Source organism: Sphingomonas sp. SP2 (genome assembly GCF_058313385.1).
Window position 1 is genome coordinate 442,520 of the sequence record NZ_JBZFLD010000001.1, and the last position, 54,374, is coordinate 496,893.

Below are 54,374 nucleotides of genomic sequence, written 5' to 3' on the forward strand. Positions count from 1 at the left end.
AGCTTCAAGCGAAACGGCCATTCTTCCTACCTCTCCTGGTTGGGCAGGGCAGTAGCGCGCTTGAGCCCGCTGACAAGGCTGGCGAGCGCCGCCGGGTCCGCGCCACACTTGACCAGTGCCGACCCCGCGATGACTCCCGCCGCACCGCTGGCGAGCGCGTCCGCGACCTGCTCCGGGGTCGAGATGCCGAAGCCGAGGATCGGCGGCGGGGCGGCGGCCTCGGCGAGGCCGGCGAACAGGGCGTCATGGTCTAGCGCGAGTTTTTCGCTCGTTCCCGTCACTCCTGCGCGAGCAACGCAGTAAGTATAGCCACCCGACAAGGCCGCGATCCGGTCGAGCACCGGCCGCGGCGTATTGGGCGCGGCGATCATGACGAGTTCGAGCCCGGCGGTCTTGGCGGCCTCGCTGTAGCGCGGGGCCTCAAGGCTGGGGACATCGGCGACGAGGATTGAATCGGCGCCGGCCGCAGCGGCATCGGCCATGAACTGCTCGCGGCCGCGCGCATGGAGAATGTTGGCGTAGGTGAGGATCCCGAACGGGATCGCCGGGTGCCGCGCGCGAAGGTCGCGGATGAGGTCAAAGCTGTCGTCGACCTTCATGCCGGAGCGCAGCGCCCGCTCGGACGCGGCCTGGATGACGGGGCCGTCGGCGACCGGATCGCTGAAGGGGATGCCGACCTCGATCATGTCCGCGCCGCCCTCGACCAGCGCGTCGAGAAGGAGAGCGCTGGTCGCCTTGTCGGGATCGCCGAGCATCAGGAATCCGCCGAACGCACCCTCGCCGCGCTGCTTCAGCCGCGCGAACATCTCGTCGTAGCGGCTCATTGCGCGTCGCCCTTAAGCAGCTTCACCGCGCTCGCCATGTCCTTGTCGCCGCGGCCCGAGAGGTTGACCACGATCACCGTCTCACGCGTCGCCTCGCGCGCCATCTTGAGTGCGAACGCGATGGCGTGAGCGCTTTCGAAGGCGGGGATAATCCCCTCGGAGCGGGCCAGCGCCTGGAATGCATCGAGCGCGTCGGCGTCGGTCACCCCCACATAATCGGCGCGGCCAATCTCGCGAAGATAGGCATGCTCGGGGCCCACGCCCGGATAATCGAGCCCGGCCGACATCGACCAGGTATCGGCGATCTGCCCGTCGCGGTCCTGGAGGAGCAAGGTCTCCGTCCCATGGAGGATCCCTGGCGTCCCCTTGAGGATGGTCGCGCCATGCTCGTGGCCGTGAAGCCCCTTGCCGGCCGCCTCGCAGCCGACGAGGCGGACATCCTCATCGTCGATGAAGTCGGCGAACATGCCGATGGCGTTGGAGCCCCCGCCGACGCAGGCGAGGACGGCGTCTGGGAGGCGGCCCTCGACCTCGAGGACCTGTGCGCGGGCTTCCTTGCCGATCACCCGCTGGAACTGGCGGACCATGGTCGGGAAGGGATGCGGACCGGCCGCGGTGCCGAGGAGATAATGGGTGTCGGCGAAGCTCGCGGTCCAGTCGCGCAGCGCCTCGTTGACCGCGTCCTTCAAGGTCCGATCCCCGGCGGTGACGGGGACGACCTTGGCCCCCATCAGCTCCATCCGGAAGACGTTCAGCTGCTGCCGGGCGACGTCGTCCGCGCCCATGTAGATTTCGGTTTCGAGCCCGAAGAGCGCACCGGCGAGCGCAGTCGCGACGCCATGCTGCCCGGCGCCGGTCTCGGCGATGAGCCGGGTCTTGCCCATCCGCTTAGCGAGAAGCGCCTGGCCGAGCACCTGGTTGGTCTTGTGCGCGCCGCCGTGAAGCAGGTCCTCGCGCTTGAGGTAGATGCGCGCGGGCGTGTCGGCGCCGAGGTTGCGACAGCGGGTCAGCGGAGTGGGGCGACCCGCATAGGTGGCGAGCAAGGCGTCGAGCTCGGCTCGGAAGCCCGTATCGGCCTCGGCTTCGAGGAAGGCGCCCTCGAGCTGCTCGAGCGCGGGCACCAGGATCTCGGGCACGAAGCATCCGCCGAAGCGCCCGAACCGTCCATCATGCTTCATTTCGTGTCACTCCGTGTCGGCAGGCGAAGCGCGTCGAACAGCGCCCTCACCTTGGCCGGATCCTTGATTCCGGGGGCGGATTCGAGCCGCGAGCTGGCGTCGAGGCCATGAACGCCCGTGGCCTGTGCCGCCCGGGCATTGTCGGGACCGATCCCGCCCGCGAGAAATGCCGACGCCCTGGCCGGATGCGCGCGGACCGCGTCCCAGTCGCAAGGCTCGCCGGTCCCGCCGCCGGGGGAATCGAACAAGTGCCGGTCGCCGCCGCGCTCCTCGAAGCCCGCGGTCCAGATTTCACCGTCGAAGCGGTCGCGAAGGGCCGCCACGTCGGCGGGAGTCTCCTGGCCATGCAGCTGAACCGCTGCGAGGTCGAGCTTGGCCGCGAGTTCGGCGACCTTCCCCGGTTCACGATCACGGAATACGCCGACCGGCTTGAGACCGTGGCTACGGGCGGTTTCGGCAAGCGCCTCCGCCTCCTCGGCCGAAAGCGCCCGCGGGGTGCCAGGGACGAGGATCAGCCCTGCATGGGTTGCGCCCGCCGCCGCGGCCGCCGCGATATCCTCGGGCTGGGTCAGGCCACAGATTTTCACCCGCCCGAAGAGCAAGGCCCGGGTCGCCTCATGCATGTCGTTCGCCGCCATCAGCGACGAGCCGACGAGGAAAGCGTCGGCATGGGGGCTCAAACGCTCGGTATCGGTGCGGGTCGCGACCCCCGATTCGCTGACGAGCGTCACGCCGGCAGGCACGCGACCCGCGAGGCGCTCGGTGACGGCGAGGTCGGTCCGAAGACTCTTGAGATCGCGATTGTTGATCCCGACGAGGGTCGCGCCGAGCGCCAGCGCGCGGTCGAGCTCGGCCTCGTCATGGACTTCGACCAGCACGTCCATCCCGAGCCGCGCGGCCTCGGCCATCACCGCCCTGGCCTCATCGTCGCCGAGCACCGAGAGCATGCACAGCACCGCGTCCGCCCCGTGGCGCCGCGCCTCGGCGACCTGGGCGGGGACGACCACGAAATCCTTGGCGATGATCGGGCCGTCGAAACGGCTCCGGACGCGGTCGAGCGCGTCGAAGGAGCCGCCGAAATAGCGCGCGTCGGTAAGCACGCTGACCGCCTCGGTGACGCCGGCATAGGCCGCGATGGCGGTGTCGACGGAATGCGCCGAGCGATGCCCCGAGGGCGAGGCCCGCTTCACTTCGGTGATGAAGCGCGCGCCCGGCTGCGCGAGCGCCGCGCGAAGGCTCCGGCTGGTCGGAGCGATGCCCGTCGAATCGAAGCCGCGCAGCCGCTCGGCGACCTCGCGCCTCTTGTGGGCGACAATCTCTCCCAAAACGTCAGCCACGGCTCGCCTCCACCACGGCGGCGAGGGTGCGGCCCGCGGCGCCCGAGCGGAGCGTGTCGAGCGCCAGCGCGCTGCCCTCGGCGAAAGTCGAGGCCCGACCGGCGGTCCACAGCAGGGCGCCGGCATTGAGCGCTACCGCCTGCTGGTCGGCCGCGTGGCCTCCGCCGCCAAGGAGGTCGCTCAGCCGGGCGGCATTGTCGGCGGGGTCGCCACCTTCGATCTCGTGAAGCGCACCTCGCTCGAAGCCGGCTTCCTCGGGCGTCAGCACCAGTTCCTCGAGCTCGCCGCCGCTGACCCTTATGGCGCGCGTCTCGCCGTGGAGCGCAATCTCGTCGGTGCCCGCGCCATGCACCACCAGCGCCTCGCGCGTGCCGAGCGCGGCCAGCACCTGCGCAATCCGGCGCAGCATTCGCGGATCGGCGACTCCGAGCAGCTGAACCGGTGGCCGCGCCGGATTCACGCAGGGGCCGAGGAGGTTCATCACCGTCCGCACCGACAATTGCCGCCGCACGATGCCGGCATGCTTCATCCCCGGGTGATAGGCCGGTGCGAACAGGAAGGTGAAGCCGGTCTCATCGAGGAGGGCCCGAGCGCGATCGGGGCAGAGTTCCAGCGCGACCCCCATCTGCTCGAGCACGTCGGCCGAGCCGCAGCGGCTCGAGACCGAGCGATTGCCATGCTTGACCACCGGCAGTCCGGCGGCCGCGGCGACGAGGCCGGCGGCGGTCGAGACGTTGATCGTGCCCGCCCCGTCGCCGCCCGTCCCGCAGCAGTCGGCAAACAGCCCCTCGGGCCGTTCGAACGGGGTGGCCGCCGCGAGCAGGGCCTGCGCCGCGCCGATCATCTCCTCGGGCGTCTCGCCCTTCATCCGGAGCGCGATCAGCATGCCGCCGATCTCCCCCGGCTCGAGCCGGCCGAGCACCAGCCGCTCGAACAGATGCTGGGCCTCGTCGGCGTTGAGGTCCTCGCCCGCCAGCAGGCGCGGCAGGGGATTGGGGACCGGGCCGGTGTCGACCGGCGGCTCGGACGGGATGACGGCCGTGAACTGGGCAGTGGGACTCATGGGACGAAGGCTTTCGGGACGAGGGCACAAAAAAGCCCGCCTGGAGGGGCGGGCGGCGGGTCGCTTGAGGGTCGGGGGAACGCGTTCAGTTCACCGCCAACGCCATCGCGCTGCCGCCGGGATTGCCCACCACTGATGCCAGGTCTTGGTCACGGGCGCCTTCTTCCCGGCGCGACGCCAACTTGTCAACCGCCGGGGACCGGGCCACGACACGGGCTATGGGCCATAGGATCACCATCGCCGGGGCGGGAAGCATCGGCTGTTTCGTCGGCGGCCTGGCCGCGCTCGGCGGCAACGAGGTGACCCTGCTCGGCCGCGCGGCAATCGTCGAGACCGTCCGGGAGAAAGGGCTCCAGCTGACCAGCCTTGAAGGCTGGAGCGAGACGATCCAGCCCCGGCAGGTGCGCGCCACCACCGATCCCACCGAGGCCCTCGCGGATGCGGAAATCGTCCTGGTCACCGTAAAGGGTGGCCAAACGAGCGAGATGGCGGCGCTGATCGCCGCGCACGCACCCACCGATGCCGACATCGTCAGCCTCCAGAACGGCCTCGACAATGCCGCTCGGCTGCGCGCCGCGCTGCCCGGCCATCAGGTCCATGGCGGAATGGTCAGCTTCAACGTCCTCAACCTTGGCGGCGGTGCCTTCCACCGTGGGACCAGCGGCCCGATCGTGATCGAGGAAGTAGCCGGCATCGCCCCCTTGTTCGTGGCCCCGCACCTCGACTTCGTGGTTCACCAGCGCATGGACGAGGTGCTCGCCGGCAAGCTCCTCTACAATCTCAACAATGCGCTGAATGCTCTGTCCGGCCTGACACTCGCCGAGCAGCTCGCCGACCGCCGCTGGCGACGCCTGTTCGCTGCGGCGCAGGAGGAAGCACTTGCGGTCTTCCGGGCCGAGGGAATCACCCCCTGGAGCATGAGCAAGGTCCCGGTCACCCGGATGCCACGCATGCTCCGGCTGCCGAATCTCCTCTTCCGGCAGCTTGCCAAGCGTGGCGTAAAAATCGACCGGACCGCCCGCTCGTCGATGTGGGAGGACCTCGAACGGCGCCGCCCGACCGAGATCGACGACCTCCAGGGCGCGATCATCCGGCGCGGCGAAAAGTGCGGAATTCCGACCCCCGTCAATCGCGCCATCGCCGCCGCCATCCGCGCCGCCGAACAGGCGGGTGCCGGCAGCCCGCGCCTTTCCCCCGACCGCGTCGCGGGTTCGACTTCTTAACTCGGTCTCAACCCTCTCCGGGCTAGCTGGCACGGACAGGAGTCTGACCCGAACGATGTACGAGGCCCCCGACCGTTACAAACGCATGATCGCCGCCAGGCTTCCGGACGGCGAGTCGGCGGGTTTCGCCCGCGACAGCGGCGGCGCGGGTTCGCCGCTGCGGGATGCGCAGCTCATCGCGCGGGGCCATCTCGCCCCCTTCTTCGCGCTCACCAACACCGTCGCCGCCATCCTCTTCGCCGCGGCCCTGTGGGGCTCGGTGGACGCGCTGTGGCTGGCCGGCTGGGTCGGCGGCGTCGCTATGGTCAACTTCCTCGCCATGCGCTGGAGCCAGAGCCAGGCGGTGACCTGCGTCGGTCGCTCGGGCCAGACCGTGCCCGATTATGTCATGATCGGCGACGTGATCGCCCGGGCGATGGTTTGGCTGAGCCTCCCACTCTACCTCTTCTCGTCGCTGTCGACCGGCGGCCAGATGATCGCCGGGACGCTGATCGCCGGCGTCGGCGTCGCCGGGCTCGGCCTCGTCGTCATCTTCTCCTGCGCCGTCGCCTGGATGAGCGCCTTCACCCTCGGCTTGTCGGGCGCGCTGCTGCTGATGCAGTCGACCGTCGGCTTCCAGCAATTGCTGTCAATGCTGTTCGTGCTCGGGGTCGCCGTCTTTGGCGTCCTCACCGTCGCTCGCTGGGCCGCGGGGCAGCTCAAGACCAACGCCGACATGGGTTCGCAGTCCGAAAGCGCCTCGCTCCTCCTCCAGGAATATGAGCAGCGCGGCGTGGGCTGGCTGTGGCAAGTCGATGCGGAGAATCGCGTCGTCTACATCTCGAGCCGAATGGGCGCCCTCATCGGCCGTCCCTCGACCCAGATCCTCGGCCATTCGCTGCCCGCCCTGCTCGGTGGCCATGCCGAGCTCGGCCGGGTCCTCCTCGACAAGCAGCAATTCACCAATCTCGAGATGGAGCTGAAGACCGCGCGCGGCCATCGCTGGATCTCGCTGTCGGGCGACCCGATCATCGACACCGCGGGCCGATTCGAGGGCTTCCGCGGGGTCGGGCTCGACATCACCGACGTCCGCCACACGCAGGAGCGTCTGACCCACCTCGCCAATGTCGACGTGCTGTCGGGCCTGCCCAATCGCGGCCGGGTCCGCCAGCTCCTAGGCGAGGCGCTGCGCGCCGCGACCGCCGGCAATGTGCCGTGCGCGATCATGTTCCTCGACCTCGACGGGTTCAAACCGGTCAACGACACCTTCGGTCACCCCAAGGGTGACGCGGTGCTCCAGGCGGTGGCCAAGCGGCTGTGCGACGAAGTCGGCGCCGACGGCCATGTCGGCCGCCTCGGCGGCGACGAATTCGCGATCGTCATCCCGGACGCGCAGAGCCGCCGCAAGATCGAGCAGCTCGCCGACCGGATTATCGTCGCGATCGCCGAGCCCTTCCTCATCGACGGGACCGAAATCCGGATCGGCGTCTCGGTCGGCTGTGCCTTCGGGCCGATCGACGGGGCGACGGTCGACGACCTCATCTTGAAGGCCGACCTTGCCCTTTACCAGGCGAAGGATGCCGGCCGGGGCGTGGTCCGCTACTTCAGTTCCGAGCTGCAGAGCGAGCAGGAGGACCGGGTCCGTCTCGAGGCCGACCTGCGCTCCGCGCTCGAGGCCAAGCAGTTCCACCTCGCCTTCCAGCCGCTGGTCAGCGCCAAGAACCAGAAGCTGGTCGGGTTCGAGGCGCTGGTCCGCTGGAACCACCCGCGGCGTGGCTTCGTGCCGCCCAACGTCTTCATTCCGGTGGCCGAGGAATGCGGCCTGATGGGCCCCTTGGGCGAATTCATCATCGAGGAGGCCTGCCGCGCCGCCGCGAGCTGGCCCGAGCCGATCACGGTCGCGCTCAACGTCAGCCCCAAGCAGATCATCCTGCCGAACCTGCCCAATGTCGTCAGCCAGGCGCTCGCCCGGCACCGGCTCCCGGGCAACCGGATCGAGCTCGAAGTGACCGAGGGCGTGTTCCTCGACAGCTCGAGCCGCAGCCTCGACATTCTCGGCCGCCTGCGCGCGCTCGGCGTCGGGATCGCGCTCGACGACTTCGGCACCGGCTATTCGTCGATCGGCTATCTGAACAAGGCCGTCTTCCACAAACTGAAGATCGACGGCAGCTTCGTCCGCGACGCGGGCACCCGGCCGGGCAACGTCGCGATCATCAAGTCGATCGTGCAGCTCGCCAAGGATTTCCGCATGTCGGTCACCGCCGAAGGCGTAGAGACGGCCGAGGATTTCGAGCGCATGCGCGAACTCGGCTGCGACACGATCCAGGGCTATCTGTTCGGCAAGCCGCTCTCCTACGAGCGCGCCAACCAGCTCGTCACCGGGCTGGGCGCCCGCAAGATGGCGAGCTAGGCCTCGGCCAGCGTCTTGCGCACCGCCGCGCCGAGCGCATCGGCGCGGAACGGCTTGGGAAGCAATGATGCATTGGGCGCGGCCGCCCGGATCGCGTCGGTCTCGCTGTAGCCCGAGACGAACAGGATCGGCTGATCGGGCCGCTCCTCGCGCATCGCGGTGGCGATCTCGGCGCCCGACATTCCGGGCATGAGATAATCGAGCACGACGAGATCGGGTGCCGAATGGTGGAATTCGGCCAGCGCGCCCTCGCCGTCGCCGGCCTCGCGGACGCTGTAGCCGAGCTCCTCGAGGCTGTTCACGATGAAGCCGCGGACGTCGGGATCGTCGTCCACCACCAGCACGTCGGCCGTGGCATGGCGGCTTTCGCTGGCCTCCACCGCCGCGCTTCCGGTCACCAATTCCCCCGCCGCGACATCGGCCTTGCGGAAATAGAGCCGGACCGTGGTCCCTTCGCCAGCCTCACTCTCGATCCGCGCGGTCCCGCCCGACTGACGGGCGACGCCATAGACCATCGACAATCCTAGCCCCGTGCCCCGACCCACTTCCTTGGTGGTGAAGAAGGGCTCGAAGGCGCGGCCGAGCACATCCTCGGGCATGCCCGTCCCGGTGTCGGAGATGCTGAGCTCGATATAATCGCCGGGCTCGAGCTCGGGATCGCCGCTGATCGCGAGCTTGCGCGTCGCGAAGCTCAGCAAACCGCCGTCGGGCATGGCGTCACGGGCATTGATGGCGAGGTTGAGCACGGCGAGCTCGAGCTGGGTCGGATCGGCCAGCACCGGCATCGACTCGCCGTCGAGCGCGAACCTCTTCTCGATCCCCGGCCCGAGCACGTTGCGAAGCAGCGGCCGCATGTTCTCGATCAGCGGCGCGACCAGGGTCGGCTTGACCTCGAGCCGCTGGACCCGGCTGAACGCCAGCAGCTGCGCGGTGAGGCGGGCGCCGCGCTCGGCGGCCTCGAGCGCGTTGCGGGCATAGCGCTCGAGCTTGGCGTCGTTGCTGCGCTTCACGATGAGGTCGAGCCCGCCGACCACCACCGTCAGCAGATTGTTGAAGTCATGCGCGATGCCGCCGGTGAGCTGGCCGAGCGCTTCCATCTTCTGGCTCTGGCGAAGCTGCTCCTGCGCCCCGCGAAGCTCGGACACGTCGCGCGCTTCCCCGACGAGGTAGATCGGCTTGCCGTCCTCTCCGAGCACCGGCTTGATCGAGGTGACATGGGTCTGCTTGCGGCCGTCGACCGTGACTTCGATCTCGGCCTGGCCCGTCTCGCCGGTCGCGCCGCGCTCGATCAGCGAGCGGATCGTCGCCTGCGCCGACGGATTGCCCGCGACCGGTGGAAGGTCCCACGCCTTGCGCCCGACCAGAAGATTGCTGCCGATCCCCATGGCCTGGAGCGCGGTCTGGTTGACCTCCACATAATCGCCCTGCGGGGTCATCAGCGCGATCATCTCGAGTGCGGTATCGAACACCGCCCGGAAGCGTGCCTCGCTGGCCGACAATTGCGCGGTCTGCGCCTTGACCTCAGCCCGCAGCTGCAGTTCGCCGAGCTTGGCCGGGGTGACGTCGAAGGCAGCGCCGATGAAGCCGATCAGCTCGCCGTCCGCACCGAACCGCGGCGACGAGACCGAACGCAGCCATCGCCACTCGCCATCGGCCCGGCGATAGCGTGCCTCGAGCGTGAAGGGCTGGCGGCTGGCCTCCCCGGCCATGCTCTCGACCACCATCCGCTCGAAGTCCTCGGGGTGGATCCATTCACGCCATTCGTGGGTGTTGACCTGATCGGGCCCGATGCCGGCGAATTCGAGATAGGCGTCGTTGACGAACTCGCGGTGCCGGTCGAGCCGGGTGACCCACATGATCACCGGCGCGCTGTTGGCGATCCGCCGGAAGCGCGCCTCGGATTCGCGCAGCGCCCGCTCGGCGACGCGCTGCTCGGTCACGTCCTGGACGATGACCACGATGCCGCTGACCTCGCCGTCGGGCTCGACCTGCGGGAGATATTCGGTCTGGAGCGCGATCGGACCGCGGGTCGGATGCTCGAACGGCGCCGCGAACCATTGCCGCTCGCCGGCCAGCGCCGCGCGGATCATGGGTTCGCGGGTGCGATAGGCCGCCTCCCCGACAATTTCGCGCAGGGTGGCGCCGAGGATCCGCCCGCGCGGCCGCTCGAAGAATTCGGCCAATGCCCGATTGCAGAAGCGGTAGCGCTCGTCCCGGTCGATCAGCGCGATCGGCATGGGCAAGGCGTCGGCAATCGCCAGCACCCGACCGAAGTCGAAGCCGTCGCCGCCTCTCGCCCGCATCTCTTCCATATCGGCAATTTAGCGAATGGTAGCGGGCGGCCAAGCCCGCTTTTCACCTGCGTTAATGAACGAAGCGGGCCACCACGTCGCGATAGGATCGGCTGACCTTCACCTGCGCGCCCGAGTTGAGCACCAGGAAGCATTCGCCATTGGTATGTGGCTTCACCTGACGGACGAGGTCGAGATTGACGATGGTCGAGCGGTGGACGCGCTGGAAGCGGCGCGGATCGAGCCGCTTCTCAAGGTCCTTCATCGTCTCGCGCAGGATCAGCGTGTTGTCGCCGGTCTGGATGCACATGTAATCGCCGGCGGCGTCGATCCGCTCGATCGTGTCGACATCGACCCGGAAGATCTGCCCCTGGTCCTTGATGTTGATCATCTTCTCGAAGCGGCCGGGGGCCGGATCGGCCGGAGCCCCGTCGGTCAGTTCCTCTGCGGCTTCGGGCGCATGTTCGGCAAGCGCCTCGGCCAGCCGCTCGGCATGGCTCGCGGCATTGCGCTCGGACAGGCGCTGGCGGACCCGCTCCATGGTCGTCGCGAGCCGGTCCTCGAGCACCGGCTTTTCGAGATAGTCGACCGCCTGCACCTCGAAGGCGCGAAGCGCATGCTCCGAATAGGCCGTGACGAAGACGAACAGCGGCGGCTCGACGTCCATCAGGCCCTGGATCACCGAGAAGCCGTCGAAGCCGGGCATCTGGATGTCGAGGAAGACAAGGTCGGGCTTGTGGGTCTTGATCGCCCGGATCGCCTCGCGGCCGTTGTTGGCCGTCGCGATCACCTCGACGTCGTCATGCGCCTCGAGCCGGAGCAGCAGTCCCTGGGTCGCCAGGGGTTCGTCATCGACCAGGATGGTGCGGATCGTCATGCAGGTCCTTCAATAATTCGTGCCGCTCCTCAGCCCGTCAGCGGTCGGGCGTCGAGCGGAATCTCCACGGTAACGCTGAACCCCCCATGTTCGTTCTTGCCTGTCGCGAACCGGTGCCGCTCGCCATAGGCTTGCGCCAGACGGTCCCTTGTGTTCGCCAGACCGACGCCGGTCGACTGCGTCGCGACCAGTGCGTCCTGTCCCCCCGCTCCATTGTCGGCCACCTCGATCCGCACATAGTCGCCGTGCGGGATAGCCGTGATCCAGATGTCGGCGCCCGTTTCGCTCGGTGTCACCGCATATTTGATCGCATTCTCGATCAGCGGCTGGAGCAGCAGGCTCGGCAACCGCGCGCCGATCGTCTGCGCCTCGATCCGGAAATGCGGCCGCAGCCGATCCTCGAAGCGCATCTTCTCGATCTCGAGATAGAGCTTCAGCGTCTCCACCTCCTGCGCCAGCGTGACCTGCGCGGTCGGCTCGTTCGCCAGCGTGTAGCGAAGGAAGCTGCTCAGCCGCGCCAGCATCGCATTGGCGCGCTCGGTCTGCTTCAGCAGCACCAGGGTCGAGATGCTGTTCAGCGTGTTGAACAGGAAGTGCGGGTTGAGCTGATAGCGCAGCATCGCCAGTTGCGCGGTCGAGGCCTGGCTCTCGAGCCGTGCGCGCTGGTCGATCTCCTCCTCGAGGAGGAGGTAATAGTTGATTCCGTAATAGAGCGCCGACCAGGCCGCGAGCAGCGCGAAATTGAGCAGGATCGCGCCGAACCACTGCACCCCGACCGGGCTTGCCCCGGGTTTGACAAAGGTCGCATGGCTCCACGTCTCGATGATCGAGAAGGCCGCCGACGCGAGCACCACCGCGGCGAGGCTGAGGATGACGGTATAGAGCGCGCGCATCACGATCAGCCGGCGGTAGAGCGAGGCCAGCAGCAGCGTCAGCGAATAGCCCGTCGCGGTCAGCAGCAGGGTGTGGACCACGAACATCGCCGGGACCGCATTGGCGATCCCCGACAGGGTCCGGAGGATGAAATAGCCCGACCATCCGGCCGACTGAAGCACCCAGAACGCCCGGTTCTTGTCGGCGAAGAAGGGCGCGTCGAGCCCCACCGTGCGGGCGATCGGGCCCGAGCGCGGCGTCAGCGCACGGGGCCGCCGCCGGGGCCGGTCGGTCACAAGGGCGCTGTCGGTCGCCATGCCCGCCATATAGACCGCCCCCCTCGACATTGCGAGCGCTGCCCTTTGAACGCTTGTTCAGCGCGGGTTAGAGCGGCCGCGCCTTTAGGAGCTCCCATGACCCGTATCGCCCTCGCTTTCGCGTCCGCCCTCGCCCTTGCGGCGGCGACCGTTCCCGTTGCCGCCGTCGCTGCCGCCCCCGCAGTCGCGCCGGTCCTCGCCACCCGCGATGCGGTCGATCCGCACAGCTTCGCCCGGCCGCTCGAGGCCCGGGTCACCAACGTCGATCTCGACCTTGCCGTCGATTTCCAGGCGCAGGCGATTTGCGGCACCGCGACGCTAGACATCCAGCGACGCCCCAACACCCGCAGCATCGTTCTCGACAGCAAGGGCTATAAGGTCAGCCGGGTCACCGATGCCACGACCGGCCGCCAGCTGGCTTTCTCCTTCGGCAAGGGCAGCGAGGAGCTCGGCCGGCCGCTGACGATCGCGCTTGCGCCCGCCACTCGCCGGATCCGCATCGCCTATGTCGCCCGCGACGCCGAGGCGCTGCAGTGGCTGACCCCGGCGCAGACCGCCGGCAAGCGCTATCCCTTCCTGCTGAGCCAGGGCCAGTCGATCCTCAACCGGAGCTGGATCCCGACCCAGGATTCGCCGGGCATCCGCCAGACCTGGTCGGCCCGGGTCCGGGTTCCCGCGCCGCTCACCGCCGTGATGAGCGCGCCGCGCCTCGGCGGCCAGAACGTGACAGTTGAGTCCGCCGGCCCCAGGGGCGAACGGGTCTTCTCCTACCGCATGACCGAGCCGGTCGCGCCTTATCTGATCGCGATCGCGGTCGGTGACCTCCAGTTCCAGCCGCTCGGATCCCGCACCGGTGTGTGGGCCGAGCCCGCCACCCTTCCCGCCGCCGCGCGCGAGCTCGAAGACACCGAGAAGATGGTCGAGACCGCCGAGCGCCTGTTCGGCAAGTATCGCTGGGGCCGCTACGACATGATCGTGCTGCCGCCCTCCTTCCCGTTCGGCGGGATGGAGAATCCGACCCTCACCTTCCTGACCCCGACCTTCATCGCCGGGGACAAGAGCCTGGTCAGCCTCGTCGCGCACGAGCTTGCCCACAGCTGGTCGGGCAATCTCGCCACCAATGCCACCTGGGCCGACTTCTGGCTCAACGAGGGCACTACGACCTACGCCGAGCGGCGCATCGTCGAGCAGATCTATGGCCCGAAGGTCGCCCGCCAGCAGGTCGCGCTCGGGATCGACGCGCTCAACCAGGCGATTACCGACAATGGCGGGCCGACCGGCGCCGACACGCGGCTCGCGATCGACCTCAAGGGCCGGCACCCCGATATCGGCCTGACCGACATCGCCTATGAGAAGGGCGCCGCCTTCCTCCGGGTGATCGAGGCCAATGTCGGCCGCCAGCGCTTCGACACCTTCCTCCGCGGCTGGTTCGACCGCCACGCCTTCCAGCCGGTGACCAGTGCCATGTTCCTCGCCGACCTTCGCCGCGAGCTCGTCCGGGGCAATGCCGCCCTCGAACGCAAGCTGCAGCTCGACGCCTGGGTCTATGGCACCGGCATTCCGGCCAATGCGGTCGGCGCCGATCGCCAAGCCTTCGCGGCGGTCGATGGCGCGGTCGCGGCCTTCGCCCGTGGCGGAACCCCGCCCTCGGCCTGGAGCGGCTGGACCACCGACGAGCGGCTGCGCTTCCTCAACAAGCTCCCGCGCGCCCTCGACCGTGGCCGCCTCGACCAGCTCGAGCGCGCCTACCGTCTCGACGAGACCGGCAACAACGAGCTGCTGTTCGCCTGGCTGACGCTGGCGGTCGCCAATCGCTACGATCCGGCGATCCCGGCCCTCGAGCGCTTCCTCACCGGCCAGGGCCGCCGCAAGTTCGTCCGTCCGCTGCTGAAGAGCCTCGCCGAGGACGCCAGCTGGGGCCGCCCGATCGCCAAGCGCATCTACCCCAAGGCCCGCCCTCTTTATCACCCGCTGGTGACGCAGGAGCTCGACAAGCTCGGGCTGAACTAGGGGAACAGGGACTGGCGGAGCGGGAGGGATTCGAACCCTCGATACGGTTTTGCCGTATACTCACTTTCCAGGCGAGCGCCTTCGACCACTCGGCCACCGCTCCGCACGTCCCATCATGCCTGGACCGGCGCGCTCTTAGGGGCTGGCGGGCAAACGAACAACCCGCTTGGGCTTCGGCCGCCGGCTCGTTACACCGGCGGCAATGATGCGCGCCTTCGGCACAGCCCCGTCCCTTGCCGAGATCGAGGCGCTGGCCCGCGCCGCGCTCCGCCGCCTGCCCGAGCCCTTCGCCGCCACCGCCGCCGAGGTCATTCTCCGGGTCGAGGAATATGCCGAGGACGACGTGCTCGCAGACATGGGGATCGAGGACCCGTTCGACCTTACCGGCCTCTACGTCGGGCGCCCGCTGACCGAGCGCAGCATCGAGGAGAGCGGACGCTTCCCCGACCAGGTCTTCCTCTATCGCGCGCCGATCCTGCTCGAATGGATCGAGAGTGACGGCGAGACGCTCGAGCATCTCGTGACGCATGTCCTGATCCACGAGATCGGCCATCATTTCGGGCTGTCGGACGAGGACATGCACGCGCTCGAGGAACTGGCGGAAGGGGAATGAGCCTGCTCGCGCTCGACCATGTCGCCTGCTGGCGCGGCGGGCGGCTGCTGTTCGAAGGGCTCGACCTCAACCTCGGGCCGGGCGAGGCGGTGCTGGTCACCGGTCCCAACGGCACCGGCAAGTCGAGCTTGCTTCGGCTCTGCGCCGGGCTCCTGACCCCATTGTCGGGCAAGGTCCAGGCCGCACCGCTGGCACTTGCCGACGAGCGGCCCGCGCTCGATCCCGAGTTACCCCTCGCGAAGGCGCTCGCCTTCTGGGCCGCGCCTGATCGGCGTGTCGAGGAGGCGCTTGTCGCGACCGGGCTCGAGATGCTCGCCGACGTGCCCGTCCGCTTCCTCTCGACCGGTCAGCTTCGCCGCGCCGCGCTGGCGCGGGTCCACCTCTCCGCCGCTCCCCTTTGGCTTCTGGACGAGCCCGCCAACGGCCTCGACCAGGCCGCGGTCGAACGACTGGGGGCGATGATCATGCGTCACCTCGGCGAAGGCGGCGCGGTCCTCGCCGCCTCGCACCAGCCGCTCCCCGGTCCCGACTGGCGGCGGCTGGAGCTTCGCCCATGATGCTCCGCCTCATCCGCCGCGACCTTCGCCGCGCACTTGGCGGAAGCGCCCTGCTGCCGATCCTCTTCTTCCTGCTGGTCGCGGCCCTCGTCCCCTTTGCGGTCGGGCCCGACGCTCGGCTCCTCGCCCGGGTCGGCCCCGGTCTCCTGTGGGTCGCCGCGCTGACCGCGGCCCTGCTTCCGGTCGAGCGGCTGGTCGAACCCGACCGGGCGGCCGGAATGCTCGACCAGCTTGCCCTGAAGGGCCTGCGCATGGAGGAAGTCGCGCTCGCCAAGATGATCGCGCACTGGCTGAGCTTCGGCCCGCCCCTCCTCGTCGCCGCCATTCCCGGTTCGGTGCTGCTCGGCCTTCCCGCCGAGGCGCTCGGCCGCACCCTCGTCACCCTGGCGGTCGGGACCCCGGCGCTTGCTGCGCTCGCCGTCGCGGTCGCCAGCCTCACCGCCGGTCTTCGCCAGGCGTCGGCGCTCGGCGGGCTGCTGCTGCTCCCCCTCGCCATTCCCTTGCTGATCTTCGCCGCCTCGGCCGCGGGCGACCCGCGCGCGGGCGCGCTCCAGCTCGAGGCCGCGATCAGCCTGTTCCTGGTAGCCGGCGCGCCCTTCGTCGCGGGCGCCGCCCTGCGCGCGACAAGAAGCTAGTCGCGCACCCAGCGGGCGAAGAGCGCCGTCGGAAGCAGCAGCCCGCGCGCTTCCTCGCGCACCGCCATCTCGCCGACCTCGACCCGTCCGCCGAGATGCGCGAGCTTCTGCCGGAGCAATTCGCCGATGCTGAGCGCGCTCATCCGCACCGCGTAGACGGTAAGGACCAGGAAGCGGCTGTTCTCGTCGAGGAGCTTGCCGCAATCCTCGATGAGACCGCTCAACTGCTCCTCCAGTCGCCAGGTCTCGCCGGTCGGCCCGCGACCGAACTTGGGCGGATCGAGCAGGATGCCGTCGTAGCGGCGGCCGCGGCGGACCTCGCGCGCGGTGAACTTGGCGGCATCGTCGACGAGCCAGCGGATCGGCCGGTCGGCAAGGCCCGACAGTGCGGCATTTTCCTTGCCCTGCTCGACGCTCTTCTTGGACGCGTCGACATGGGTCAGCCGCGCGCCCGCCTCGCTCAGCAGGAGCGTCCCGACCCCGGTGTAGCCGAACAGGTTCATCACCTCGGCGCCATCGGCGCGGGCGCGCATCCAGTCCCATTGCGGCGCCATGTCGGGGAAGAAGCCGAGGTGCCGGAAGGGCGTCAGGCTGGCTTCGAACCGGACCCCGTCGCGGATGAGGTTCCAGCCGCCGGGAACCACCCGATGCTGGACCCAGCGGCCCCCGCCATCCTCGTCACTGCCGGGCACGAAGGTCGCGTCCGGATCCCAGTTGTCATGTGCCGGTGCCCACATCGCCTGCGGCTCGGGCCGGGCGACGGTAAAGCGACCATAGCGCTCGAGCTTGGCCCCGTTGCCGCTGTCGATCAGGCCCCAGTCGGCCCACGGCTCGGCGATGAGGACATCGAGCCCGCTCATGCCACTTTCGCCGCCGGAAGGCCGAGAGTCGCTTCGGCGGGCGCCTTGGCCAGCATCGCTGCGCCGGCCGCGCGGACGGCCGCAACGTCGAGCGCGTCGAGCTTCGCCTGCAATTCCTCGCGGCTGATCAGGCGGCCGTGGACCAGCCACTGGCGCGCGGCCTGCGCGGCCTGGCCCCACGGCGTCTCGAGGCTCATCGCCTGCCCTGCCCGGACCTGCGTCCGTGCCCGGTCGAGCTCGCGCTGGGTGAGGCCGTCCGCCGTCTCGCGCAGCACGTCGCCGATCAGGCCGCGCGCCGCCCGGCCCTGCTCCCGCGCGGTCGCCGCATGGACGTGCAGCAGCCCGACTTCGTCATGCGGGTGCAGGCCGGCGCTGACCGTGTAGGCGAGCCCCCGCTCCTCGCGGACGGCTTGGAAGAGCCGCGAGGAGGTCCCGCCGCCCGCGACGTCGGCGAACAGCCGCGCGGCAAGGAAATCCTCGGCCCTGATCCCCGGCGCCCGGTGGGCGAGGGTCAGCTGCGCCTGGTCGGCCTTGGCCCGCCCGCGGCGGCTCCGCGCGGTGAAGCGCGCCGTTTCGGCTTCGGGCCCGCGCCCGGCGGCAAGCCCGCCGAGATGCCGCTCGGCGAGCGCGACCAGCGCCTCATGCTCGACCGCGCCGGCCGCCGACAGCACCATCGCCTCGCCGCGATAATGACGGTCACGCCAGGCGATGAGGTCGTCGACGCCGATCCCGCGCACGCTCTCTTCGCTGCCGAGGATCGAACGCCCGAGCGGCTGGTCGGCGAAGGCCGCGCTCCATAATTGGTCGAAGATGATGTCCGAGGGCGTGTCCTCCGCCTCGGCCAGTTCCTGCAGCACCACCTCGGCTTCGCGGCCGAGTTCGGCCTCCTCGAAATGCGGGCGCGAGACGAGGTCGCCGAGCAGCTCGACCGCGAGCGGCACATGCTCGCCGAGGACCGCCGCGGTGAAGCTTGTCTGGTCGCGCTCGGTGCAGGCGTTGAGTTCGCCGCCGACGTCCTCGATCGCTTCGCTCAGCGCCCGCGCCGAACGGCCGCCGGCGCCCTTGAACACCATATGCTCGAACAGGTGCGCGAGACCATTAGTCCGCTCGTCCTCGTGGCGCGAGCCGACGTCGGCGAACAGGGCGACGCTGGCGGTCTCGAGCCCTGGCATCGGTCGGCTGATCACCGTCAGGCCGTTCGGCAGGTGCGTGATCTGGCTCATGCCTTCTTCCACCGGTTGCGCAGCGCCAGCGCGTAGATGACGAGCGCGATCGCCGCGAAGGCGAACCATTGCACCATGTAGCTCCGATGATTGTTCGGGATGTCGGCAAGATCGGGCCCGGGATTGGCGGCGAGCCCAGCGAGCGGCGGATCGGCGACCACCATCACCCCGCCCGGCCGGTGATCGAACAATTGCCGCAGCAGGGAACGGCTGTCGGGCGCCGGCGCGAGATAGCCGCGGACCGGACCGCCGTTCCACGTCGTGGCGCCCGTTGGCCGGCGCTGGGTCCCGAGCTGGACCGCGATCCGCGTCGCAAGGCCCGCCGCGGTGCAGTCGGCGATGACCCGGAAGCCATATTTCCCCGCGCCCGCGATCCGGGTCGGCGACACAGCGGCGCAGGCGACCGTAACCGGGCGCAGGAGATTGGCCGCCAGGTCGCTGTCTGCGCCGAGCGGGAGCGGCGGCGCCGCGACATTCTGCTGGAAGCGCGCGAGCAGGGCTTCCTTCTCGACCGCGCGGTCGCGCTGCCAGAGGCCGAGCCCGATCATTACCGCCACCGCCGCGAGGACGACGAGTGTCGCAAGGATCGGAACGCGCCTCACTTGACCAACCGCCCTTCGTGCGCGGCGTTGCGATATTCGGCGCCGAGCAGCCATGCCTTGGCCAGCCGAAGCCCGCCGAGCGTCAGGCCGATCCCGATCGGAAGCCAGACGAGATGGACCCACCAGGCCGGCTCATAGGCCGAATCCACCATCAGCGCGGCAACCACGAGGATTGCGCCGACGATGAGGATGAGGAAGGCCGCCGGCCCGTCGCCGACGTTGAACTGGGAGAAATCGAGACCGCATACCTCGCAGCGGTCACGCAAACGAACAGGGCCGGCGAACAGCCGGCCCTTTTCGCAAGCGGGGCAGGTCCCGGCGAGCCACTGGCCCGCCGGTCCCGCGATGCTCATCAGCCGTGCCACTCGGCGCCCCAGCCGCCCCACAGGTAGATGGAGACGAACAGGAACAGCCACACGACGTCGACGAAGTGCCAGTACCAGGCGGCCGCCTCGAAGCCGAAATGCTTCTGCGGGGTGAAGTCGCCGCGGCGGGCCCGGATGTAGCAGACGATCAGGAAGATGGTCCCGATCAGGACGTGCGCGCCGTGGAAACCGGTCGCCATCATGAAGGTCGAGCCGTAGACGTTGCCGCCGCTGGTGGTGGTGAAGCCGAACGGCGCGTGGGCATATTCATAAGCCTGGATCGCGCTGAACACCGCCCCGAGGATGATGGTCAGCAGCAGCCCGGTCTCGAGGCCCTTGCGATCGTTGTTGATCAGGCTGTGATGCGCCCAGGTCACGGTCGTGCCCGAGCAGAGCAGGATCATCGTGTTCAAGAGCGGGAAACCGAGCGGATTGATGACCGGCTGGTCCTTCGGCGGCCACACGCCACCGATCGCGTCGACCGCGCTCGGGAACAGGGCATTGTCGAAGAAGGCCCAGAACCAGGCGAGGAAGAACATCACTTCCGAGGCGATGAACAGGATCATCCCGTAGCGCAGGTGAAGCTGCACGATCGGCGTGTGATCGCCGGCCTTGCTCTCCGAGACGACGTCGCGCCACCAGCTGAACATGGTCAGCAAGACGCCGAGCAGACCCGCCAGCAGGACGAACTTGCCGAACGGATTGTCATGCATCGTCAACACGCCGCCCGCGGTCAGCGCGAGGCCCGAAAAGGCCCCGATCAGCGGCCAGAGGCTCGGCGGGAGGATGTGGTAGGGATGGTTGCGCGTCGCGGCCATGGGTCCTCGAAAAGCTCGAATTCGTGAAAGTGCGCCCGCGCTCTAGCGAGCCTCGGCGCGCTTTTCCACCGGATAAAAGGTGTAGGAGAGCGTGATCTCCTCGATCCCGCTGGTCGCGGGGTCGGAACGGATCTTGGGATCGACGAAGAAGACCACCGGCATCTGCACTTTCTGGCCCGGCTTCAACGTCTGCTCGGTGAAGCAGAAGCATTCGAGCTTGCTGAAATATTGGCCGGCGTTGGCGGGGGTGACGTTGAAGGTCGCGGTGCCCGTCGTCTCGCGCGCGGTGAGGTTCTTGGCGGTGTAGTAGGTCACGATCCGCTCGCCAGGCACGACCCGGACCTTGTGCGTCTCGGGCTTGAATTCCCACGGCAGCGCCGAATTGACGTTGGCGTCGAACCGCACCCCGACCGGCGCGAGCGCGTCCTGCCTGCCGGGTGCGGCAGCAGCCCGCATCGGGGTCCCGCCGAAGCCCGTCACCTGGCAGAACATCCGGTAGAGCGGCACGCTGGCATAGGCGAGGCCGACCATGAACAGCACGAACAGGACGGCGCGCCCGGCGACGATCCGATTGCGCCGCGCAAGATCCGCCGCCGCGGTGGTCACCGGTTCACCGTCATCTTTGCGATGCTGATCAGGAAGGTCAGCGCGATGAAGGCGAAGAGCAGCATCGCGGTGACCCGGGCCGCCTTGCGCTGGCGCGCGCGCACCACTTCATCTTCCGGCAGGCTCACAGGAACCGATCCACGACCAGCACTCCGAACAGGGCAAAGAGATAGAGAATCGAGAATTTGAACAGCTTCTTCTCGGGCGCCATTTCGGCCGGCTCGGTCGCCTTGTTGCGTAGAACGGCGAGGCTCAGCACCACGAATACCGCGCTCAGCACCGCGGCCGTCACGCCGTAGATCGCGCCGGTCAGGCCGAGCGGCCAGGGCGCCACCGCGACCGCCGCCATCGGCACCGTGTAGAGCGCGATCTGCTTGCGGGTATGCTCGGCCCCGGCGACCACCGGCAGCATCGGCACGCCGGCCGCCGCATAGTCCGAGCGGACGAACAGCGACAGCGCCCAGAAGTGCGGCGGAGTCCACAGGAAGATAAGGCTGAACAGCAGCACCGGGAGAAGCTCGATCCGGCCCGTCGCCGCGACCCAGCCGATCAGCGGCGGAAAGGCCCCGGCGGCGCCGCCGATAACGATGTTCTGCGGAGTCCGGCGCTTCAGCCAGGCGGTGTAGATGACCGCATAGAAGAAGATCGAGAAAGCGAGGATCGCCGCCGCGAGATGGTTGGCGGCAAGGTCCATCAGCACCACGCTGCCGATGCTCAGCCCGACCGCGAACTGGAGCGCGGTCTGCGGGTTGAGGCGGCCCCCCGGAAGGGGACGCTTGGCGGTCCGCTTCATCGCCGCGTCGAGGTCGGCCTCATACCACATGTTGAGCGCGCCCGCCCCGCCCGCGCCGAGCGCGATGCAGAGGATGGCGGTGAAGGCGAGCACCGGATGCATCGACCCGGGCGCCGCGAGCAGCCCGCATAGGCCGGTGAACACGACCAGGGTCATGACTCGCGGCTTGGTCAGCGCGAACAGGTCACGCCAGTCGGCCGGAAGCTCGGACAGGGGAACGGCGGTGCTCATGAGTGCGCGCCATATAGGCAGCTTTGAGCGCGAGGCAAAGCTCGGTTACATCGCCGTCATGTTGACCCGATTCGTGCGTGCAATCAGCATCTTGGCCCTGGCCCTGTCGCCCGTCCCCGCGCTTGCCCAGCAGGCGGCCCCGGCCCCCGCCGAGGCGGCGCCGACCGCCGACCTCGTCCAGGTCGCACTCGACACCGAAAAGGGCCGGATCCTGCTCGAACTCGACCGCGGCAAGGCTCCGGCGACCACCGCCAACTTCCTCCGCTACGTCGATTCGAAGCGGTTTGATGGAATCAGCTTCTACCGCGCCATGCCTTACGGCTCGGACAATGGCCTGATCCAGGGCGGCATCACGAAGAATGCCAACCTCCTCTATCCGCCGGTGAAGCACGAGCCGCCGAGCCAGACCGGCCTCAAGCACCAGGCCGGGTCGATCATGATGGCCAACCTCGGCCCGGGCACCGCCCGCAGCGACTTCTTCATCACCGTCGGCCCGATCCCGACCTTCGGCGACGACTTCGCGCTGTTCGGCCGGGTGGTCGAGGGCATGGACGTGGTGAAGGCGATCTTCGCGGCGCCGACCGACCCCGAAAAGGGCATCGGCGCGATGAAGGGGCAGATGCTCTCGCCGGCGATCGCCATCCGCACCGCCCGGCGCGTCACACCCTAGGCGTCAGCGCCGGACTGGCGGTTCGCCTGGCGGGCAGGGCTCGCCCTCCTCGCACGCCGCGCGAATCGCCCCGTCGACCGTCACCACCGCGGGCACCGGCTCGGGCGGCGGAGTCGCGGCCGTGAAGGCGAAGGACAGGAAGGTGACCAGGGCCGCGAGCCCGAAGATGACGAAGCGCATGCGCGGCGGCGGCGGTTCGACTTCGATGTCATAGGCGCGCGGCTGCGGCCGCTGGCGATAGGGATTGCGGCGCGGGGCGGTCCCGGTCTGCGTGCTGTAGGAGCGGCTCGGTCGCGGCGCCGCCTGTGGCTGCGCTCCGGCTCGCTGCCGGTCATAGGCCGCGCGCTCGTCCGGGTCCTTGAGGCAGGCATAGGCTTCGTTGATCGACTTGGCCTGCGCAGCGGCATCGTCCGACCGGTTCACGTCGGGATGATAGCGCCGCATCAGCTTCCGGTAGGCCAGCCGGATCGCCGCATCGTCGGCGCCGCAGTCGACCCCGAGGATCGCATAATAGTCGCCGGAAGCTTCCATCCGGCCCAAGGATAGCGCCCGGTCTCCCACCGGCAAGCTCTCTTAACCACGCCCGTGACCCAGCGCGTTAACCCCGCCCGATCAAACGGCGCGCATGTTGCATCAGTCGATTAGCGTACCCTCTGCCACCCGGGCGGAGATCATTGCCGCGTTCAGCTACGCGCTCGATCTCACCGAAGGCCAGCCCGAAGGCCATTGCATCCGCGCCTGCTGGATCGGCATGCAGGTCGGCGAAACCCTCGGCCTCTCGCAACGCGACCGCGCCGACCTCTACTACACCCTGCTCCTCAAGGACCTCGGCTGCAGCAGCAATGCCGCCCGCATCTGCGAGCTCTACGAAGCCGACGACCGGGCCTTCAAGCAGGGCTACAAGACCGTCGGGACCAGCCTCGCCGCGACCCTCCACTTCGTCTTCAGCCGGACTGCGCGCGGCCGTCCCCTCGCCCGCAAGCTCTCCGCGGTCGGCAACATCCTGCGCAACGGCGATGCGGTCGCGCAGGAGCTGATTGTCTCGCGCTGCACCCGCGGCGCCGACATCGCCCGCACCCTCCGCTTCCCGCCCGCGGTATGCGAGGGCATCTACCGGCTCGACGAGCATTGGGACGGCTCGGGCCGCCCCGGCCGCCTCGCCGGTGCCGCCATCCCCCTCGCCGCGCAGATCGCGCTTCTCGCGCAGGTGGTCGACGTCTTCCACGGCCATGCCGGACCCGAAGCCGCGCTGGACGAAGCCCGCCGCCGCAGCGGCAAATGGTTCGACCCCGCCCTCGTCCGCGCGCTCGAAGCGGCCGCGACGAGCCCGATCTTCTGGTCGACCCTCACCTCGCCAACCCTCGAGACCCGCGTCGTCCGCCTCGCCCCGGCCGAGGACAAGGGCCCGATGGGCGACGATTACCTCGACTGCATCGCCGATGCATTCGGCCAGGTGATCGATGCCAAAAGCCCCTTCACCGCCGGCCACTCTCAGCGGGTCGGCGACCTCTCGGAGCGAATGGCCAAGGTGTTCGGCCTCGACCGCCCCCGCGCCCGCTGGCTCCGCCGCGCCGCGGTCCTCCACGACGTCGGCAAGCTCGGCGTCTCGAGCGCGATCCTCGAGAAGCCCGCCACCCTCGACGAGCGGGAATGGGAGGAGATGCGGCACCACGCGACCCACACCCGCGCCATTCTCGGCCGGATCGGTGCGCTCGCCGACATCGCCGACGTCGCCGCCGCCCACCACGAGCGGCTCGACGGCACGGGCTATCCGCTCGCCCTTCCCGCGGCCGCCATCGCGCGCGAGACAAGGGTCATCACGACCTGCGATTTCTACGACGCGCTGACGTCCGACCGCCCATATCGCGCCGCCCTCGGCCAAGACGAGGCGCTTGCGATCATGGATTCCGAATCGGGCCGGGCGATCGATCCCGACTGCCTCGCCGCGCTGAAGTTGAGCCTCGCCTAGCGCCGCTCGGCTGCGCTCTTGTCCCGCTCGCCCGCCCAGGGCGCGCCGACCAGCCAGCCCGGCCAGTCTGTGCTGTTCGCCACCATCTGCCCGACCCGGAAGGCGGCCAGTGCCTCCTGTGCGGTCCCGGCGAAGGTCCAGCGCGGATCGAACTGGTCGCACGGCTGGTGATAGCAGCGCACATTATAGTCGCCGACGATCCGCTGCCCCGCGGCCACTCCGCCGAGCTTGAGGTCGCGGCCCGCCCGGAAGGCGAGCGCGGGAACGCCGCGCTGCGCGAAGGGCAGATGATCGGAGCGGAAGTACCAGCCCGCCTCGGGGTTCGGTTCGGGATCGACGCGGAGCCCCTGCTCGGCCGCCGCGACGCGAAGCATCGCCTCGAGCGAGGACTGGCCCGGCCCGATCAGCTCGAGGTTGCGCGCCGCCGGCAGCACCACGTGCGGATCGAGATTGATCACCGCCGCCGTCCGGCCGAGCGGGATGAGCGGATTCTGTGCGAACCATTCGGCGCCGAGCAGCCCCTTCTCCTCCGCGGTCCAGGCGGCGAAGGTGACCGAGCGCTTCGGCCGCGGGCCGCCGGCAAAGGCTCGCGCCACCTCGAGCAATTCCGCCGTTCCCGTCGCATTGTCGACGGCCCCGTTGCGGATCGTGTCGCCCGTCCGGTCCGGGCCATTGTGCCCGTTGGCATCCCAGTGCGCGCCATAGAGGACATGCTCGTCCGGCCGCTCGCTTCCCCGAAGCACGCCGATGACATTGTGGCTGATGACCGGGGTCGCCTTGTTGATCGCGCGGGCGCTGAAGGTCGCGCCGATCGGCATGGCGCGGAAATCGGGCCGCCGCGCCATCCTCTTCATGCCCTCCAGCGTGTAGCCAAGCGTCCGTAGCAGCGGCAGGATTGCCGGCCCGCGCACAATGGTGCTGACCTTTAGGCTATTGGGCTTTAGCGGCGCGTAAGCGAAGCTCGGCACGCGGATGCTGTCGCCGGCCTGCGAATAGGGCCAGCTATAGGCCTTCTCCTCGTGGATGAAGAGAACGCCCGCCGCTCCGGCTCGCGCCGCCGCCGCCGCCTTGGTCCCGCCGCGCCCGGCAAAGGTCAGCGCGCGGCCACCGAAACCGAGGTCCTTGCCGCCTTCGAGATCGGGATCGCCGGCGAGCATGATGACGACCTTGCCGCGCACGTCGACCCCGTCGAACGCGTCCCAGCCACGCGCCGGATCGGGCGCGCCCCAGCCCGCGAACATCAGCTCGGCACCCTCGATCTTGGTTTCTCCGGCATTGGTCGGATTGAGGTCCATGTCGGGCCCGTCGCGCAGCGTCAGCACCTGGCCTCGCCAGCGGATTGCCGCCACTGCCCCAGGCTGCGTGTCGAGCCGCTCCAGCGGCACCTTCTGGAACCAGCCGCCATCCTCGCCGCCCGGCTGAAGCCCCGCCGCGGCCATCTGCCGTGCGAGATAGGCGATGGTGGCCGCCTCGCCTTTCTCTCCCGGCCCACGCCCGTCGAAGGCATCGCTGGACAGGGTCCGGACGTCGGCCTTGATCCGGGCGGGGTCGATCGGCCCGGCACCGGTAAGGACGACGGCGGCGAGCGGGAGCAGGAGATGGGTGCGCATGTGCCGCAGCATGACGCATCCGGTGGGCCACGCAAGCGATCCTCACGTGCGCCGGACCCGCGGACCGCGTCGTCCGTTTCCCTTCGCAACCCAAGAGGAGCAAAGTCATGATCCCCTCCCTCCTGATCGGCACCCTTTCGGGTCAGCGCGCCCTGTCGCCGATCGCGGCCGTCTCGATCACCGCGGCCCGCGACCGCCTCCCGACCGGCAGTGCACCGATCGGCCTGCTTCGTTCGCCCTTGATCGCGGCGGGCCTCACCGCCGTCGCCGTGGCCGAGATGGTCGGCGACAAATGGCCCAAGGCCCCCAACCGGACGGTCCTGTCGGGGAGCACCGCCCGCTTCCTCACCGCCGCGGCGGCAGGTTCGGCGCTCGCCCCGCGCGACCGCCGGGTCGCGGGCGGGCTCGTGGCCGCGCTCGCCGCCGTCACCACCGCGCACGTCGGCCTCGCCCTTCGCCTGAGGGCGATGCGGCGCTGGGGGCAGGCGCGAACGGGCTTCATCGAGGATGCCTTGCTCCTCGCCGGGGCGGCGCTCCTCCTCCACCGGCTCGATCCCAAGGCCGCCTGACGGCAGAAGGCCCGCCCTGCTTGATGCAGGACGGGCCTCCTTGTCGTTCGACCTGGTGCCGGGATCAGTCGATCTTCGGCAGGGTCTCGAACTGGTGGAACGGCGGCGGGCTCGGGAGAGTCCACTCGAGCGTCGTCGCGCCCTCGCCCCACGGATTGTCCGGGGCCTTCTTGCCGCCCATCAGCGACCAGATGACGTTGACGAAGAACACGCCCATCGCCGCGACGGTGACCATGTAGCCGACCGTCGAGACATAGTTCCAGTAAGCGAAGGCGTCGTTGTAGTCCGGAATGCGGCGCGGCATGCCGTCCAGCCCGAGGAAGTGCTGGGGGAAGAAGATCAGGTTCACGCCGGCGAACATCACGAAGAAGTGAATCTTGCCGAGCGCTTCGTTGTACATCTTCCCGCTCATCTTCGGGAACCAGTAGTAGAAGCCCGCGAAGATGCCGAACACGGCGCCGAGGCTGAGCACGTAGTGGAAGTGCGCCACGACGTAGTAGGTGTCGTGCATGTAGGTGTCGACGCCGCCGTTGGCGAGCACGACGCCGGTCACGCCGCCGACGGTGAACAGGAAGATGAACCCGATCGCGAACAGCATCGGCGTCGGGAAGGTGATCGACCCGCCCCACATGGTCGCGATCCAGCTGAAGATCTTCACGCCGGTCGGGACCGCGATGATCATGGTCGCGGCAGTGAAGTACATCTTCACGTTCACGTCGAGGCCGACGGTGAACATGTGGTGCGCCCAGACGACGAAGCCGACCACGCCGATCGCGACCATGGCGTAGGCCATGCCGAGATAGCCGAACACCGGCTTGCGGCTGAAGGTCGCGACGATCTGGCTGACGATGCCGAAGGCCGGCAGGATCATGATGTAGACTTCGGGGTGGCCGAAGAACCAGAACAGGTGCTGATAGAGCAGCGGGTCACCGCCACCGCTAGCGTCGAAGAAGGCCGTGCCGAAGTTGCGGTCGGTCAGCAGCATGGTGATCGCACCCGCCAGCACCGGCAGCGCCAGGAGCAGCAGGAAGGCGGTGACCAGGATCGACCACACGAACAGCGGCATCTTGTGCAGGGTCATGCCCGGCGCGCGCATGTTGAAGATGGTGGTGATGAAGTTGACCGCGCCGAGGATCGAGCCCGCACCGGCAAGGTGGAGCGCGAAGATGGCATAGTCGACCGCCGGCCCGGCCGACCCGCTGGTCGACAGCGGGGCGTAGACGGTCCAGCCCGTGCCGGCGCCGATACCGGTGCCGCCGCTGGTGAAGGTCGAGAGGAGCAGCGAACAGAAGCCCGCGACGGTCAGCCAGAAGCTGATGTTGTTCATCCGCGGGAAGGCCATGTCCGGCGCGCCGATCATGATCGGGACGAACCAGTTGGCGAAGCCGCCGATCAGGGCGGGCATGACCATGAAGAAGACCATGATCAGGCCGTGGCCGGTGATCAGCACGTTCCAGTGGTGATAGGCCTCGTCGATGTTGGCGCTGCCCGCGCCGAGCGGCCAGGCCTTGGTCAGGATCTGGATGCCCGGCTCGGCGAGCTCGGCCCGCATGATGCCCGACAGCGCGCCGCCGACGATCCCCGCGATGATCGCGAAGATCAGGTAGAGCGTGCCGATGTCCTTGTGATTGGTCGACATGAACCAGCGGGCGAAGAAGCCCGGATGGCCATGATCGTCATGGGCATGGTCGTGGGCGTGGCCGGCTTCGGCCGGGGTCAGCGCCATGGTGTCTGCGGTAGTGGCCATCTTGGGTCCGCTTCTCGTCTTAATTGCTGCTGTCGGTCGCGCGATTGGCGACATTGGCTTGCGTGTTGCCCGGCGCGGCCGGGGCGGCGGCGGTCGGGGCAGCGCCAGCGGCCGGCGCCGGCGCCGCGGCGGGCACCGCGCTCGGCGACACGGTGGTCGCCGCCGTGCTGTCGGGAACAGCCGCGGGGGTCGCCCCCGGCATCGTCCCGCCCTTGCTCGCGACCCACTGCGCATAGCGCTCGGGGGTCACGACCTCGATCGCGATCGGCATGAAGGCATGGCGCGCGCCGCACAGTTCGGAGCACTGGCCGAAGTAGACGCCCGGGCGATCGACCTTGACCCAGGTCTCGTTGAGGATGCCCGGATTGGCGTCGGTCTTGGTCCAGAAGGCCGGCATGGCGAAGCTGTGGATCACGTCGTTCGACGTGACGATGAACTTCACCACCTTGCCCGCCGGGATCACCAGCCGCTCGTCGACCGCCAGCAGGCGCGGGCCGTCGGCGTCGGTGCGGAAGCGGGCACCGGCACCGGCCTCGCCCTTCTCCTTGAGCATGTTCGAGACGATCTCGAACCCGCCATTGTCCGGATACTGGTAGGTCCAGTACCACTGGTTGCCGATCACCTTGACGGTGAGGTCGGCCGGCGGCGGGCTGTACTGGTGGCGGATCAGGCGGATCGATGGCACCGCGATCGCGACCAGCACGAGCACCGGAAGCAGCGTCCACAGCACCTCGACGAGCGTGTTGTGGCTGGTCCGGCTCGGGGTCGGGTTGGCGCTGCGGCGGTAGCGGATGATCGTCCACACCAGCAGCGCGAGAACGAGCAGGCTGATCGCCGCGCACAGCGCCAGCAGCCAGTTGTTGTGGAAGGCCGAGGCTTCGCGGCCGACCGGGGTGAACTGGTCCTGCAGGCCCATCCGCCCGTCGGGCATGCCGACGCCCGGGGTCGGGACCGCATGATCGAAGGCCGGGGCGGCCGGGGCACCCGGCGCCACCGCGCTCGCGCCCGGAGTCGGGTCGGCGGCAGCGGGAGTCGCGCTCGGGTTGGCGGCGGCGGCGCTCGGCCCCGCCGGCGCGGCTTGTTGCTGCGCTGCCGGTGCGGCGGGTTGCCCAGTGGCCGCAGCCGGCACCATGCCAGCGGCAGCAAGCGCGATCAGCCAATTCTTCAAGTTCATCACGACCCCGGTCACAGGTTCAAGCCAAGCGGCAGCCCGACCGGACCACCTTGAAATCGGCGGCCTTATAGGCAGGGGTTCCCGCGCGCTCAAGCGCTTGTCTGGGCCCGCCGGTGTCGCTTAAGACACAGTCACTGATGAGCCCCGCCCGGATCGTGGGGCCAGGGGGCCAAGGCAATGACCGAACAGGATATTCTCGACGAGTTCAGGGCCGCCGAAGCGCTTCTGGAAGGCCATTTCATCCTCTCCTCGGGCCTCCGCTCCCCGCGCTACCTGCAATGTGCCAGGGTGCTGATGGACCCGCGCCGCGCCGAGCGGCTCGCGACCGCCCTTGCCGACCGCATCGATCCCAAGCTCCGGAGCCAGCTCCAGGCCGTCGTCTCGCCCGCCATGGGCGGGGTGATCATCGGCCACGAAATGGGCCGTGCGCTCGGCCTTCCCGCCATGTTCGTCGAGCGCCCGTCCGGCACCTTCGAACTTCGCCGCGGCTTCCGCCTCGACCCCGGAACCCGCGTGCTGATGGTCGAGGACGTGGTCACCACCGGCCTCTCCAGCCGCGAGGCGATCAAGGCGATCACCGAGGCCGGCGGCGAGGTAATCGCGGCGGCCGCGCTCGTCGACCGGTCGAGCGGCGCCGCCGATCTCGGCGTCCCCTTCACGCCCCTCATCCGCCTCGACGTCCCGACCTTCGCCGCCGAAGACCTTCCTCCGCACCTCGCCGCCATCCCCGCGATCAAGCCCGGCAGCCGCGCGGCGTGAGCCTGCTCCTCGCGCTGAGTCTCAGTGCCGCCGAACCCTCCACCACCGATCGCTACTTCACTCTCAAGCAGGCGACCGAGGCGTATCGCGCCGCGTCGGGTTTCAAAGGCGAAATCCAGTTAAGCTACGGGCCGGATGATTTCCTCTGGTCGTCATATCCCGGCGGCCCGACCAACGCGATGGCGCACTGGAAGCGAAGTCAGCAGCCCTGGCCTTGGGCGTCGATCACCAAGCAGGTTACGGCGGTCTTGATCCTGCAACAGGTCGAGGCGGGAATTCTCGGCCTCGACGAACCCGTTTCCCGCTATCTGACGCTTCCTGGCACCGCCCCGGCGCCCACTGTCCGCCAGTTGCTCCAGCACCGCTCGGGCCTTCGCAACCCCGACGACAGCGTCAAAGACAAAACCGGCATTCCGAGTTTCTACACTGACGGCCCGACCGGGCTCGAGTGGTGCCTCGCTGACCGAAAGCCTGTCCCGGCCGAGGGCTGGTCTTATAACAATTGTGACTATCTGCTCCTCGGCAAGTTGCTCGAGACGGTGACGGGCAAGAGCTACGCGACTCTCTTCCTCGAGCGGATCAAGAAGCCCGCCAAGCTGTCCCGGGCGGGCATCTTCGACGGTCCTGCGCCGTTCATGGTTGGTCACCGCGCCGACGATCCGATCCGCTACGAGCGATACGGCGCAGCCGCAGCCCTTGCCGGTACCCTGCCCGACGTCATTGCCTTCGACCGGGCGCTGATGGATGGCTTGCTTCTCGCCCCGGCAAGCCTCGACAGCCTGTGGAAGGGCGATCCCGTGCTCGGCTTCATGGGGCTCGGCCAATGGTCCTTCACCGTACCGCTCAAGGGCTGCGCTAAGCCGGTCCGGATTGTGGAGCGGCGCGGCGGCATTCAGCGCTACGAACTCCGCAACTTTATCTTCCCCGAACAACGCATCGCCCTCGTGATGGCCACCGATCAAGGCGATTTCGACTATGGTGAGCTGTGGACCGGAAAGGGTGCGGCATTCGACTATCTGTCTACGATCGTCTGTCCCGCCGCCTGATTGAACAATAGGATATGGTTTGCCATGTCCCCGGCATGGGCAATCATCGCCAGCTGCCGCTGAACGCCTCGCGCGGGTCACGCCATGTCGCCTTCGCGCCTGCCCGCTACGGTCGGGAGAAGGCGCCGTTCTGCCGCCCCCGACTATGTCGCCTTCGTGACCGCGCCGCATGACCGAATCGCTTCGGCTCGGCGTCAATATCGATCACGTCGCCACCATCCGTAACGCCCGCGGCGGCGACTTTCCCGATCCGGTCCGCGCGGCCCATGCCGCCGCCGCCGCCGGCGCGCAGGGGATCACCGCGCACCTCCGCGAGGACCGCCGCCACATCCGCGACGACGACCTCGTGCGGCTGAAGAACGAGATCGCCCTCCCCCTCAACCTCGAGATGGCGGCGACCGAGGAGATGCTCCGGATCGCGCTCGCGACCCGGCCCCACGCCGCCTGCATCGTCCCCGAGAAGCGCGAGGAGCGCACCACCGAGGGCGGCCTCGACGCCGCCGGCAAGCGCGATCACCTCCGCCGCTTCGTCGACGAACTGGGCGCCGCCGGCATCCGCGTGTCGCTATTCATCGAGCCCGAGGCGGCACAGATCGACGCCGCGGTCCAGCTCGGCGCGCCAGTGGTCGAGCTTCATACCGGCCGCTACGCCCACCTCGCCGAGGACGGCCGCGAGGCCGAGCTGAAGCGCCTCGCCGATGCCGCCGCGCTCGCCGCCAAGAACGGGGTCGAGCCGCACGCCGGCCATGGTCTCACCTTCGCCAACGTCGTGCCGATCGCCGCCATCCCGCAGGTCGCCGAGCTCAACATCGGCCACTTCCTCGTCGGCGAGGCCATCTTCGTCGGTCTCGAGGCCAGCATCCGGCGCATGCGCGACCTCATGGACAGCGCGCGTTGATCGTCGGCCTCGGCTCGGACCTCTGCAACATCGAGCGAATCCAGAATTCGCTCGACCGCTTCGGCCAGCGCTTCCTCGACCGGGTTTTCACCGACCAGGAAAAGGCCAAGGCCGCGCGCCGCCCCTTCACCGCCGCCGGTACCCTCGCCAAGCGCTTCGCCGCCAAGGAAGCCTTCTCGAAGGCGGTCGGCACGGGCTTCAAGCGCGGCGTGTTCATGAAGGACATCGGGGTCGTCAATCTGCCAAGCGGCGCGCCGACTCTGCTGTTGGCCGGGGGAGCGGCCGAGCGCCTTGACGCGCTCACCCCCGCGGGCCACGCCATGAAGGTGCATCTGACGATGACCGACGACCATCCCTGGGCCCAGGCTTTCGTCATTCTCGAAGCCGTGCCCATCTCGGAGAGTTAAGTGAGCGATACCCTCGTCAACCAGGCCGAACCTTCGGCGCCGGCCCCGGCGACGCCCGAGGCGGCGACTCCGGCCCGCAAGGAATCGGCGCTGTGGCGGGAGATCAAGGGCCTATTTTGGGTGCTGGTCGCCGTGCTGCTGTTCCACAGCCTCGTCGCCAAGCCCTTCTACATCCCGTCGGAATCGATGATGCCGGGCCTGCTCACCGGCGACCGGCTGGTGGTCAGCAAATATCCCTATGGCTGGTCGTGGGTGTCCCCAAGCTTCCACCTCTGGCCCGAACAGAAGGGCCGCCTGTTCGGCCGCGTCCCGACCCCTGGCGACGTGGTCATCGTCACCCCGCCGGGCATCAAGGAAGATTATATCAAGCGCGTGATCGGCGTGCCCGGCGACACGGTCGAGATGCGTGGCGGACGCCTGATCCTCAACGGGGTTCCGGTCCGTCGCCAGCTGCTTCCGCCGCGTCTCGTCCCGGTCGATGCCAATGCGCCCTGCACCGTGATGCAGTTCCCGGGCCGCCTCACGCAGCAGCCGAACGGCAGCTTCGCCTGCGCGCTTCCGATCGTCCGCGAGACCCTGCCCAATGGGGCGACCTATGACACGGTCGACCTCGGCCAGTCGGTCGGCGACGATTACGGCCCGATCAAGGTGCCGGCCAACCATGTCTTCCTGATGGGCGACAATCGCGACGGCAGCGCCGACAGCCGCTTCCCGCTCTCGGAGAAGGGTCTCGGCGGCCCGGTGCCGTGGGAGAATATTGGCGGCCGCGCCGAATTCATCACCTTCAGCCTCGACGGCTCCGCCTCCTGGTGGAACCCGATCAGCTGGATCACCAGCCTTCGCGGCGGACGCGCCGGGACCAGCCTCCGCACCGGGGTCTGACCTTCATGACGGGGGGCGACAGCACGGGACACGTCGAGCAGCCAGGGCCGACCGAGTTCCGTGATCCCGTCGTCCGGAGCGAGCTTCGCAGGGCGTGGGTCTGGATCGGCTCGATCCTCGTCGTCGCCGCCCTCATCTTCCTTTCGAAGCCGCTGCTGCTGATCGTCGGCGCACTGGTCTTCGCGGTCCTGCTCGACGGCGGCACCCGCCTCCTCGGCCGCGTTCTTCCGATCCGGCGTGGTTTCCGGCTGGCGATCGTTACCCTCGCGGGCTTCGGCTTCCTCGGTTGGGTGCTCTACACCGCCGGGGCGACCTTCGCGCAGCAGTTCGCCATGCTCCAGCTGGCGGTCGAGGCGCAGGCCATTCGCCTCTACGCCTACGGGGTCGAACTCGGCCTCGTCCCGCCGGGCCGGGTCGAACATCTCTCGGACCTGTTCCGGATGCTCGCCGCCAATCTCGGCGATGGCGCGGTCTCGGCCGGGACCAGCGGCTTCGGCCGGATCACCAGCGCGATCGGCGGCGTCGTCGGCGCCCTCACCAACGCCTTCCTGATCCTGGTGCTCGGGATCTTCTTTGCGACCGAACCCAAGGTCTACGACCGGGGCGTCGCCTGGATGATCCCGCTGCGCCATCGCGCCGATTATTACGAGATCCTCTCGAGCGTCGGCTTCACCCTTCGCCGGCTCCTGTTCGGACGTCTCGTCGGGATGGTCGTCGAAGGCATCTTCACCTTCGCCATGCTGTGGGTGGGCGGCGTTCCGATGGCCGCCCTGCTCGGCCTCCTGACCGGCATCCTCGCCTTCATCCCCAACATCGGCGCGATTGCCTCGGGGCTGCTGATGGTGGCGGTCGGCTTCTCGGCCGGGACCGACCAGGGCCTATGGGCGATCCTGACCTATTTCGCGGTCCAGAATATCGATGGCTACCTGATCCTGCCCTATATCGCCCGCAAGACGGTCGACCTGCCGCCGGCGATGGTGCTCGCCGCGCAGCTGATCTTCGGGGCCCTGTTCGGCTTCCTCGGGCTGCTTCTCGCCGATCCCATCATGGCGACCATCAAGGTCACGCTCGAGAAGCTGAGCCTTCGGAAGGCGGCCGGGCGGCTTACTGCGCCCCCGGCGGAAGCTGCTGCGCGCCCATCTGCTGCGCCGCATTCGGAACCACCCGCTTCACCGTGATCTCGAAGTCGAGCGGGCTGTTGGGCGGGATCGGCGAGCCCGGCGGCGGGGTCGCGCCGTAAGCCAGTTCGCCCGGAATGCGGACCTTGTAGCGGCCCTTGGGCTGCATGTTCTGGAGGGCTTCGGCAAAGCCCGGAACGACCTGGCCGACCAGCAGCGGCGCGTCCTGCGCCTCGTCGAACTTGGTCCCGTCGGGAAGCGTCCCGACATAGTCGATCAGCACGCCGTCCTGCGGCCCGATCAGCGGACCCTCGCCGGCCTTGATGGTGGTGATCTGGAGCCCGCTCGGCTTGACCACCGGCCGCATCGGCGCGGTCCCGGCCCAGGCCAGCGCGGCCCCGGCGAGGACGAGCAGGATCAGCCCGAAGGCAAGCCGCAACCGGGTGGAAGCGGCGACGGGACGGATCGGAACCTGGGTTGCGCTCATGGGGATGATCTTCCTGCAATCGGCACAAAAGGAAAGGCCGCCCGGTAAGGGGCGGCCTCGGTATGGGTCAAGAGCCTAACGGCCGCGCCTTAGCGCGCACCCTCGCGCTCGGCCCGCTTGCGCTCGAGCTTGCGGGCCCGGCGGATGGCGGCGGCGCGCTCACGCGCACGCTTTTCCGACGGCTTCTCGTAGTGACGGCGCAGCTTCATCTCGCGGTAGACGCCCTCGCGCTGCAGCTTCTTCTTGAGCGCGCGCAGCGCCTGGTCGACATTATTGTCGCGAACGATGATTTGCATAAAAGGTCCGTCACTCCATTGTCTTCGTGGTTGCGCCCACGCCGTCCGCACAAGCGAAGGCTAGGCATCGCACTGACCAAGGCAGAAGCCGGTGGCACAGGCGACCAAAGCGGTCCGCGCGAACCTAAAGGGTCGCCGGAAGTCGCGGCCTCTATCAGCGGGGGAGCGATTCGACAAGCCAAGCGATGAGGCTGCGACGAACCGCGCCCGCGGAGGGGCAGGCAGAGGATCGTATCGCGAAGTGGTTATCGCATGTTAACCTATTGCCATGTATAGGACTTTCTCCCAATCACCGAGGAGTTCGAGGGGCATGGGGGCCAATTTCAATCGTCGAGACATGTTGCGCAACGTCGGCCTGGGCGGTGCTGCCGCCCTGGTGTCGGGCGCCGCACTCGCGGCTGATCTTCCTGGCCTTCTCGGTTCGCAGAAGCCGTTCCTGAACGAGCCGCTCGTGCCGCTCAATCCTGCGCCTCCGGCGCCGGTCACGGTGGTCGCACCGGCCCCGTCGCCGATCGGTATCGATCCTGCGCTCTTCGCGCGGGCCAAGCAGGCGCTTGAGCGGCACCGGCCCTCGCTGCGCCATACCGACCGGATCGGCATCGTCGACTTCGCCAAGGCGAGCCGCGAAGCCCGCTTTCACGTGGTCGACCTCGCGAGCGGGCAGGTCACCAGCCATTTCGTTGCCCACGGGCGCGGCTCGGACACCGGGCATACCGGCTATCTCGAACAATTCTCCAATGCGTTCGGGAGCAATGCGACCTCGAACGGCGCCTATCGGACCGCAGACTTCTATCAGGGCAAGTACGGGCTCTCGATGAAGGTCGATGGCCTCGACTGGACCAACAACAATGCGCTCGGTCGCGCCATCGTCGTTCACTCGGCCTGGTATGCCGAGCAGGACATGATCGCGCTGCACGGCAAGCTTGGCCGCTCGGAAGGCTGCTTCGCCTTTGGTCGCGACAGCCACTTCGAGGTCATGCGACAGCTTGCCGACGGCCGGCTCATCTACGCCGACAAGATCGCCTGATCGTCAGCACAACCAGACAAGCAAAAGGGGCTCCGGCATCATCGCCGAAGCCCCTTTTCTTTTACTTGGCGGCCGAGCGAACCGCCGGCTTGGCCCCGCCGTCACGGTCCATCAGCGCGGCCATCACCGGCGCATCCCGCTTGTAGAGGTCGGTGTACTTGACGATGTTGCCGTCAGTCAGCGCGGCGACCGAGAAATAGACAATGTAGACCGGAACGGGCTTCACGAAATTGGCCTGAACGGTCTTCTTGGCAGTGAGAGTCTCGTCGATCCGCTGCGACGTCCATTCGCCACCATCGTCACTTAGCAGCTCGGCAGCGAGATCGAGGATGTTCTCGGTCCGGATGCAGCCGTGGCTGAGGAAGCGCGAGCGCGCGTCGAACAGGCCGCGATTGTTGGTGTCGTGCAGATAGATGTTCTGCGGATTGTACATCACGAACTTGATCTTGCCCAAGGCGTTGCCCGGTCCCGGCGGCTGCCGCCAGCGCTGGACCTTGCCATCCTTGCCCTTGACCGCGACGTAGCCGCCCTTGCCGGCGACTTCCTTGCTGAGGCTTGGCGGCACTTCCCACCAGGGATTGAGGATGACGCCCGTCGCCTGCACCGCGAGCTGCGGGGTCGGGGTCTTCACCGCGCCGGCGATTGCCCGATGCTTCCAGCGGGTGACGCTGTTCTCGACCAGGGTGGCATGCTCGCCGGGCACGTTGACGATGATGTAGCGGTCGCCGAGGTCACGCGGCAGCCAGCGCCAGCGATCCATGTTGAGGCGGATCTTGCCGACGGTGGCCGCATCGGCCGCATTGGCCTTGGCCAGCGCCGCGCGGAGCGAGCCATATTGCGGGTGGGTCGGAAGGAGGCCGTCGAGGACCGAGGCCACGCCGGCTCCGGCAAGCGCCTGGTCGAGCAGCTGGCGGCTGCGGCCTTCGGGCATGTCCGGGTCCTTGACGAACCACTGGACCCGTGCCGAGCCACGGACATGGCCAAGGGCGATGTCGCGCGCGAGCTTCTCGAAGGTGGTGCTGGCTACGGCCGACATGCCGGCCGGATCGCCCGACTTCAGCGCCGCGTCGAGAAGCGTCGGATCATAATCGCGCGGATCGAGGCCTTCGCGCCCGACGCCGCGGATGTAGGAGGCAAGCTCGGCGACCTGCCCGGGCTGCCAGACGGCGGGCGGAAGCTGGACCGGCTCGGCCACGACGGGCTGCGCCGTTGCGGATGTGGCAGGCTGGGGCGCGAGCGGATCGGGACGCGCGGCGGACGCTGCCGGAGCAGGCTGGGCCTTCGCTGTCGCCGCCTTGGGCGCGGCCACCTGCGCCATCGCCGTTCCGGCACCCAGAGCGAGTACCACCGAACCTGCCACCAACCGACGCATTGTCCACCCCATGCAAACTTCAATCGCGGGCCATTTGCCCTGCCCTCTTGTTACTAGAGATGAACAACCATCTCCAGTGTCCGAAGAGCCACATTAGGGCTGCTCGTCCGAACTTTTCACCTTTGCGTCCCACGGCTTAGCCTTGGTCTGGCGTTTCAGCCCCGATTGCGTCATAGCCGCCCACCGCGCGACTGCCGCAACCGCTGCAGCCGACCGCCCATCCCCTGGAGTTGCTTCGCTTGGCCATCGACGCCCGCATTGCCCAAGAGCCGTCCGACGGTGAACGTCGCGGACAGCCGCGTGCGCCGGTCGACCTCGAGGCGCATGTCCGCGAGCTCGGGTCGATGGGTACCGAGGCGCGCGTGCTGAACATCTCCGCCGACGGCTTCATGGCCGAGACGAGCGCCGACTATGAGGTCGGCGTCCGGGTCTGGCTGCTGCTTCCGGGCCGCGAGCGGGCGAGCGCGGTGGTGCGCTGGACCGCGGCGGGGAAGCTCGGTGCGCAATTTGCCGAGCCGCTCAGCGACGAGGCACTCGCCCAGATCGGCGGCTAGCGCGCCGCTTTCTTCAGCGCGCGCTGGACCGTCGGAAGCATGCCCGTGACGATCCGCTTGATGCCTTCGAAATTGGGATGGATCCCGTCGCCCAGTAGGAGCGCGCGATTGCCGACGACGCCCTGCAGCATGAACGGATAGAGCTCGGCGTCATATTTGCGGGCGAGCGACGGGAAGATGGCTTCATAGCGGCGGCGATAGTCGGGCCCGAGGTTGGGCGCCGCCAGCATGCCCGCGACCACCACCGGAATGTCCTGTCGGTCGAGCTCCGCGAGGATCGCGTCGAGGTTCTTGCGGGTCACGTCAGGGTCGATGCCACGGATCATGTCATTCGCGCCGAGCTCGACAATGGCGAGCGTCGGCTTGCGCCCGAGCCGCTGAAGCGTCCAGCCGAGCCGTGCCCGGCCGCCCGCGCTGGTGTCGCCGGAGACTCCGGCATCATGGACCTGGGCCTTGATGCCGTGGCGGCGAAGCGTGTCCTGAAGCTGCGGTGCGAATCCCAGCCCCCGGCCCAGGCCATAGCCGGCGGTGAGGCTGTCTCCGAAGGCGAGGATGAGCGGTCCGTCATTCGCTGCCGGCGCCGCGGTCGGCTGGGCGGCGGCGGGAACGGCGGCGAGCAAAGCGGGGAGCAGGAACCAGCGGATCACGCCTGACCATATGGGCCATTGTCGAACCCCTTCAAGCTTCCTAGCTCGCAGGGGATGACCCAGCCCCTGATTGCGCTCGACGATGTCCGACTGACCTTGGGTGAGGAGGCCGCGCGGACCGAGATCCTTCGCGGAATCAGTCTCGACGTCGCCGAGGGCGAGACCGTGGCGGTGCTGGGCGCATCGGGTTCGGGAAAGAGCAGCCTGATGGCGGTGATCGCCGGGCTCGAGCGCGCGACCTCGGGGCGGGCGGTGGTGCTCGGCGAGGATGTCGGCGCCCTTGGCGAAGACGCGCTCGCCCGGCTTCGTGGACGATCGATCGGGGTGGTGCTTCAAGCCTTTCACCTCCTGCCGACCATGACCGCGCTGCAGAATGTGATGGTCCCGATGGAATTGAGCGGCGCCGCCGACCCGAGGGAACGGGCGACCGCCGAGCTCGCCGCGGTCGGCCTGTCGGGACGGCTCGATCATTATCCCGCGCAATTGTCGGGCGGCGAACAGCAACGGGTGGCGATTGCCCGTGCGACCGCGTCGGCGCCGAAGCTGCTTCTGGCCGACGAGCCGACCGGCAACCTCGATGCAGCGACGGGCGCGCGGATCATCGATCTCCTGTTCGACCGGGTGGCGGCGGCGGGCGCGGGCCTGCTCGTCATCACCCATGACCCGGCGGTCGCAGCCCGCGCGGGCCGGGTCATCCGCATCGCCGACGGACGCCTCGCCGCGTGAGCGCAGGCCTGAGGCTCGGGCGGCGCGACCTCGCGCAGGGCATCGGCGGCCTGTGGCTGCTGATGGTCTGCCTGACGATCTCGGTCGCGGGGCTGGCCGCGGTCACGAGCCTGTCGAGCGCGATCCGCTCGACGATCAACGCGGAAGCGCGCAACCTCCTCGGCGGCGATCTTGCGCTGAGCGTCGCGCAGCGCGCGGCAACGCCCGAGGAACTGGCCGCCATTCGCCGCCTCGGTACGGTCCGGGCAAGCACGACGCTTCGAAGCACCGCTCTGATCGGCGACCAGACCGCGCTGGTCGACCTGTCGGGTGTGGAGCGGGGCTGGCCGGCGGCGGGCAGGGTCAGCTTTTCGGCCGGCCGGATGCCGGTCGGCGCCGGCGAGGCCGCGATCGGCAAGGAACTCGCCGAACGCTACGGCCTCGACATCGGCGGCCGCTTTCGGGTCGGCTATGCCGACGTCCGGGTAAGCGGCATCATCAGCGAACTGCCCGCGCCATCGGGCTTTGCCTTGTCGCCGCCGGTGCTGGTGGACCCGGCGGGCCTCGCCGCGACGCAGCTGGTCCAGCCGGGGAGCCTCTACACCAGCAACTATCGGATCGCCCTCCCCGCCGGTGCGGACGGGGTTGCCATCGGCAAGGCTTTCCAGAGCCGATTCCCCGACGGCGGCTGGCGGGCCACCGATCGCGGCGATGCGGCGGCAGGGACACGGCGCTTTACCGACCGGACGGGACAGATGCTGCTGCTGATCGCGCTTGGCGCGCTCGGCATCGGCAGCATCGGCATTGCCTCGGCCGCAAGCGCCTTTGCCGCGTCGCGCCGGTCGACCATCGCCATCCTCAAGGTCCACGGGGCGCGGAGCCGGGATCTGGCGCTGATGCTCGGGAGCAGCGTCGCCATCCTGGCCGCGATCGCGATTGTCGCCGGGCTTCTCCTGGGCGCGCTTGCGCCCGGGATCGTCGGCAAGGCCGCTGCGGACCTCCTTCCCGTGCAGCCCGACCCGCGGCCGCAATGGGCAGCGCTTGGCCAGTCGGCGCTTTACGCCATCCTCGTCACGATCGCTGCCATCTGGTCGCCGTTGAGCCGCGCGGCGCGCGCCCGTCCCGCGGCGGTCCTTCGCGGCGATGTGGACGACCAGCCCACGCACTGGCGCGACCGGATCGTTCAGCTGGCTGCCGGACTAAGTGCGGTGGCTGCGGCACTGCTGCTGTCCGGGGACGCCATGGTGACCGGCGGCGCGTTGGTCGGCGGCATGGTGCTTGCCTTGATCTTCGCAGGCGCGGGCTGGCTGCTGGCGCGGGTCGCCCGAAGGCTGTCGGGGCGCGGCGGACCGGTCGTGCGGCTTGGGCTGTCCGCGCTCCATCGGCCGGGGGCTGCGACGGTGCGGCTGAGTGTCGCGCTGGGCCTCGGCCTGTCGCTGCTGGTGGCGCTTGCCGGGATCGGCGCGAGCATTCGGGCCGAGATCGGCGGCAATATTCCCGACAAGGCGCCGGCCCTGTTCATGCTCGACATTCCGGCCGCCGAGGAGGGCCGCTTCCGGGCGCTCGCCGCGCAGAGCCTGCCGACCGCCGAACTTCGCCTCGTGCCTTCGCTCCGGGGGCCGGTGGTAGCGCTCAATGGGCAGCCTGTGTCGGCGATGAAGGCCATTCCCGAAGGCGCATGGATCCTCCGCGGCGACCGCGGCCTGACCTTCGCGCGCGACCTTCCGGTCGGGAACAAGGTCGTCGAGGGACGCTGGTGGCCGCGCGACTATGCCGGGCCGCCGCTGGTCAGCATCGACATCGAGGCGGCGCGCGCGCTCGACCTCAAGATCGGCGACACGATGACCATCGCCGTTCTTGGCGTGCCGATCGAGGCGCGGATCGCAAGCTTCCGGACGATCGACTGGCGCAGCTTCGGCTTCAATTTCGCGATCATCTTTTCGCCCGGCGCGCTCGAGCAGGCCCCCTACACACTGATGGCGACGGCGTCCCCGCCGGCGGGCACCCCGACGCTTGCGCTTGAGCGAGCGCTCGCCACAAGCCTGCCGATGGTGAGCACAATCAGGGTCAGCGACGTCGTCAGCCGGGTGACGACCATCCTTGAGGGACTGGACGCCGCCATTCGCCTTGCGACCCTCGTCGCGATCCTGATCGGCGTCACCGTGCTGGCGGGCGCCGTCGCCGCGACCCGGCGCACCCGGACCCGCGAGAGCGTCCTCCTGAAGCTGGTAGGGGCGACGCGAGGACAGGTGCTGGCCGCGCAAGGCATCGAATTTGCCGTGATGAGCGGTGGCATCGTGCTTCTCGCATTCGTCGCCGGAACCGCGGCGGCCTGGGCGGTCGTGACGCGGCTGTTCGACCTTCCCTTCGCGCCCGGTTGGGCGGGGCTCGTGGCCATTCCGATCGCGGGAATGCTGGTCAGCGTGGCGACCGCGCTGGCGGCCGCCTGGCCCGCCCTGCGAGCGCGTCCGGCGGAGGCCCTGCGCGCGGCATGATGGCCACAGCGCGCCGCTAAACCCCTCGCCTGTCACGGAACCTTCATCGCGGCATCACCGTTGAGCGGGCCGAAAGGATGCCGTTTCATGACCAATTTCCCGTCCCTCGGAGAGCTCGGCCTCAAGCACGATCCCAAGGGCCGCGGCTATCATGCGGTCTATCGCGAGCATGAGGTCAACCACTGCCCCGGTTGCGGCCGGACGCACTGGCTGATCGGCCGGATGTCGGCGGAATGCGCCTTCTGCGCGACCGCGCTGCCGCTGGCCGAGGCAAGCACCCGTCACCACAACGGGCCCGCGGTCATCCAGCATCGCAACCGGAATCAAGGACACGCCTGGGCGGCGTAACGGGACGTCCCCACGGCTTCAGGGAAGGTAGCGGCCGCTGGCGCGCGCCCGCCGTATGGGGACGACTAACGCGTGGGTGAGGAAAGCGCCGGTGTCCGCCTGACGGGCACCGGCGCATTGCACAGATCGACTCCGCCAGCCGGCACCTGGAAAAAGTCGTCCCGCCGATTGGCTCGGGCGTTGACGTATGAGCCGAAGGTCGCGCTTCCGGTCCGCATCGTCTGGAAACTGAGCCGCTCCGCAGCGGGAAGTGCCGAGCCGAGCCGCACCGAGCGGATCACCCGTGCCACCGTTCCGGTCTTATAGAAGCCGAGCGCCTCGGTTCCCCGCGGGAGCGCGCTCATGTTTTCGATGCCCTCGATCACCCGCCCGACGAGTGCGATGTTGCGGTCGAGATGGCGCGGCGCGTGGCCAATCACGGCATAGAGTTCGCCGCCCATGCCGGTGTCCGGCGCCATGTCGCGGCCGACCCCTACCATGCCGTAACAGTGGGTCAGGTTTGCCTGGCCGGTCTTGGGATTCCAGGCGACGGGCCAGCCAAGCGCATGCCCGACGCGCGGCGCGTAATTGTCGGCAAAACCCAGCGGCCGCACCGCCAGACCCTTGAGCGAGCGGCTGTATTCGGCGGGCGGCTGCTTCACGACCGTCGCGGGGATCGCCGGACCGCCTTCGTTGACGCCCCACTGGGCCACATAATTGTCCTGCACCCGGTAGACGCTCGAGCCCTGCCAGTAGCCGGCGGTCGCCAACGCGCGGATATTGGCGACGTGGACCGGGGCGAAGGCCGGGGCAAGCTGGATCACCGTCCGCCCGCCGCCATCGAAATCGATCACCAACAGATCCTCGGGCCTTACCGCTTCCCATGCTTCGGCAGGCGCCTTGGCAATGATCTCGGAGGGGGTGAGCGGCTTGGCCGGGGCGGCGGCCGCGGTCGCGGCGAGGGCGAGGAAAAGGCTCATTACGGCAGTCTATCGTGACGTTCGAGCTTGCGGTAGGCACCTTCGCCATGTTCCTCGCGAAGCTGCTGCTCTTGGGGTCCGGTGAGCTCGGACGGGAATTCGCCATCGCCGCCAAGCGGCTTGGCTGCGAGGTCGTCGCCTGCGATCGCTACGACCGCGCTCCGGCCATGCAGGTCGCCGACCATCACGAAGTCTTCTCGATGCTGGACGGCGCGGCACTGCGCGCGGCGGTCGAGCGGCACCGCCCCGACTTCATCGTTCCGGAGATCGAGGCGATCGACACCGCCATACTCGGGACGCTGGAGTCGGAGGGCTGGCACGTCGTGCCCTCGGCCAAGGCGGCGCAGCTGACGATGAACCGCGACGGCATCCGTCGCTTTGCCGCCGAGGAACTGGGGCTCACCACCAGCCGCTACCGCTTTGCCGAGAGCGAGGAAGAAGCGCTGGCGGCGGCCGCCTATGTCGGCCTCCCCTGCGTGATCAAGCCGGTCATGTCCTCGTCGGGCAAGGGGCAGAGCACCGCGACAACCGAGGACGAGGTCCGCGCGGCCTTCCGCTATGCGATCGAAAAGATGCGCGGCGACCAGCCACGGGTCATCGTCGAGGAGTTCATCCGCTTCGACAGCGAGATCACCCTGCTCACCGTCGCCGGCGCGGACGGCATCCATTTCTGTGCTCCGATCGGCCATCGCCAGGAAGCCGGCGATTATCGCGAGAGCTGGCAGCCGGCGGCGCTGGACGACGCCGTCCTTGCAAGCGCGCAGGAGCAGGCCGCCAGGATCGTAAGCGCCCTGGGCGGACGCGGACTGTTCGGGGTTGAATTCTTCATCGCCGGCGACCGCGCCGTCTTTTCCGAACTCAGTCCCCGGCCGCACGATACCGGCATGGTGACCCTGATCTCGCAGGCGCCGAACGAATTCGAGCTGCACCTGCGCGCCATTCTCGGCCTACCGGTCGCCCCGATCGTCCGGCATGGCCCGAGCGCCTCGGCAGTGATCCTCGCCGATCGTCAGTCGTCGCGCTTTGGGTTCAAGGGCGTCGACCAGGCGCTGGCGTTGGGCTCGACCGAAACCCCGGTGGACCTCCGGTTGTTTGGAAAGCCAGAAACGCTGCCGGGACGGCGCATGGGTGTTGCTCTTGCGCGGGCTGCAAGCAGCGAAGCCGCGGTCGATCTGGCCAAACGGGCTGCCGACGCGGTCTGGATCGATTTTGAAGAGGAATGACGATGCGCCTGTTGCTGATCCCCGCCCTCGCCCTTGCCGCCACCGCCTGCGGATCGGGTGAGCAGTCCGCTCCGCCCGCCGACAAACAGATTGCGGTCCGCAGCGAGGAACAGGACCGGCTCCACCAGCTCGATCCCCAATATCGCGACATTGCGCTGAAGCGCGCGATCGCCGCCAGCGGCCTGCGCTGCAAGCGCGTGACCCGGTCGGGCTACGTCACCGAGTATAACAAGCTGTCGATGTGGTCGGCCGACTGTGACGATGGCCGCAATTGGGCGATCTTCGTCGGTCCCGACGGCAGCGCGCAGGTCCGGCCCTGCGCCGACATGGCACGCTTCAAGCTGCCCGAATGCAAGATTGCCGCCGATCCGAGCGGACGCACGGCGCGAGGAATTGCCAAGACCGGCTGAACCGGCGCCGGGTCACCCCGGCACCCATCCTCAATCGCAGCGGCGGCTTTCCTTGAATTCGCCGGTCGCGCTCTTCTCGCGGACGACGATGCAGCTGCCCTGCTTGATCTCCTCGCGCCAGCTCCCGTCGGGATTGGTGACGCGATTGGTCGGCTTGGGCACGCGCTGGCCGTTGCAGATCATGTAATTGAGGCCCGGCGGCGTGACGCAGCCCTGGCTGTTCGACTGGGCGGCGGCCGATCCCGGCAACGCAGCCAGACCGATCCCGGCCGCGACAAGCGCGGTGGCAATGGTGGTGCGGACGGTCATGCTCATCGAATCGGCTCCTTAGACGAGCCTCCAATACGCCAAGCGACCTGAACCGTCGATGACGGCAGGCCGCTCTGCTTCAGCGATGAACCGAGCCGGCCCGTTCGGGACCGGTTCAGCCAGATTTAGCCCTGGCGCGCCTTGAAGCGGCGGTTCGTCTTGTTGATGACGTAGGTCCGGCCACGACGGCGGATCACGCGGCAATCCCGGTGACGGTCCTTGAGGCTCTTGAGCGAATTACGAATCTTCATGGCGGGACGCCCGTCTCTATGGTTCTGGTTGTCGGCTGACGCCCGGAGGCTTCGGCCAGCGCCCCTATGGGAGCGAGGGGAGAGAGTCAAGTTCGGGAAGGCATTTCGGGGCTGGCATCAAGCAATGCCGAACCCCGAATACCGCCCTATCACGGCTTGGCGAAATAGCTTCCGGCGCGCCATGTGGCCCGCGTCGGGGAATCCGCCAGTTCGCGGGCAATGCGATAGTTGAGCTCGCCGTAGCGGGCCAGCGCACCCCAGTTGATCGGCAGCTTCAGGTCGTCGCTGACCTGGTGGTAATTGCTGGCGAAGAACTTGTCCCACTGCGGCTTGCCGCCATTGGCATGGCCGGTGAACATCAGGATCGCCGGGACGCCGCGAAGCACCAGCGGATAATGGTCCGAGCGGACGAAGATCCCCTGCTCGGGCATCGGATCGGGCCCGACCGACACGCCCATCGTCCGGCCAGCCTTGGCAACGGCATCGGCGACGGTGCTGTGTTCCGCCCCGAAGGCGGTGACGTCGGTGAAGTCGTAGAGTGGGAGCGGCATGTCGAGGTCGACCGCAGCCGAGACCTTGCTCAGCGGAACGGTCGGATGCTCGGCCCAGTAGGACGCACCGAGGAGGCCAAGCTCCTCGCCCGTGTTGGCAATGAACAGCAGGGAACGCTTGGGCTTCTCGCCCGAGGCGACGAAGCGTTCGGCGGCTTCGAGCATGGTCGCGACGCCGGCCGCATTGTCGAGCGCGCCATTGTAGATGGCGTCCTCGCCCGGCTTGGCGTTCTCGCGCATGCCGAGGTGGTCGAGGTGGCCCATCAGCACGACATATTCGTCGCGGAGACGGGCATCGCTGCCTTCCATCTTGCCGACGACCTCGGGGCTGGTGAAGTCGCTCCAGCTCGACCTGGCGTCGATCGACAGGGTGGGCGCGAGGGCAAAGCCGCGCGGCGACTGGCCGGCCGCCCGGGCGCCCATGATCGCCGAGAAGGTCTGCGGGGCACCGGCGAAGAGACGCTCGACCACCGGACGCGAGACCGAGCCACGGAAGCGAAGGCCCTGCGGCATGCTGCCGGCCTTGCCCTTGCTGTCGATCCAGTCGGTGACGGGCCGATCACTCGGCCCGGCCATGGCGACGTCGATCATGCCGATCGCGCCGGCGGCCGCGGCCATCTCCGCCTTGCGCGAGGCGATATGGGCGGCGATGTCGCTCGGCAGGCCCTTGGGCGTGCCGCCGAGGACGAGGACGATCTTCCCGCGCACGTCGAGGCCGGCATAATCGTCGATCTTGAGCTTGGGATCGCGGATTCCGAGGCCGACGAAGACCACCGGAGCGGAAATGCTCCGCGCCTTCTCGGTGACGCTCGGCCGGACCGCCATGTCCTGGCCGGCGGTGAGCGCCTCGGTCTTGCCGCCGACGGTCATGGCGAAGGTCGGCGTGCCGTCGGTCGTGGCGCGGCGGAAGGGCACGCGCTGATACCAGCTGCCATTCTCTCCGCCGGGCTTCAGCCCGAGCGCCTGGAAGCGGCTGGCGACATAAGCGGCGGCCAGTTCATGCCCGCGCTTGCCGGTGCCGCGGCCTTCCAGCAGGTCGTCGGCGAGGAACTGGACGGTGGCGTGCACCCGGTCCGACTGGGCCTGCGGCGCCCGGTAGAGCGGCGCGACCGTGGTATTCTTGGCGGGAGCTGCGGCAATGAGCAGCGCGGCGAGCGGGGCGACCCCGAGCAGGTTCAGGCGCAAACGGCGGCTTCTTTCTGGTACAGGCGGCGCTCCCAGTTGAGCGCGCTTTCGATGATCCCGGCCGTATCGGCATATTGCGGCTGCCAACCCAGCCGTTCGACCAAGCGGCGATTGGCGGCGACCAGTTGCGGTGGATCGCCCGCCCGCCTCGGTCCCATCACCCGCTTCACCGGAGTGCCGTTCACACGATCGAGGGCGTCGAGCATCTCGAGCACCGACGTGCCGCGGCCGTAGCCGCAATTGAGGGTGAAGCTCTCGCCCGGCTCGGCAATCAGCGCTTCCAGCGCCAGCACGTGCGCGCTGGCGAGATCGGAGACGTGGATATAGTCGCGGATGCAAGTGCCGTCCGGGGTCGGATAATCGTCGCCGAACACGTCGACATGGTCGCGCTTCCCGACTGCCGCCTCGCAGGCCACCTTGAGCAGGTGGGTCGCGCCCTTGCCGACCTGGCCAGAGCGGCCCTTGGGATCGGCACCGGCGACGTTGAAGTAGCGAAGGGCGCCGTAATTGAGGTCGTAGGCAGCGGCGCAGTCGCGCAGCATCTGCTCGGTCATCAGCTTCGACCAGCCGTAGGGATTGATCGGCCGGGTCGGGGTATCCTCGTCGATCGGGACCGTCTCGGGCGCGCCATAGGTCGCGGCAGTCGACGAGAAGAGGATGTGGCGGACGCCCTTGGCGAGCGCGGCGCCGATGAGGGCGTGGCTGGCGATCGTATTGTTACGATAATAGAAATGCGGATCGGTGACGCTTTCGGGAACGACGATCGAGCCCGCGAAATGCATGATCGCACCGATGTCGTGCGCCTCGAGCAGCCGGCCCACGGCGCCTGCGTCACCGACATCGATTTCCTCGAGCGGGACGTCGTCGGGAACGGCCTCGCGGCTGCCGTTGGAGAGATTGTCGGCGACCACCACCGACCAGCCGGCGTCATGGAGCGCGAGGACGGCGTGGCTTCCGATATAGCCGGCGCCGCCGGTGACGAGGACCTTGGGCTTACTCATGAGAGGTCGGCTAGCGGCCCGCCCGGTCAAAGGAAAGCGATCAACGGACTTTCAATCTTTCGCTCCTATGCAGGCGGCAGCATTCACTGTGAGGTTTTCATGACGCGTTCGCTGTTCCTCCTTGCCGCCCCCCTGCTCCTGTCGGCCTGCGGCAGCAGCAAGGTTCCCGTGATGGCGACGGTGACCACGATCGATCGGGTCTGCACGATCATCGAGGAGCGGATGAACGAGGACGAGGACACGCAGAAGCTCACCCGGGACCGGAAGATCCAGACGAAGCGCAAGGGCGATTGCAACGAAGTCGAGGAGTGGGCCGAGGTGAAGCGCAGCCGGAGCAAGGATGTCGACGGCACCGCCGAGATCCACTTCGTCTACAAGGGGCCGGACGGCAAGCAGCACAGCGGCTCGCTCAACTACACCGGCCGCGACGACGAATTCTACGAGGTGAAGGCCGGCGATTCGCTGCCGATCCGGGTGGCCGAGGACGACCCGACTCGGGTGTGGCGCGGCTAGGTCAGTCGACGCGGGTCCACTGCTGCTTCTTGCAGATGATTCCTGCGACGCAGCCTGACACGTTCAGCTTGTCCGGACCGACGAGGACGATGCTGCTGCCGACATGCGTGCCGAAGCGCGGCACATAGACACGTCCCTTCCAGCGGCCATTGCCCGCGGGAACGATGTTGCTGAGCAATTTCTCGCCCTCAAGGCCGTCATAGCCCTGCTTAGCCGCCTTGGCCTCGGCCTTGGCGGTCGCCTTGACGACCTTGCCGCACCATTGCGGCCCGCAGGGGCCGATGCGGACGACGATCGAATGCTTGGGATTCGCCCACAGGCCCTCGATCGGACTCTTGGCGTCGGCGGGGGTCGCCACGAGAAGTGCGGCAGCCGCGGCGGCAAGGGACAGGAATGTGCGCATGCTGTTGCAATAGCACGGACTTCCTTGCGCCAGCCTTGCCGAAGCGTGGCGGGAATGTGGCATTTCCCGCCCGCGTCCGGGCTCAGTGGGTAGGGCAGTTGGTGACCCGCGCCTTGGGAATGACCTCGGCCTCGCGCGGGTGGCGGGCCATGGGCGGGCGGCTCGGTCCGGCCCCGTCGCCGCGGCCAAGCCCCGGATCGAGGGCCTGACTGTCACTGAGTGTCCGGAGCCGCCAGCTGTCGTCCTCGAGCCGGCTCGCAATGAGGTGGCAGACCGCCTCGTCATGCTGGACGATGCCGTGGACGACCATCAGCCGGGCGCCCATCACCACCTTGCGCTGGGCGGCGAAGGCATCGGGCCAGACGACCAGATTGGCATTGCCGGTCTCGTCCTCGAGCGTGATGAAGCAGACGCCCTTGGCGCTGCCCGGTCGCTGGCGGATGAGGACCAGCCCGGCGAGGCTGACCCGCTTGCCGTAGCGAATGTCGCGCAGGTCGGACGCCCGGACGAAGCCCCGCGACGCATAATGGTCGCGCAGGAACTGCATGGGATGGGCCTTCAGGCTGAGCCGGACGGTCTGGTAGTCGCTGACCACATGCTCGGGCAAAGGCATGGCGGGGAGGATGGCCTTCTCCTGCTCCTCGCCCTCCTCGCGCGCCCGGGCGGCGGCGAACAACGGCAGCTCGGGCACCGGCCGGAGCGCGCGGGCGTCCCACAGCGCCTGGCGGCGGTCGAGCCCGATCGAGCGGAAGCCATCGGCCTCGGCGAGGCGAACGATCGCATGCGGCGGCACCCCGCCGCGGCGGTGGAGCTCCTCGACCGTGCGATAGGGCGCCGAGGCCACCAGCTTGGCCGCGTCCATGGCGCGCAGGCCCTCGACCTGGCGGAGGCCGAGGCGGAGCGCGACTTCGGCATGCGTCCTTCGACTTCGCTCAGGACGAACGAGGTTCTGGCTTGCGACTTTTCGTTCGTCCTGAGCGGAGCGAAGCGCAGTCGAAGGGCGCTGGTGCTCCAGCGAGCAATCCCACCCGCTCTCGTTCACATCCACCGCCAGCACCGTCACCCCATGCGCCTGCGCGTCCTTCACGATCTGGGCAGGGGCGTAGAAGCCCATCGGCTGGCTGTTGAGCAATGCCGCCGCAAAGGCTGCGGGATATTTCCAGCGCAGCCAGCTTGAGACGTAGACGAGGTGGGCGAAGCTCGCCGCGTGGCTTTCGGGGAAGCCATATTCGCCGAAGCCGCGGATCTGGTGGAAGCAGCGTTCGGCGAACTCGCGCTCGTAGCCGCGGGTCACCATTCGCTCGACCATCTTGTCCTGGAGAAGGTCGATGGTGCCGCGGCTGCGGAAGGTCGCCATCGCCTTCCTGAGCTGGTTGGCCTCGGCCGAGCTGAACCGCGCCGCGTCGAGCGCGATCTTCATCGCCTGCTCCTGGAACACCGGCACGCCCAGGGTCCGCTTGAGGATCCGCTCGAGCTCGTCGGGCGGACCATGGTCGGGCGAAGGCCGCGGGTAGATGACCGGCTCCTTCCCCTGCCGGCGCTTCAGATAGGGGTGGACCATGTCGCCCTGGATCGGTCCGGGTCGAACGATCGCGACCTCGATCACGAGGTCGTAGAAGCAGCGGGGCTTCAACCGCGGCAGCATGTTCATCTGCGCCCGGCTCTCGATCTGGAAGACACCGAGGCTGTCGCCCTTGCAGAGCATGTCGTAGACCCGGGGCTCCTCGCGCGGGACGGTGGCGAGGTCGAGCTTCTCGCCGTGGATCTCCTCGATCAGGCCGAAGCATTTGCGGATGCACGTCAGCATGCCCAGGGCGAGCACGTCGATCTTGAGGATGCCCAATTCCTCGATGTCGTCCTTGTCCCATTCGATGAAGGTGCGGTCGGGCATGGCGCCGTTGCCGACCGGGACCGTCTCGATCAGCGGCCGCTCGGTCAGGATGAAGCCGCCGACATGCTGGCTGAGGTGGCGCGGCATGCCGATCAGCTGCTCGGCGAGGCGGATGGTGCGGGCGAGGTGGGGATCGGTGAGGTCGAGCCCCGCCTCCTTGACGTGGGTCTCGGTGACGTCCTCGCCCCAGCCCCAGATGGTCCCGGCGATGGCCGCGCAGATATCCTCGGACAGGCCCATCACCTTGCCGACCTCGCGGATCGCCGAGCGCGGGCGATAGTGGATGACGGTCGCGCACAGGCCGGCGCGGTCGCGGCCATATTTCTGGTAGATGTGCTGGATCACCTCCTCGCGCCGCTCATGCTCGAAGTCGACGTCGATGTCGGGCGGCTCCTTGCGCTCCTCGGAAATGAAGCGCTCGAACAGGAGGTCGGTGTCGGCCGGGTCGACCGCGGTGACCTGGAGGCAGTAGCAGACCGCGCTGTTCGCCGCCGAGCCACGCCCCTGGCAGAGAATCGGCGGATCGCAGGTACGGGCGAATTCGACGATCGAGTGGACCGTCAGGAAATAGCGCGCGAAGTCGAGCTTCTCGATCAGCGCGAGCTCGTGGCGGAGCTGCTTCGCCACCTTGTCGGGCACCCCGTCCGGATAGCGGAACGACGCCCCCTCCCAGGTCAGGTGGATCAACTGCTCCTGCGGGGTCCGGCCCGCAGGCACGCTCTCGCGCGGATATTCGTAAGCCAGCTCGTCTAGGCTGAAATGAAGCGCGTCGGCGAAGTCGCGGGTGGCGGAAATCGCATGCGGCCAGCGCACGAACAGCCGCGCCATCTCCTCGGGGCCCTTGAGATGCCGCTCGGCATTGGCGTGTAGCCGGTATCCTGCCTCGGCCAGCGTCACCTTCTCGCGGATGCACGTCACCACGTCCTGCAGCGGGCGCTTCTCGGGCGCATGATAATAGACGTCGTTCGAGGCGAGGATGGTCCCGCCGATGCCCTTTGCCAGCCGGTCGAGCCGCTCGATCCGGGCAAGGTCGTCGCCGCGATAGCAGTGCGTGGCGGCGATGTGGCGGAGCCCGGGAAGGGCCGCGAGGATGTGCGGCAGCCGGGCCTCGAACGCATCGAGGTTTTCGCCCGGCCAGGCGATGAAGGCGATCCCCTCGGCATGCGCCGCGACATCGTCGAGACTGAGCTCACACTCCCCCTTGATCGCCCGCCCCTGGCCGAGGCTGAGCAGGCGCGACAATCGCGCATAGCCCTCGCGGTCGATGGGATAAGCGAGGAGTTCGACCTGCTCCCCCTCCCGCTCGCGGGAGGGGGCCGGGGGGAGGGCCTGTAATTCGAGATCGGCGCGGATCGGAACAACCCCTCCCTCGCCCCCGCCCCCAAGCGGGCGGGGAGAAAGCCGGACCACCAGCCGGCACCCGATCAGCGGCTTCACGCCCGCCGTCTTGGCATTGGTGTGGATCCGCACCACGCCCGCCAGCGTGTTGCGATCGGCGACCCCGATGGCGTCCATGCCGAGCTCGCGCGCGACCGGGATCAGCTCCAGCGCGTCGGACACTCCGCGCAGGAAGGAGAAGGGAGTCGAGATCCCCAGTTCGACGAACGGCGCGCGGGGAATGGGCGCCAGCGGCCCCGTGAGTTCGAGCCGCTTGCGGGCATGGCCTTCCTGTTCAGGCACGGCCCGTCCTCACGCGAACAGCCCGTGGACGAACCAGGCCGGCGCGCCGCCGCGGCCGTCGCCGACCACGCCCTCGCGAAAGATCCAGAAACGGATCCCTTCCATGTCCTCGACCTTGTAATAGTCGCGCAGCCGCGCGGTCGAACGCGAGCGCCACCACTCGGGCGAGATCCGCTGCGGCCCCTGCGCGCGGGCGATGTCGTGCACCCGGCGGCGCCACACGAAGCGGCGCGGCAAACCCTCGGGCGTGGCGTAGATGACCGCGACTTCCTCGGGGCGATCGAGAAGGCGGGTGGGCAGGCTCTCCCCCTCCCGCTCGCGGGAGGGGGCCGGGGGGAGGGCTTGTCCAGCGCGTGACACAGGCCCTCCCCCAGCCCCTCCCGCGAGCGGGAGGGGAGCAGCAGTATCCACCCCCTCGCCCCACCCCGCCGCACGCTCGGGCAAATGGCTCTGCACCCGCACCGGCCGCCGCACCTTGGCCGGGCCCAGCCGGACGCTCAGCCGGTCGATCAGCGCCGCCACCGCCAGTTCGGACGGGGGTTCTCCGAGCAGCGCGTCCTGCGCCGCGTCGAGCCGTTCCCACCAGCGCACCTCGAGCGCGAAGGCGTCGATCCCGAAGCCGGGGTCGATCCCCTGCCGCTCGAGGATGCCGGACAGGAGCCGGTGGAGGTGCGCCGGCTCGCGCGAGGGAATGGAGGTCGCGACCTGGACTTCGCCCAAGCTGCCGTCGACCCGGAAAGCGGTGAGCACCAGGTGCCGCGCGCCGAGCTTGCGCCGTTCGAGCGTGCGCGCCAGCGGCGGGACCAACCGGCCGAGCGCCTGCGCCGCCGCCTCGGGATGCACCACCGGCTCTTTCAGCGGCAGCAGCGCGCGCGGCGGCGGATCCTCGGGCAAGGGGGTGAGCGGCTCGGGCTTGCGGCCGAGCGCGCGGTCGAGCGCGTCGAGCGGATGCTCATCCTTGGCGAACCGCCGGGCGAGCGCCTTGCGCGGGACCCCGGCAAGATCGCCAATCTCCTTGAGCCCCAGCCGGACCAGCATGTGGTTGGCGATCGGCGACAGGCGCAGCGCCGCGACCGGCAAGGGGGCGAGCACGCGCGCCAGCTCGGCCTCCGCCGCCAGCCGGGCGCCGCGTCCGTAGCGCGCCAGCGCCCAGGCCGCACCCGCGGTCGGCGCAATCGCGGCCCGCGCCCCGATCCCCATGGCCGCGAAGCGCGCCTCCATGTCGGCGATCAGCCTGTCCTCGCCGCCGAACAGGTGCGCGACCCCGCCGACGTCGAGGCGTAGGCCATGCTCGCCGTCGATCTCGACCAGGGGCGACCAGCGCTGCGCCCAGCGCGCCGCGGTCCTGAGCCAGGCCGCCTCGCCCGCGAGATCGGCCGGCTCGGCCTCGAGGCCGGGGTCGAGCGCGCGGGCGTCGGCCAGCCGTCCGCCCGGCCGCGCCCCGCGCGCCGCCGCGGCCGGGGTCGCCGCATGGATGAGCTGGCCGTGCCGTCCCTCGACCGTCAGGACCAGCGGGCGGGCGAGCGCGTCGTC

At 68.7% G+C, this 54,374-nt stretch carries 56 protein-coding genes and 1 tRNA gene (3 of these 57 only partly in view); 23 read left to right on the plus strand and 34 right to left on the minus strand.

Annotated elements, in window-relative coordinates:
- The 5 genes in view from AC4GYU_RS02295 to trpD are tightly spaced (at most 5 nt apart) and all read right to left on the minus strand, a layout consistent with a single transcriptional unit that may run on beyond the window.
- On the minus strand, nt 1–21 hold the 5' end (the start) of the coding sequence (locus AC4GYU_RS02295) for an SDR family NAD(P)-dependent oxidoreductase (RefSeq protein WP_491085289.1). The gene continues 855 nt to the left of window position 1, outside the view; 21 of the gene's 876 nt are visible here — the first part of the coding sequence; it begins with the start codon at nt 19–21; the stop codon falls past the left edge of the window.
- A 5-nt stretch (nt 22–26) separates the two neighbouring features.
- On the minus strand, nt 27–824 hold the full coding sequence (trpA, locus tag AC4GYU_RS02300; RefSeq protein ID WP_491085290.1) for a tryptophan synthase subunit alpha: 798 nt from the start codon (nt 822–824) through the stop codon (nt 27–29).
- Nucleotides 821–2,002: a tryptophan synthase subunit beta gene (gene trpB / locus AC4GYU_RS02305; RefSeq protein WP_491085291.1), complete on the minus strand. Its 1,182-nt coding sequence runs from the start codon at nt 2,000–2,002 to the stop codon at nt 821–823. Before trpB ends, trpA begins: the two co-directional genes overlap by 4 nt.
- Complete coding sequence (gene trpCF, locus AC4GYU_RS02310; RefSeq protein ID WP_491085292.1) at nt 1,999–3,339, minus strand: bifunctional indole-3-glycerol-phosphate synthase TrpC/phosphoribosylanthranilate isomerase TrpF; 1,341 nt, start codon at nt 3,337–3,339, stop codon at nt 1,999–2,001. Before trpCF ends, trpB begins: the two co-directional genes overlap by 4 nt.
- The gene (gene trpD / locus AC4GYU_RS02315) at nt 3,332–4,402 is read right to left on the minus strand and encodes an anthranilate phosphoribosyltransferase (protein WP_491085293.1); all 1,071 of its coding nucleotides are present in this window, start codon (nt 4,400–4,402) and stop codon (nt 3,332–3,334) included. The genes trpCF and trpD overlap by 8 nt, the downstream gene beginning before the upstream one ends.
- A 218-nt stretch (nt 4,403–4,620) precedes the next feature.
- Here trpD and AC4GYU_RS02320 point away from each other — a divergent pair, with 218 nt between their 5' ends.
- Both AC4GYU_RS02320 and AC4GYU_RS02325 read left to right on the plus strand, forming a co-directional pair.
- Nucleotides 4,621–5,625, plus strand: a complete 1,005-nt coding sequence (locus tag AC4GYU_RS02320) for a 2-dehydropantoate 2-reductase (RefSeq protein WP_491085294.1) — start codon at nt 4,621–4,623, stop codon at nt 5,623–5,625.
- An 85-nt stretch (nt 5,626–5,710) separates the two neighbouring features.
- Complete coding sequence (locus tag AC4GYU_RS02325; RefSeq protein ID WP_491085295.1) at nt 5,711–8,014, plus strand: putative bifunctional diguanylate cyclase/phosphodiesterase; 2,304 nt, start codon at nt 5,711–5,713, stop codon at nt 8,012–8,014.
- Here the strand turns inward: AC4GYU_RS02325 and AC4GYU_RS02330 are convergent.
- The 3 genes from AC4GYU_RS02330 to AC4GYU_RS02340 all read right to left on the minus strand — a co-directional run bounded on the left by AC4GYU_RS02330 (nt 8,011) and on the right by AC4GYU_RS02340 (nt 12,402).
- On the minus strand, nt 8,011–10,317 hold the full coding sequence (locus AC4GYU_RS02330; protein ID WP_491085296.1) for a PAS domain-containing protein: 2,307 nt from the start codon (nt 10,315–10,317) through the stop codon (nt 8,011–8,013). The two genes, AC4GYU_RS02325 and AC4GYU_RS02330, sit on opposite strands and share 4 nt — an antisense overlap.
- A 61-nt stretch (nt 10,318–10,378) precedes the next feature.
- A complete protein-coding gene (locus tag AC4GYU_RS02335; RefSeq protein ID WP_491085297.1) occupies nt 10,379–11,182 on the minus strand; it encodes a LytR/AlgR family response regulator transcription factor in 804 nt (267 codons plus the stop codon).
- 29 nt (nt 11,183–11,211) lie between these two features.
- Nucleotides 11,212–12,402 carry a sensor histidine kinase gene (locus AC4GYU_RS02340; RefSeq protein WP_491085298.1) on the minus strand — a complete coding sequence of 397 codons (1,191 nt, stop codon included), beginning with the start codon at nt 12,400–12,402 and terminating at the stop codon, nt 11,212–11,214.
- 66 nt (nt 12,403–12,468) lie between these two features.
- Between AC4GYU_RS02340 and AC4GYU_RS02345 the strand changes: the two genes are divergently transcribed.
- Nucleotides 12,469–14,382 (plus strand): M1 family metallopeptidase, encoded by a 1,914-nt coding sequence (locus AC4GYU_RS02345; RefSeq protein ID WP_491085299.1) that lies wholly within the window; start codon nt 12,469–12,471, stop codon nt 14,380–14,382.
- 12 nt (nt 14,383–14,394) lie between these two features.
- On the opposite strand, the gene AC4GYU_RS02350 is transcribed toward AC4GYU_RS02345, so the two are convergent.
- Nucleotides 14,395–14,485 (minus strand) — tRNA-Ser (locus AC4GYU_RS02350).
- Nucleotides 14,486–14,584: 99 nt separating this feature from the next.
- Here AC4GYU_RS02350 and AC4GYU_RS02355 point away from each other — a divergent pair.
- From AC4GYU_RS02355 to AC4GYU_RS02365, 3 genes are read left to right on the plus strand one after another with little or no spacing between them, the layout of a single operon-like run.
- Nucleotides 14,585–14,995: a metallopeptidase family protein gene (locus AC4GYU_RS02355; protein WP_491085300.1), complete on the plus strand. Its 411-nt coding sequence runs from the start codon at nt 14,585–14,587 to the stop codon at nt 14,993–14,995.
- On the plus strand, nt 14,992–15,552 hold the full coding sequence (gene ccmA / locus AC4GYU_RS02360; RefSeq protein ID WP_491085301.1) for a heme ABC exporter ATP-binding protein CcmA: 561 nt from the start codon (nt 14,992–14,994) through the stop codon (nt 15,550–15,552). The genes AC4GYU_RS02355 and ccmA overlap by 4 nt, the downstream gene beginning before the upstream one ends.
- On the plus strand, nt 15,549–16,187 hold the full coding sequence (locus AC4GYU_RS02365) for a heme exporter protein CcmB (RefSeq protein ID WP_491085302.1): 639 nt from the start codon (nt 15,549–15,551) through the stop codon (nt 16,185–16,187). The genes ccmA and AC4GYU_RS02365 overlap by 4 nt, the downstream gene beginning before the upstream one ends.
- Here AC4GYU_RS02365 and AC4GYU_RS02370 read toward each other — a convergent pair.
- Genes AC4GYU_RS02370 through AC4GYU_RS02405 form a run of 8 tightly spaced genes read right to left on the minus strand, consistent with a single transcriptional unit; the run spans nt 16,184 to nt 21,685 of the window.
- On the minus strand, nt 16,184–17,047 hold the full coding sequence (locus AC4GYU_RS02370; RefSeq protein WP_491085303.1) for a class I SAM-dependent methyltransferase: 864 nt from the start codon (nt 17,045–17,047) through the stop codon (nt 16,184–16,186). The two genes, AC4GYU_RS02365 and AC4GYU_RS02370, sit on opposite strands and share 4 nt — an antisense overlap.
- Nucleotides 17,044–18,270 (minus strand): M16 family metallopeptidase, encoded by a 1,227-nt coding sequence (locus AC4GYU_RS02375; RefSeq protein ID WP_491085304.1) that lies wholly within the window; start codon nt 18,268–18,270, stop codon nt 17,044–17,046. Before AC4GYU_RS02375 ends, AC4GYU_RS02370 begins: the two co-directional genes overlap by 4 nt.
- The gene (locus tag AC4GYU_RS02380) at nt 18,267–18,872 is read right to left on the minus strand and encodes an SURF1 family protein (protein ID WP_491085305.1); all 606 of its coding nucleotides are present in this window, start codon (nt 18,870–18,872) and stop codon (nt 18,267–18,269) included. The genes AC4GYU_RS02375 and AC4GYU_RS02380 overlap by 4 nt, the downstream gene beginning before the upstream one ends.
- The gene (locus tag AC4GYU_RS02385; RefSeq protein ID WP_491085306.1) at nt 18,869–19,225 is read right to left on the minus strand and encodes a DUF983 domain-containing protein; all 357 of its coding nucleotides are present in this window, start codon (nt 19,223–19,225) and stop codon (nt 18,869–18,871) included. Before AC4GYU_RS02385 ends, AC4GYU_RS02380 begins: the two co-directional genes overlap by 4 nt.
- On the minus strand, nt 19,225–20,055 hold the full coding sequence (locus AC4GYU_RS02390; RefSeq protein WP_491085307.1) for a cytochrome c oxidase subunit 3: 831 nt from the start codon (nt 20,053–20,055) through the stop codon (nt 19,225–19,227). The genes AC4GYU_RS02385 and AC4GYU_RS02390 overlap by 1 nt, the downstream gene beginning before the upstream one ends.
- Before the next feature lie 42 nt (nt 20,056–20,097).
- Nucleotides 20,098–20,661: a cytochrome c oxidase assembly protein gene (locus AC4GYU_RS02395; protein ID WP_491085308.1), complete on the minus strand. Its 564-nt coding sequence runs from the start codon at nt 20,659–20,661 to the stop codon at nt 20,098–20,100.
- Entirely contained in the window at nt 20,658–20,789 is a 132-nt protein-coding gene (locus AC4GYU_RS02400; RefSeq protein ID WP_491085309.1) for a hypothetical protein, read from the minus strand. Before AC4GYU_RS02400 ends, AC4GYU_RS02395 begins: the two co-directional genes overlap by 4 nt.
- Nucleotides 20,786–21,685, minus strand: coding sequence for a heme o synthase (locus AC4GYU_RS02405; protein WP_491085310.1), 900 nt, complete (start codon nt 21,683–21,685; stop codon nt 20,786–20,788). Before AC4GYU_RS02405 ends, AC4GYU_RS02400 begins: the two co-directional genes overlap by 4 nt.
- A gap of 58 nt (nt 21,686–21,743) precedes the next feature.
- On the opposite strand from AC4GYU_RS02405, the gene AC4GYU_RS02410 reads away from it, so the two are divergent.
- Nucleotides 21,744–22,355 carry a peptidylprolyl isomerase gene (locus tag AC4GYU_RS02410; protein WP_491085311.1) on the plus strand — a complete coding sequence of 204 codons (612 nt, stop codon included), beginning with the start codon at nt 21,744–21,746 and terminating at the stop codon, nt 22,353–22,355.
- 3 nt (nt 22,356–22,358) lie between these two features.
- Here AC4GYU_RS02410 and AC4GYU_RS02415 read toward each other — a convergent pair whose 3' ends face one another.
- Nucleotides 22,359–22,886 (minus strand): DnaJ domain-containing protein, encoded by a 528-nt coding sequence (locus AC4GYU_RS02415; protein ID WP_491085312.1) that lies wholly within the window; start codon nt 22,884–22,886, stop codon nt 22,359–22,361.
- Between the two features lie 94 nt (nt 22,887–22,980).
- Here AC4GYU_RS02415 and AC4GYU_RS02420 point away from each other — a divergent pair, with 94 nt between their 5' ends.
- Nucleotides 22,981–24,324: an HD-GYP domain-containing protein gene (locus tag AC4GYU_RS02420; protein WP_491085313.1), complete on the plus strand. Its 1,344-nt coding sequence runs from the start codon at nt 22,981–22,983 to the stop codon at nt 24,322–24,324.
- Here the strand turns inward: AC4GYU_RS02420 and AC4GYU_RS02425 are convergent.
- The gene (locus AC4GYU_RS02425) at nt 24,321–25,934 is read right to left on the minus strand and encodes a M28 family peptidase (protein WP_491085314.1); all 1,614 of its coding nucleotides are present in this window, start codon (nt 25,932–25,934) and stop codon (nt 24,321–24,323) included. The two genes, AC4GYU_RS02420 and AC4GYU_RS02425, sit on opposite strands and share 4 nt — an antisense overlap.
- A 107-nt stretch (nt 25,935–26,041) precedes the next feature.
- Here AC4GYU_RS02425 and AC4GYU_RS02430 point away from each other — a divergent pair, with 107 nt between their 5' ends.
- Nucleotides 26,042–26,503: a DUF4126 domain-containing protein gene (locus tag AC4GYU_RS02430; protein ID WP_491085315.1), complete on the plus strand. Its 462-nt coding sequence runs from the start codon at nt 26,042–26,044 to the stop codon at nt 26,501–26,503.
- A 64-nt stretch (nt 26,504–26,567) separates the two neighbouring features.
- Here the strand turns inward: AC4GYU_RS02430 and ctaD are convergent, their stop codons facing one another.
- Nucleotides 26,568–28,250 (minus strand): cytochrome c oxidase subunit I, encoded by a 1,683-nt coding sequence (ctaD, locus tag AC4GYU_RS02435; protein WP_491085316.1) that lies wholly within the window; start codon nt 28,248–28,250, stop codon nt 26,568–26,570.
- Between the two features lie 19 nt (nt 28,251–28,269).
- Nucleotides 28,270–29,424, minus strand: coding sequence for a cytochrome c oxidase subunit II (gene coxB / locus AC4GYU_RS02440; RefSeq protein WP_491085317.1), 1,155 nt, complete (start codon nt 29,422–29,424; stop codon nt 28,270–28,272).
- Between the two features lie 177 nt (nt 29,425–29,601).
- Here coxB and pyrE point away from each other — a divergent pair, with 177 nt between their 5' ends.
- From pyrE to AC4GYU_RS02470, 6 genes are all read left to right on the plus strand, one after another.
- Nucleotides 29,602–30,183 (plus strand): orotate phosphoribosyltransferase, encoded by a 582-nt coding sequence (gene pyrE, locus AC4GYU_RS02445; protein ID WP_491085318.1) that lies wholly within the window; start codon nt 29,602–29,604, stop codon nt 30,181–30,183.
- Nucleotides 30,180–31,229 (plus strand): serine hydrolase domain-containing protein, encoded by a 1,050-nt coding sequence (locus AC4GYU_RS02450; RefSeq protein WP_491085319.1) that lies wholly within the window; start codon nt 30,180–30,182, stop codon nt 31,227–31,229. The genes pyrE and AC4GYU_RS02450 overlap by 4 nt, the downstream gene beginning before the upstream one ends.
- 169 nt (nt 31,230–31,398) lie before the next feature.
- Nucleotides 31,399–32,127, plus strand: a complete 729-nt coding sequence (locus AC4GYU_RS02455; RefSeq protein WP_491085320.1) for a pyridoxine 5'-phosphate synthase — start codon at nt 31,399–31,401, stop codon at nt 32,125–32,127.
- Nucleotides 32,124–32,534, plus strand: coding sequence for a holo-ACP synthase (acpS, locus tag AC4GYU_RS02460; protein ID WP_491085321.1), 411 nt, complete (start codon nt 32,124–32,126; stop codon nt 32,532–32,534). Before AC4GYU_RS02455 ends, acpS begins: the two co-directional genes overlap by 4 nt.
- Complete coding sequence (gene lepB / locus AC4GYU_RS02465) at nt 32,535–33,416, plus strand: signal peptidase I (RefSeq protein WP_491085322.1); 882 nt, start codon at nt 32,535–32,537, stop codon at nt 33,414–33,416. It abuts the gene before it with no gap.
- A gap of 5 nt (nt 33,417–33,421) precedes the next feature.
- The gene (locus AC4GYU_RS02470) at nt 33,422–34,594 is read left to right on the plus strand and encodes an AI-2E family transporter (RefSeq protein WP_491085323.1); all 1,173 of its coding nucleotides are present in this window, start codon (nt 33,422–33,424) and stop codon (nt 34,592–34,594) included.
- Here the strand turns inward: AC4GYU_RS02470 and AC4GYU_RS02475 are convergent.
- Together AC4GYU_RS02475 and rpsU are read right to left on the minus strand one after the other, a co-directional pair.
- Nucleotides 34,521–35,021 carry an FKBP-type peptidyl-prolyl cis-trans isomerase gene (locus tag AC4GYU_RS02475; RefSeq protein WP_491085324.1) on the minus strand — a complete coding sequence of 167 codons (501 nt, stop codon included), beginning with the start codon at nt 35,019–35,021 and terminating at the stop codon, nt 34,521–34,523. The genes AC4GYU_RS02470 and AC4GYU_RS02475 overlap by 74 nt on opposite strands.
- Before the next feature lie 89 nt (nt 35,022–35,110).
- Nucleotides 35,111–35,317, minus strand: a complete 207-nt coding sequence (rpsU, locus tag AC4GYU_RS02480) for a 30S ribosomal protein S21 (protein ID WP_029941857.1) — start codon at nt 35,315–35,317, stop codon at nt 35,111–35,113.
- A gap of 337 nt (nt 35,318–35,654) precedes the next feature.
- Here rpsU and AC4GYU_RS02485 point away from each other — a divergent pair, with 337 nt between their 5' ends.
- Complete coding sequence (locus AC4GYU_RS02485; RefSeq protein ID WP_491085325.1) at nt 35,655–36,344, plus strand: murein L,D-transpeptidase catalytic domain family protein; 690 nt, start codon at nt 35,655–35,657, stop codon at nt 36,342–36,344.
- A 61-nt stretch (nt 36,345–36,405) separates the two neighbouring features.
- Here the strand turns inward: AC4GYU_RS02485 and AC4GYU_RS02490 are convergent, their stop codons facing one another.
- Nucleotides 36,406–37,704, minus strand: a complete 1,299-nt coding sequence (locus AC4GYU_RS02490) for a L,D-transpeptidase family protein (protein ID WP_491085326.1) — start codon at nt 37,702–37,704, stop codon at nt 36,406–36,408.
- Nucleotides 37,705–37,955: 251 nt separating this feature from the next.
- Here AC4GYU_RS02490 and AC4GYU_RS02495 point away from each other — a divergent pair, with 251 nt between their 5' ends.
- Nucleotides 37,956–38,270, plus strand: a complete 315-nt coding sequence (locus AC4GYU_RS02495) for a PilZ domain-containing protein (protein WP_491085327.1) — start codon at nt 37,956–37,958, stop codon at nt 38,268–38,270.
- On the opposite strand, the gene AC4GYU_RS02500 is transcribed toward AC4GYU_RS02495, so the two are convergent.
- The gene (locus tag AC4GYU_RS02500) at nt 38,267–38,917 is read right to left on the minus strand and encodes an arylesterase (protein ID WP_491085328.1); all 651 of its coding nucleotides are present in this window, start codon (nt 38,915–38,917) and stop codon (nt 38,267–38,269) included. The two genes, AC4GYU_RS02495 and AC4GYU_RS02500, sit on opposite strands and share 4 nt — an antisense overlap.
- Nucleotides 38,918–38,971: 54 nt before the next feature.
- Between AC4GYU_RS02500 and AC4GYU_RS02505 the strand changes: the two genes are divergently transcribed.
- From AC4GYU_RS02505 to AC4GYU_RS02515, 3 genes are all read left to right on the plus strand, one after another.
- Entirely contained in the window at nt 38,972–39,643 is a 672-nt protein-coding gene (locus AC4GYU_RS02505; protein ID WP_491085329.1) for an ABC transporter ATP-binding protein, read from the plus strand.
- A complete protein-coding gene (locus AC4GYU_RS02510) occupies nt 39,640–42,117 on the plus strand; it encodes an ABC transporter permease (RefSeq protein WP_491085330.1) in 2,478 nt (825 codons plus the stop codon). The genes AC4GYU_RS02505 and AC4GYU_RS02510 overlap by 4 nt, the downstream gene beginning before the upstream one ends.
- 87 nt (nt 42,118–42,204) lie before the next feature.
- A complete protein-coding gene (locus AC4GYU_RS02515; protein WP_491085331.1) occupies nt 42,205–42,465 on the plus strand; it encodes a hypothetical protein in 261 nt (86 codons plus the stop codon).
- A 65-nt stretch (nt 42,466–42,530) separates the two neighbouring features.
- Here AC4GYU_RS02515 and AC4GYU_RS02520 read toward each other — a convergent pair whose 3' ends face one another.
- Nucleotides 42,531–43,424, minus strand: coding sequence for a peptidylprolyl isomerase (locus AC4GYU_RS02520; RefSeq protein WP_491085332.1), 894 nt, complete (start codon nt 43,422–43,424; stop codon nt 42,531–42,533).
- 47 nt (nt 43,425–43,471) lie between these two features.
- Between AC4GYU_RS02520 and purT the strand changes: the two genes are divergently transcribed.
- Complete coding sequence (gene purT, locus AC4GYU_RS02525) at nt 43,472–44,647, plus strand: formate-dependent phosphoribosylglycinamide formyltransferase (protein WP_491086865.1); 1,176 nt, start codon at nt 43,472–43,474, stop codon at nt 44,645–44,647.
- Nucleotides 44,648–44,649: 2 nt separating this feature from the next.
- Nucleotides 44,650–45,057, plus strand: coding sequence for a hypothetical protein (locus tag AC4GYU_RS02530; protein ID WP_491085333.1), 408 nt, complete (start codon nt 44,650–44,652; stop codon nt 45,055–45,057).
- A 30-nt stretch (nt 45,058–45,087) separates the two neighbouring features.
- Here the strand turns inward: AC4GYU_RS02530 and AC4GYU_RS02535 are convergent, their stop codons facing one another.
- From AC4GYU_RS02535 to galE, 4 genes are all read right to left on the minus strand, one after another.
- A complete protein-coding gene (locus AC4GYU_RS02535; protein ID WP_491085334.1) occupies nt 45,088–45,372 on the minus strand; it encodes a hypothetical protein in 285 nt (94 codons plus the stop codon).
- A 119-nt stretch (nt 45,373–45,491) separates the two neighbouring features.
- Nucleotides 45,492–45,617, minus strand: a complete 126-nt coding sequence (ykgO, locus tag AC4GYU_RS02540) for a type B 50S ribosomal protein L36 (protein WP_029941846.1) — start codon at nt 45,615–45,617, stop codon at nt 45,492–45,494.
- A gap of 149 nt (nt 45,618–45,766) precedes the next feature.
- A complete protein-coding gene (locus tag AC4GYU_RS02545; RefSeq protein ID WP_491085335.1) occupies nt 45,767–47,353 on the minus strand; it encodes a M20/M25/M40 family metallo-hydrolase in 1,587 nt (528 codons plus the stop codon).
- Entirely contained in the window at nt 47,344–48,354 is a 1,011-nt protein-coding gene (galE, locus tag AC4GYU_RS02550) for a UDP-glucose 4-epimerase GalE (protein WP_491085336.1), read from the minus strand. Before galE ends, AC4GYU_RS02545 begins: the two co-directional genes overlap by 10 nt.
- Before the next feature lie 99 nt (nt 48,355–48,453).
- On the opposite strand from galE, the gene AC4GYU_RS02555 reads away from it, so the two are divergent.
- A complete protein-coding gene (locus AC4GYU_RS02555) occupies nt 48,454–48,867 on the plus strand; it encodes a hypothetical protein (RefSeq protein ID WP_491085337.1) in 414 nt (137 codons plus the stop codon).
- A gap of 1 nt (nt 48,868) precedes the next feature.
- Here the strand turns inward: AC4GYU_RS02555 and AC4GYU_RS02560 are convergent, their stop codons facing one another.
- Nucleotides 48,869–49,270: a DUF2147 domain-containing protein gene (locus AC4GYU_RS02560; RefSeq protein WP_491085338.1), complete on the minus strand. Its 402-nt coding sequence runs from the start codon at nt 49,268–49,270 to the stop codon at nt 48,869–48,871.
- An 82-nt stretch (nt 49,271–49,352) separates the two neighbouring features.
- On the minus strand, nt 49,353–52,841 hold the full coding sequence (locus tag AC4GYU_RS02565) for an error-prone DNA polymerase (RefSeq protein WP_491085339.1): 3,489 nt from the start codon (nt 52,839–52,841) through the stop codon (nt 49,353–49,355).
- Between the two features lie 9 nt (nt 52,842–52,850).
- Nucleotides 52,851–54,374, minus strand: the 3' portion of a protein-coding gene (locus AC4GYU_RS02570; RefSeq protein WP_491085340.1) for a Y-family DNA polymerase. It continues 75 nt past the right edge of the window; the window shows 1,524 of its 1,599 coding nt (coding positions 76–1,599); its start codon lies beyond the right edge, outside the window; its stop codon occupies nt 52,851–52,853.
- Nucleotides 54,373–54,374: a 2-nt sliver of an ImuA family protein gene (locus AC4GYU_RS02575; RefSeq protein ID WP_491085341.1), read on the minus strand. It continues 664 nt past the right edge of the window; only 2 of the gene's 666 nt are visible here; its start codon lies beyond the right edge, outside the window; the stop codon is cut by the window's right edge — 2 of its three bases fall inside, at nt 54,373–54,374. Before AC4GYU_RS02575 ends, AC4GYU_RS02570 begins: the two co-directional genes overlap by 77 nt.

Excerpts from the sequence above, each read along its gene's own strand:
- trpA (WP_491085290.1), bottom strand. The coding sequence starts at position 824 with ATGAGCCGCTACGACGAGATGTTCGCGCGGCTGAAGCAGCGCGGCGAG.
- trpB (WP_491085291.1), bottom strand. The coding sequence starts at position 2,002 with ATGAAGCATGATGGACGGTTCGGGCGCTTCGGCGGATGCTTCGTGCCC.
- trpD (WP_491085293.1), bottom strand. The coding sequence starts at position 4,402 with ATGAGTCCCACTGCCCAGTTCACGGCCGTCATCCCGTCCGAGCCGCCG.
- AC4GYU_RS02320 (WP_491085294.1), top strand. The coding sequence starts at position 4,621 with ATGGGCCATAGGATCACCATCGCCGGGGCGGGAAGCATCGGCTGTTTC.
- AC4GYU_RS02325 (WP_491085295.1), top strand. The coding sequence starts at position 5,711 with ATGATCGCCGCCAGGCTTCCGGACGGCGAGTCGGCGGGTTTCGCCCGC.
- AC4GYU_RS02330 (WP_491085296.1), bottom strand. The coding sequence starts at position 10,317 with ATGCGGGCGAGAGGCGGCGACGGCTTCGACTTCGGTCGGGTGCTGGCG.
- AC4GYU_RS02335 (WP_491085297.1), bottom strand. The coding sequence starts at position 11,182 with ATGACGATCCGCACCATCCTGGTCGATGACGAACCCCTGGCGACCCAG.
- AC4GYU_RS02340 (WP_491085298.1), bottom strand. The coding sequence starts at position 12,402 with ATGTCGAGGGGGGCGGTCTATATGGCGGGCATGGCGACCGACAGCGCC.
- AC4GYU_RS02345 (WP_491085299.1), top strand. The coding sequence starts at position 12,469 with ATGACCCGTATCGCCCTCGCTTTCGCGTCCGCCCTCGCCCTTGCGGCG.
- AC4GYU_RS02355 (WP_491085300.1), top strand. The coding sequence starts at position 14,585 with ATGATGCGCGCCTTCGGCACAGCCCCGTCCCTTGCCGAGATCGAGGCG.
- ccmA (WP_491085301.1), top strand. The coding sequence starts at position 14,992 with ATGAGCCTGCTCGCGCTCGACCATGTCGCCTGCTGGCGCGGCGGGCGG.
- AC4GYU_RS02365 (WP_491085302.1), top strand. The coding sequence starts at position 15,549 with ATGATGCTCCGCCTCATCCGCCGCGACCTTCGCCGCGCACTTGGCGGA.
- AC4GYU_RS02370 (WP_491085303.1), bottom strand. The coding sequence starts at position 17,047 with ATGAGCGGGCTCGATGTCCTCATCGCCGAGCCGTGGGCCGACTGGGGC.
- AC4GYU_RS02375 (WP_491085304.1), bottom strand. The coding sequence starts at position 18,270 with ATGAGCCAGATCACGCACCTGCCGAACGGCCTGACGGTGATCAGCCGA.
- AC4GYU_RS02385 (WP_491085306.1), bottom strand. The coding sequence starts at position 19,225 with ATGAGCATCGCGGGACCGGCGGGCCAGTGGCTCGCCGGGACCTGCCCC.
- AC4GYU_RS02390 (WP_491085307.1), bottom strand. The coding sequence starts at position 20,055 with ATGGCCGCGACGCGCAACCATCCCTACCACATCCTCCCGCCGAGCCTC.
- AC4GYU_RS02405 (WP_491085310.1), bottom strand. The coding sequence starts at position 21,685 with ATGAGCACCGCCGTTCCCCTGTCCGAGCTTCCGGCCGACTGGCGTGAC.
- AC4GYU_RS02410 (WP_491085311.1), top strand. The coding sequence starts at position 21,744 with ATGTTGACCCGATTCGTGCGTGCAATCAGCATCTTGGCCCTGGCCCTG.
- AC4GYU_RS02415 (WP_491085312.1), bottom strand. The coding sequence starts at position 22,886 with ATGGAAGCTTCCGGCGACTATTATGCGATCCTCGGGGTCGACTGCGGC.
- AC4GYU_RS02420 (WP_491085313.1), top strand. The coding sequence starts at position 22,981 with ATGTTGCATCAGTCGATTAGCGTACCCTCTGCCACCCGGGCGGAGATC.
- AC4GYU_RS02425 (WP_491085314.1), bottom strand. The coding sequence starts at position 25,934 with ATGCGCACCCATCTCCTGCTCCCGCTCGCCGCCGTCGTCCTTACCGGT.
- AC4GYU_RS02430 (WP_491085315.1), top strand. The coding sequence starts at position 26,042 with ATGATCCCCTCCCTCCTGATCGGCACCCTTTCGGGTCAGCGCGCCCTG.
- ctaD (WP_491085316.1), bottom strand. The coding sequence starts at position 28,250 with ATGGCCACTACCGCAGACACCATGGCGCTGACCCCGGCCGAAGCCGGC.
- coxB (WP_491085317.1), bottom strand. The coding sequence starts at position 29,424 with ATGAACTTGAAGAATTGGCTGATCGCGCTTGCTGCCGCTGGCATGGTG.
- pyrE (WP_491085318.1), top strand. The coding sequence starts at position 29,602 with ATGACCGAACAGGATATTCTCGACGAGTTCAGGGCCGCCGAAGCGCTT.
- AC4GYU_RS02455 (WP_491085320.1), top strand. The coding sequence starts at position 31,399 with ATGACCGAATCGCTTCGGCTCGGCGTCAATATCGATCACGTCGCCACC.
- AC4GYU_RS02470 (WP_491085323.1), top strand. The coding sequence starts at position 33,422 with ATGACGGGGGGCGACAGCACGGGACACGTCGAGCAGCCAGGGCCGACC.
- AC4GYU_RS02475 (WP_491085324.1), bottom strand. The coding sequence starts at position 35,021 with ATGAGCGCAACCCAGGTTCCGATCCGTCCCGTCGCCGCTTCCACCCGG.
- rpsU (WP_029941857.1), bottom strand. The coding sequence starts at position 35,317 with ATGCAAATCATCGTTCGCGACAATAATGTCGACCAGGCGCTGCGCGCG.
- AC4GYU_RS02485 (WP_491085325.1), top strand. The coding sequence starts at position 35,655 with ATGTTGCGCAACGTCGGCCTGGGCGGTGCTGCCGCCCTGGTGTCGGGC.
- AC4GYU_RS02505 (WP_491085329.1), top strand. The coding sequence starts at position 38,972 with ATGACCCAGCCCCTGATTGCGCTCGACGATGTCCGACTGACCTTGGGT.
- AC4GYU_RS02515 (WP_491085331.1), top strand. The coding sequence starts at position 42,205 with ATGACCAATTTCCCGTCCCTCGGAGAGCTCGGCCTCAAGCACGATCCC.
- AC4GYU_RS02520 (WP_491085332.1), bottom strand. The coding sequence starts at position 43,424 with ATGAGCCTTTTCCTCGCCCTCGCCGCGACCGCGGCCGCCGCCCCGGCC.
- purT (WP_491086865.1), top strand. The coding sequence starts at position 43,472 with ATGTTCCTCGCGAAGCTGCTGCTCTTGGGGTCCGGTGAGCTCGGACGG.
- AC4GYU_RS02530 (WP_491085333.1), top strand. The coding sequence starts at position 44,650 with ATGCGCCTGTTGCTGATCCCCGCCCTCGCCCTTGCCGCCACCGCCTGC.
- AC4GYU_RS02535 (WP_491085334.1), bottom strand. The coding sequence starts at position 45,372 with ATGAGCATGACCGTCCGCACCACCATTGCCACCGCGCTTGTCGCGGCC.
- ykgO (WP_029941846.1), bottom strand. The coding sequence starts at position 45,617 with ATGAAGATTCGTAATTCGCTCAAGAGCCTCAAGGACCGTCACCGGGAT.
- galE (WP_491085336.1), bottom strand. The coding sequence starts at position 48,354 with ATGAGTAAGCCCAAGGTCCTCGTCACCGGCGGCGCCGGCTATATCGGA.
- AC4GYU_RS02555 (WP_491085337.1), top strand. The coding sequence starts at position 48,454 with ATGACGCGTTCGCTGTTCCTCCTTGCCGCCCCCCTGCTCCTGTCGGCC.
- AC4GYU_RS02560 (WP_491085338.1), bottom strand. The coding sequence starts at position 49,270 with ATGCGCACATTCCTGTCCCTTGCCGCCGCGGCTGCCGCACTTCTCGTG.